We start from the raw sequence: 57671 nt of genomic DNA on the forward strand, positions 1-57671 counted from the left end.
AAGGTAAACTGACGGGCAACTATTTCATTTCTGAAAGCTTTACCAATCTGAGCAATACCAAAAGGAATTTTCATTCTTCCTGTTTTCTGAACGTTCAGGAAGTTTACAAATATACCCTGAGCGGTCTCAGGTCTTAGATAAATTGTACTTGAATCTTCTGCAACAGCACCAACCTGAGTTGAAAACATAAGGTTGAACTGTCTTACTTCTGTCCAGTTAGATGTTCCTGAAACCGGACATTTTATTTTTTCAGCTATGATAAGCTCCTGCACGCCTTTCAGATCATTCGCTTCAAGAAGACGAGCGAGTGATTTCACCAAAGCATCACCTTTGGCTTTATCTCCATTCTTTTCGTATTCCGCTGCTTTATCTTCAACAAGTACGTCGGCTCTATATCTCTTTTTGGAATCTTTGTTGTCGATCATCGGATCGCTGAAGCCATCCACGTGACCTGAAGCTTTCCAAGTGGTTGGGTGCATGAATATTGCAGCATCTATACCTACCACATTATCATTCATCTGAGTCATGGCTTTCCACCATGCAGCTTTGATGTTGTTTTTTAGTTCAACTCCGTTTTGTCCGTAATCATAAACAGCCTGAAGACCGTCATAGATTTCACTTGAAGGAAATACAAATCCGTATTCTTTCGCATGTGAAATGATATTTTTAAAGGTGTTTTCTATCGTCGCACTTACTTTTTCCATAGTTGCAAAGATATGTAAATGATTTGTATAATAGGAAATCCGACTTTACAGATTTTTAAGTCGGACTTGATAAATAATCTCTAAATACTTTTTATCGGTAAGAAAAAGTCTCTTTGACAGTCAATGGAATGCTTCAAATTCCTCACAGAATATTCTTGGAATCCCACGGACTTTCGGTGGAGCTCCACGGGTTTTCTGTGGAGGCCCACGAAAGGTGCAGGGCTCCCCACAGAAGAGTCAGGAGTTTCCACGGATATTCGTATGGTCCCACGGACTTTCGGTGAGGCTCCACGGGTTTTCTGTGGGGACCCACGAAAGGTGCAGAGCTCCCCACAGAAGAGTCAGGAGTTCCCACGAATATCCTGATGAGCTCCACAGACTTGAGGTGGGCTTCCCCGAATTTCCTGTGGGACGGATTAGGAATACTCTTTGGAGTTCAATTTTCCTTATGGAGCTTTTGTGTGTCATCAACCTGCTCCATTAAAAATCCTTTAAATCACTACAATCAAACACTTGACCGTAACTACTAATGAGTTAATTATCACTGGTATTTTTTTAATGCTTAATCCCAGTTAAATTTCCTGCTTTTAGTATTTTTGCCGCATGAATAAAGTAAAGAAAACAGCAGTTTTCCTAATTAATCTGGGAACTCCTGATAGTCCGTCAGTTCCAGATGTCAGAAAATATTTAAGGGAGTTTTTGATGGATAGAAGGGTAATTGATATTCCATTTCTTAACCGTTGGTTCCTGATTAATTTTATAATTGCTCCTTTCAGAGCGCCCAAATCTGCAAAAGTTTATAAAGAGTTATGGACAGCCGAAGGTTCACCTTTATTAACTTACGGTCTTGAGGTTCAAAAGCTTTTACAAGCGAAGTTGGATGAAAATTTCCAGGTTTTTTTCGGTATGAGGTATCAAAACCCATCGATAGAAAAGGCTGTAAAAGAAATGGAAGGGAAGGGCTTTGAAAAGATTGTGATTTTGCCTCTTTTCCCTCAATATGCTAGCGCATCTACAGGTTCAGCCGTGGAAAAAGCAATGGAATACATCAATAAATGGGAAGTAATTCCGGAAATTAAAATCGTAGCAAATTTTCCTAATCATCCATTGTTCATTAAGGGCTTTGCTGAAATCGGAAGAAAATATCTGGAAAAGGATAAGTTTGACCATGTCATTTTTACTTACCATGGACTTCCTGAAAGACAAATTAAAAAATCAGCAGTGCAGAGTTATTGTCAGCTGAACGATAAATGCTGCTCAAAATACCATTCCAAAAATTATTACTGTTACAGGGCGCAATGCTATGAAACAACACGTCATCTGGTGAAGGAACTTGGTCTTGAAGAAGGGACTTACTCAGTTGCATTTCAATCAAGACTAGGGAAGACTCCATGGATCAAGCCATATACAGATGATCTTATAAAAGAGCTGGGAGCGAAAGGAGTAAAAAGGGTATTGGCATTTTCTCCTTCATTTGTCGCAGACTGTTTGGAAACTACTATTGAAGGTGGAGTCGAATACAGAGATATGTTTAAAGAACATGGTGGAGAACACTGGCAGTTGGTTGAAAGTCTCAACAATCATCCACTATGGATTGAATGTATGGAAGACCTGGTTCTGAATTAACCACATTGGTTCTGGAGGATTGGATAGATAGTATGTTTTATTTTTATCCAATCCTTCTTTTTTCTTGCAAGTCTAAAAAAAAACTCATCCTAAGTCCTTCTCCGGAAGGAGAAGGACTTTAATTCACAAAAAAATATAAGTATTTACTACTTTAATGTTTGTTGGTGAAATCTAACTTCATGATTTGTTTATTCGTCTTCCCTTCCAGCAACAATCATCACAATTTCACCTTTCACTGTCTTTTGAGAAAAATGCTCTTTTATTTCTTGCAAAGTACCATTGACTGTCTCTTCATATAATTTTGTAAGCTCTCTGGATACAGAAGCTTTTCTTTCCGATCCAAACACCTCTTCAAACTGCTCCAGAGTTTTTAATAAACGGTGTGGAGATTCATAAAAAATCATTGTACGTTCTTCAGGAATCAGGCTTTGCAGACGGGTATGTCTTCCTTTTTTATGAGGGAGGAAACCTTCAAAGGTAAATCTGTCTGATGGCAGTCCTGATTTGACAAGTGCAGGAACAAAAGCGGTAGGGCCGGGAAGACATTCCACCTCTATACCATATTTAAGCGATTCTCTTACCAATAAAAAACCAGGATCGGATATGGAAGGTGTTCCTGCATCAGAAATGAGCGCAACAATCTGACCTTCCTTTATTTTATTCACAATACCTTCAACAGCTTTATGCTCATTAAAAATATGATAGCTCTGGAGTCGATTGTTAATTTCGTAATGTTTCAATAGGTGGCCGCTTGTTCTGGTATCTTCTGCAAGGATAATATCAGCCTCTTTAAGAATTCTTAAGGCTCTTAGAGTAATATCCTCAAGATTGCCTATAGGGGTGGGTACTAAAATTAATTTTCCCTTTTTTTCTTCCATCTAATTAATTAGCCGATCAATTGCCTCGGCAAGTTTTCTGTCTTTTTCTGTTATCTTATTTCCTGCGCTGTGCGTTGTCAGCTGAATATGAACTTTATTCCAGGAATTGGACCAATCCGGATGATGATCCATTTTTTCCGCCACAAGAGCCACTCGTGTCATAAAGGCAAAAGCTTCAGAGAAGTTTTTAAATGTAAAGGTCTGTTCCAGTTTGTTATCTTTTTCCTGCCACATAAAATATTTATTTTTTTAAGTGAAACTTTAATATCGGGTCAAACCAATTTACAGGTGTGAAGTTAGAAATATTGATTTGAAAAGCAGAGGCGTTGTCAAAATTTAAGGTATTTCAATTGGAGAAAATTATGGGAAGGATGTAATTTCATCCCTCTATGAAAAAAAAATCCAAAGAATCTTAATGTAAAGGAAATAATCTTTCCAGGATTAATGTTTAATATTCTGAATCATTAAAAGGACTTAAATATTTTGCCAAACTTTCACGAAATACTGTCAGACGGAGGTCCGGTTTATGCAGAAACCAATCTGAGCAACATTATTGCTGAACCTTGGAATGCCCTTTCTTCATTGGCGTTTCTGATTCCGGTTGTTATATGGCTTATAAGAATTCAGGGGAATTACAAAAAGCATGCATTTCTTACTTTTTGTCTCCCACTCCTATTTTTAGGAGGTCTTGGAAGCACTCTGTTTCATGCCTTCAGAGCTTCTTCACTTTTGCTTCAGCTTGATGTACTTCCAATTGTATTACTGACATTTTCTGTAAGTGTATATTTCTGGTACAGAATTTTAAAAACCTGGTGGAAGATCACTCTTGCCATGGCTCCCTTTATTCTCGTAAGGCTTTTCATTTATAAGCTTGTAACACTTTCCGGCCATGACCTTATCAATCTGAATTATTTTGTTACCGGAGTAATGATATTTTTGCCTTGTATCATTCTGTTAATTAAAACTAAATTTGTGGGCATTACAGATTTAATTTTGTCCTGTCTGCTGATGATTCTGGCTCTTTATTTTAGGGGAGTGGATTCCGGAAACTTTACCCTTTTGCCGATGGGAACTCACTGGCTTTGGCATGTAGCGTCTGCTGCAGGTAGTGGATTTTTAGGGAAATACCTTTATGATCTGAACTCAAAACATTTACAGTCAATAGAAAATAAAATTTGACAATAAGATTAATTTTGATTGGGAAAACTTATTTTTGTAAATGTCTGTATTGAGGTGAATCTCAGTTCCTTTTAATCGCAGAGGTCAACTTTTTGCATTTTTTCTTCTTTGTGCATCATGAATTTTCGTAAACCATTTTTATAAACAAATCTATTATGAGAAAACTTTACTTTCTTTTTTTTATCTGTTTCCTGTTTCCCTTTTTGACCTTCTCTATTTCTCCGGAAGAAGAAGAAGAGGCAATGGAAGACACTCTTTCGACAATGTTGTATCTTGACAGTCTTGAAAATAGCTTTAAATATCAGACTGGGCTGGTGAAAATTAAGGATTATGCTACGATAAAAGTCCCCGCAGGTTTTAAATTTCTCGATGCAGAACAGAGTATTTATGTATTACATTCTTTATGGGGTAACCCAGAGGATCCAACCATATTGGGATTACTTTTTCCTGAAGATATGGGCCCAATGCATCCGGATAGCTGGGCAATTTCTGTAGAATATTCTGAAGAGGGACACATAGACGATGATGATGCAGAAGATATTGACTACGATGAGTTGTTGGCAGAAATGAAAAAGGATGCGGAATCTGCAAATCCTGGCCGAATTCAAGATGGTTACGAACCTATTCATTTGATAGGCTGGGCTGCGAAACCTTACTACGATGCAGAAAATAAAAAACTTCATTGGGCAAAAGAAATCCAGTTTGGAGACAGTGCCACGGGAGTTAATACCTTGAATTACAACATAAGGATTTTAGGGAGAAAAGGGTATCTGGTGCTTAATGCGATTGGAGGCATGTCTCAGCTTGGAGCTATTAACAAAGATATTGATAAGGTACTTTCAAGTGTTGAGTTTACTGAAGGATATAAATATTCTGATTTTAATCCGGAAATGGATAAAGTAGCAGCTTATGGAATTGGGGGGCTGGTTGCAGGAAAAGTCCTTGCTAAAGTCGGATTCTTCGGAATCCTGGCAAAGTTTGGTAAAGTAATTATTCTTGGTATCGGCGCTGCATTTACTTTTATCTGGAAATTCTTTTCAGGAAGAAAGAAAAGTAAAGCAGACGAACAACCAGAAAATAACGGGCAACCCAATATATCTTAAAAAAAATATTGTGGAGTTGTAGGTTTCAGAACCTACAGCTCCATTAATTATAGCATTCTGTTTTCAGAAAGGGTGCTTATCTGATTGCCGAGCAGGTCAATTTTTTATTACTTTAATTGTCCCGATAGCACTGTCTTTTCTCAGGGTCAGGATATATAGTCCTTCCGGTAAATTCGATATATCGGCAGCCTGAGTTTCGGTAGCTGACAGGACAACCCTTCCAGATGTATTATAGATACAAAGCTCATCTACTTTATCCTTTAGTATCAATGATGAGGTTACGATATTGCTTCCTAAAATTTTAGTGATCCTTAAGTCAGCTATTCCATTCACCTCGTAAATAAGTTCAATCTCGTCAAAAGAAAAATCGCTGTTGTCCTGTCCGGAAAATTCTATCAAAATGGATTTGACTTGACCTGTATTTTCATATGATATAGGAATCTCTATGTTAGTGAATGATTCTGCATCAGCTAAAGTTGATACACCACTTCCAATGATATCACTATCGTTTATTGGTTCATATGCTCCCATTGAAATTATTTTTACATAGACCCTTCCTCCATTACCCTTATACCAAAAAGATAATTTAGATGGTTTTGCATCAAAGGCAGCGTTATACTTCAGTACGCCTCTTCCCAGAATATGCGCACCAAATCCGGTTTTCCCGTCATCATCTCTAAGAAGGAGGCCGGAACAGACTTCATCAGGATCGAAACAACTTAATGATGCCATCCAATTTCCCCCAGGTTTTTTTCTGCCAGTATTATCGTCAAATACCCAATTTTCGAAATTTGAATTTTCAATTTGTTGGGCAGAAAGATTTAATGAAGCCAATAGCAATGCAATAAGTAGTAATTGCTTTCTCATAGAGTATCCTTATCAGATGTAAATGCAGATAGTAGTAACAGAAGTCAATAATAACTGTAATAAAGGGAGAATTCCAGTTAAATAAAGGTAATTTTCTTTTAAAAAAGATTTGACCAACTTAAAAATATAAAGCTAAAAAGGCTGCCTGATTAGGGGCAGCCTTTTTTATTGAATGAATGTTTGTATAAAGTAATTTATTTCTTAATTACTTTTATTGTTCCCATAGAATTACCTTTTTTCAAAGTTACCATGTAAAGACCTTCTGGAAGACTTGAAAAATCAGCAGCCTGAGTATTTGTAACATTTAATACCTGTACACCTGAAGTATTGTAAACGTTAAGTTCTTCAACAGATTCTTTAAGGTTTAGGGAAGATGTAATGACGTTGCTTCCGATAATCTGAGTCATTTGTTTGTCAGAAAGGCCGGCAAGTCCATATGAAAGTTGTACATCATCAATGATAAAGTAATCATCCGCAGTAAGTTCTTCTTCCTCACCGAAAGTAAATGCCAGGTAAAAATGATCATGTGTTTTGCCTTGAACATAGGAAATTGGGAATTCGGCCTTCTTAAAATCTCCGGAAGTGTTAGCTTCAATTCCACCGGCACCTACCTCATCTGCATTTTCATCTTCGAAGAAATCTCCTGATGATAAGAAAGCATTAGCTGATACATTTTTTGTTGATTTATACCAGAAGGTAACTTTTTCAGGTTTATCAGAAAATACGTCACCATAAAGCAATGGTAATGTATTAAATTCTTCTGTTTGGGAGTCCTTTCTTGTAATTACTTTTACCGCAAAACCTGAATGCCCTTGTGATTTCTCAAAAAACAGGACGCACGAATTAAATTCTTGAAATGTTGCACAGATGGAAGGTGCAATCCAATCCTTAGGTTCAACAATGTCAAACTCCGCGTTGGTTTCCCAGATTTCGAAATCTGAATTTGGTAATTGAGATTGAGCAGAAAGACTAAATGCAGTAAATAGTGAAGCAATAAACAGTAATTGTTTTTTCATAAGGTCATTGGTTTTATTTTAGAATTAAAAATTTTATCAAAAGACTCCTTAAGTTAAAAAGGAGAATTAAAATTGGTGGATAATGTAAAAGTAACTTAAGGATAGGATTTGTTATAATTTTGTTAAATCTGATCCCTCCTTTTAAGGAATATTATTGAAAAAGTTCAATAAAATATATCTTACCTATATTTATAAAAAAGCTACCTCTACGCAGAGGTAGCTTTTAAATGAGTTAGAGGAAATGTTAGAGTAATTTATTTCTTTATCACCTTCATAGTACCCATAGAATTACCTTTTTTCAAAGTTACCATGTAAAGACCTTCTGGTAGCGTTGAAAAATCAGCAGTCTGAGTATTTGAAGCATTGAATACCTGTGTTCCGGAAGTGTTGTAAACGTTAAGTTCTTCAACAGTTTCTTTAAGGTTTAGAGAAGACGTAACAATGTTGCTTCCGATAATCTGCGCCATTTGTTTTTCAGATAGTCCGGCAACACCGTAGCTAAGAGAAACATCATCAATAACAAAATAATCATCAGTAGTAAGTTCCTGTTCTCCCAAAGTAAAAACAACTCCAACACTATCAGTAGCATCATCATTGTTATATGTCAATGGAATTTCCACTTTTGTGAAGGATGAAACAGGGGCCAAAATAGATTGTCCATAACCAGTTGCATCTGTTAGCTCATCTACATTTAGAGGTTCTCCCTTAGTGACGATAATACCTGCAGTCAATGGTTTAGTAGACTTATAATAAAAAGTCATTTTTGTAGGTTTAGATGAAAGTGCATTATCGTAAAAAAGAGGCATTGCAGATGGGCCGTCGCCATGATCTTCAGCTTGTATTTTAGCTCCATAGCCGGTTACTCCTTCTGTTTTAGAAAGATAAACAGCGCATTCTTTCAGGTCTCCAAATTCTAAACAAAATGAAAATGTGAACCAGTTGCCTGTAGGAACTTCAATTCCATCTTCATCTGTTTCCCAAGATTCAAAACCAGGGTTTTCAAGTTGTTGAGCAGAAAGACTAAATGCGGTAAAAAGTGAAGCAATAAACAGTAGTTGTTTTTTCATAGATTATTTGTTTTGATTATACTATTAATGAAAAATTAGAAAATTCTAAGCTCCCTCTTTCAGGAGAATTATAGTTAAAAGCTTATACTTTAAATGTCTCTTAATTGATTTGGTTTAGTAAAGTTTTGTTAAAAAATCCGGCCAATTCATAAAAGATTATTGAAAAAATACAATATATAAAAAGCCTTATCGTATCTTATATCAGCAAGTTAAGAAATTTTGATTTAAAGTGCTAAGCTAATAGTGCATTAACCTTTTCTGAATTTGATATTTTTTTTTAAATTTAAAGATCATTAAAGACTAATAATTGGTTTGAAACACATACTAGTTATAGATGACGATCCTGTATTCCGCATAATGCTGGAAACATTTCTTACCAAGAATAATTTCTTAGTTACTTCTGTGGGGACTTCTTCTGATGCCCTTAGAACTATAAAAAAAACACTTTTTTCCCTTTGTCTGGTAGACCTCAGATTACCCGATATCAATGGTCTCGAGCTTCTTAAAGAAATAAAAAATCTGACTCCGGACCTGCCTTTAATTTTAATGACAAGTTTTGTAGATGTCAGAACTGCAGTAAAAGCTATAAAGTCGGGTGCTTATGAGTATATCACAAAACCTGTTAATACAGATGAACTGATTGTTGCCATTCAATCAGCTTTAAAATCAGAAAATAAAGTTTCCAAGGAACCATCAACCGAAGAAGATACTTCATTTTACCATTATGGGAAAAGTAAGTCCTCTCTTGAAACATTAAAAGCAATAGAACTTGTTGCTCCTACAAATCTTTCAGTACTAATTAATGGAGAAAGCGGGACGGGAAAAGAATTTGCTGCTAGGCTAATTCATGCAAGGAGCAAGCGAAGTAAAAAGCCTTTTGTAGCAATTGATTGCGGAGTTTTGTCTGCGGAACTTGGGCCGAGCGAATTGTTTGGTCATGTAAAAGGTGCATTTACAGGTGCAGGATTTGATAAAACAGGTCATTTTGAACTAGCAGATGGAGGATCAATTTTCCTGGATGAAATTGGTAATTTATCAATGGAAGTTCAGGTAATGTTGCTACGGGTTATTCAGGAAAGACAAATAAGAAGAGTAGGGGCAGGAAAGAGCCAGGAAATAGATGTGCGAATCATAGCTGCAACTAACGATAACCTTAAAGATTCGGTTGCCAAAGGCTTGTTTCGTGAGGACCTTTATCACAGATTAAATGAATTCTCAGTTTCAGTCCCTTCCCTTAGAGAACGCAAAGAAGATATTGAAGGCTTTATTCTCAAATTTATGAAGGATGCCAATAAAGAATTGGGAAAATCTATTGAGGGCTTTTCAAAGGAAGCAATGGATATAATGGTAAAATACTCATGGCCTGGTAACTTAAGAGAGTTAAAAAATGTAGTAAAGAAAACTGTTTTGATGACAGACTCTGCCGGCCAATCAGTCATTTCTCCTGAAATTATTCCTTATGAATTAAGAGTGTCAAATGGTTCAGCAGGTGAGCACACCTTTGGAGGATACGATCTGAAAGCTGCAAGTTTAAAACAGGAAAGGGAATACATTCTCAGTGTTCTGGAAAAAGTTAAATATAATAAATCCAGTGCTGCCAGAATATTAAATATAGACAGAAAGACACTCTATAATAAACTTAAACTTTTTAATATAGATATTTAAGATTGGGTTATTTTTGCTTTTTCTCTGAGTAGATTATCTATCTGTATTTTCCCTTTATAATTAATTTTATTAACCATTTCCTCTACCAAAACTTCATCCGGGCGCTCTTTTAGTTCAAGGTAGTTTTCAAGTTCTTTCAAAAGCTCTGTAAGTTCCTGATTTTTCAAGTGGCCAAAGCCAGGAATCATTTTGTGAGCAGCAAATTTTATTTTCCCCCAATCTTTATCTTTTGAGTATCCTTCAAGATTTTCTATTTGTGAAGAGGCCGATTGAATGAAGGTATCTATCATTACAGAAAGGGCTTGTATGTCTCCGTCAGAAAACTTAATAAAATCCTCAAGAATGTTTTCCTGATTGGTTGTTAATTCCTCTTCTTTAGATAAAATGTTTTCCTTATCTGAGTGCGGAACAAACTGATAAATTGCCTCAGCCAGCTCATCCTCTTTGAATGGTTTAAGAACAACTGCATCAAAACTGCTTTGGGCTTTCTGAAGTGCATCCTTTACTACATTGGCAGTGGTGGCAATAACAGGAATTTTTTTGAGGTCTTTATGATTCTTTAATTTTTTGACAAGATCAAAACCGCTCATACCAGGCATATGCACATCTGTAATGATGATGTCAAATGGTTCCTGCAGCGCTGCGGAGAAGGCTTCTTCCCCATTGGACACAAGTTTGGCTTTCATATTCCATTTTGAAATAATGGTATGAAAGAGCAATAAGTTAAACTCATCATCTTCAGCAATCAGTATCTTCAGATCCTTAAAGCTACCAAAGGCAGTAAACTTTGGCTTTGTAACCTGGATGTACTCTTCTGCGGAAATTTCATAATCAATAAAGAAATGAAATTCGGACCCTGAACCCAGCACGCTTTTAACTCTTATTTCTCCTCCCTGCATTTCCACTAATTTTTTGCAAATAGCAAGTCCCAAGCCCGATCCTCCGAATTTCCTCGTAATGCTTGAATCGCCTTGATTAAATGATTCAAAGATTGAATGTATCTTGTCAGGAGATATTCCAATACCGGTATCAGTAACAACTATGCTTACTCTGCACTTATTATTTTCCAGTGCCAAAGCTGAGCAATGAAGCTGAACCTTGCCTTCTTCTGTAAACTTAAGTGCATTGCTTACCAGATTGTAAATTATTTGTTTCAATCTTAACGGATCACCATTGAGAAATGGGTAGTTGATATTTTCATCATTAAAGGAAAATAAAAGCTCTTTCTCTGCAGCTTTTAAGAAGAAAGAATCATAAACGTTTTCAATGATATCTTTTAGATTGAAAACCGTTTTTTCAAACTCTATCTTCCCAGATTCTATTCTTGAAATATCAAGTATATCATTCACCAGCAACAAAAGGTGCGAAGTGGAATTGTTGATTGCTTGCAGAAAATATTTCTGTCTGTTAAGTAAGTTAGTTTGTGAAAGCTGTTCTGTAAAACCCAGAATAGAGTTCAGAGGTGTTCTGATTTCATGGCTCATGGTTGCAAGGAAAAGTTCTTTTGTCCGGGCAAGATCTTCTGCCTGTGTTTTTGCATCCATAAGTTGATTCTTGTGAAAATTACTTCTTTTAACATCACCCATAATCATTAAGCTGAAAATCAAGATGGAGGCTATTCCTATGATGCCCAATGAAAATATCTTTATCAAAGATTCTTTTACTACTCCTTTTGCCTTGGTAATATTTGCGTCAGTCCTTTTCTGCTCTTTGTTTTTTAGGTTTATGATGATTTCACGAATTTTTTCTATGAGGAGATTGTCATTTTCAATAATTTCTGATTCATTTTGAGCAAGTAGTTGCTGAGATTTTAAATCTTCATTTTTGAGGTGAGAAATTATTTGTACTACTGTCTCTTTTTTTTGAAGCGCAGGCTCCTTTTCATTTTTTATAGTATCTATAATAGTATTGGTTTCTCGAAATACAGTAGGAGTTTGTGCGATTACAGGAAGCGTATCTTCTTTTACTTTTCTTCGGAAAATTTTTTTTACAGAATTCAATAAAGATTTTTTACCGGCATCATTCTCTTTTAATTCCAGATCCTTTTCTGCTGAATCTTCAGTTGGTGCCGCCTGCTGAATGATTTTAGTAGTAACTATTTTCTTTGTAACTATATATTGAGGACTGTCAGGATTAGCATATAGTTTACGAAGAAGACTGGCTGGTATGCTGGCTTCAGGTTTTTTTTCAAAAAGCTTTATTAATTTCTGATGATGCTTCTTTTTCTCTTCCCATAAAAAAGTCATGTTGTTAAGATCCGCCTCTTCTACACTTAGAGCTTGACTGAGGTTTTTTAGAGAGTCCAGATCATTTTCAACTTCTTTACAATAATTGGAATAGTGATCAAGATAAGTACTGTCTTTTGTTACAGAGTAAGCTCTGATATTGTTTTCTATACCGGAAAGGTCCGCCAGAATATCATTAAGCTTTATGATCTTAGTGTCAGGCTTTGATAAAAAGTTAAGAGAATATGTAAGGTCTTTAAAAGACTGAAATACGGTGATTCCTGCAATTAACGCTACTATAACTGCGGATCCGAATCCTAAAAGAATTTTAGTGCGAATGGATGATTTGAATTTTTTGGCATCCATAGTAAATGAAGATTAGTCAAGTTTAAAGTTACTTAATTTTTTCTTCTGTTGTGTCTGATAAAAAATAAAGCCATCGCTTAGGATGGCCTTATTCAATCATAATTAAAGGGGACTAAAAAAATTATCTTTGAGCCTTCACCATTTCTGGTCTGACTTTAACTTCTTTGGGTTCAATATGGGACTTTAAAATAATCTGCTGTACCTTATAGCGCTCTTTCATTTGAATTCTTCTCATTAACGTCCCAAATGAAAAGGCTGCAACTACACTTGATCCCAGCATTTATATTTATTTTAATGGCCTTGCTATACTACTTATAGAAAAAACGTGCCACAAATGTATGTTGCTATTATTCAGTTGTTTGTATTTCTAATCAAATTTTAATGTGTGGAAAAAAGCTACAATCTGTGGAGTTTGAATACAGTTTGGTAAAGTTTGTGGAAAGTATTCATTCAAAAGAACTAATTTTTAATAAAAAAATAAAGTCATCCGTGGATGACTTCATTTAATCAAAATTAAGGGGGACTTAAAAAACTATTTTTTAGATTTTGTAGAGTCACTTACTTCTGGATTGCTTGCTACAGGCTTAGCTTTTTGTGCTTTCTTAGTTGTATCAGTTAAAATTCCAGATTGTCCTTTAAGACTTACACTATTCTGAGCTTTGCTTAAAAATACAACACCAGAGAATGCAACAACGAAAGCAACGGCAGTTAACTTTTTCATAATAATTATAGGTTTTAAGGTAATAAATAAATTAATAACAGTCTGATATTAGAAAAATATGCCAACTTTATATGATGTTGTTAATGAGGTGTTTGTATTTTTGCCTGACTTGAAAATTCGTTGAAAAACACCCCAACATGAGGATTTGGGAAACGTCGAACTAACAAAATTTATTTAATGTTTTGGGAGAGAGAAAACAAAGGGACCTACACTCAGACCTTACATAATGGAACTAAAAAAATCAGTCTTCTATGGAATTATTTCACGATAATATTCAGCATAAATTTGTCCTAACCCACGATGGAAAAGAGTTTTCAACCAGCTATAGGATGCTGGGGCATAAATTCTGGGATTTTTATTACACCACAATACCGAATGCCGAAATTGATGAATCAGGGAAAGAGATTCTCCTGAATTATGTACTCGATTTTGTCAAAGCAAATCATATTAAGATAAGGGCAACCTGTCTCTCTGTTCAAGAGTTTTTGGTCAATCATAAATACCTTAAAGAGGTTTTATATCACCCATATAATTTAAACCATGCATAAAAATATAGGGAAGAGTAATATGTGAATTGCGGCTTTCCTTCCATATAGATTGCAATTGCATTAAAATAGAAATAAAAAAGGCAGTCTGAAATTCAGGCTGCCTCTTCTTAGTTTAAAGAAATAAAGAATATTTAAGCTTTTAAACTGTCTTCTCTTTGGATAATGTCTTGTAAGGTACTTTCTTTTAAAATTTTTAAAGTGTTATCCCTTACTTCTCTGATAATATCTCTGAATCCACATAAAGTTTCATCAACACACTCATCACATCTTTCGTAATATTTAATGCTGACACAAGGAAGGAGTGCAATGGCTCCGTCAAACAAACGGATAATATTGGCAAGATCTACTTCTTCTGGCTTTTTTATCAAATAATAGCCACCACCTTTTCCTTTTTTGCTATTTAAAATGCCAGCATTTTTGAGCTCTAAAAGTATAGCCTCCAGAAATTTCTGAGGAATACGTTCAGTTTTGGAAATGTCACTAATAAGAATTGGTCCTTTCTGGAACTCTTTTGCTAGTTTGGTGAGGGCCTTGATAGCGTACCTTGTCTTTTTGGATAGCATTATCTATAAACTCTATATGCTTTATTATAATTCAAAAATGCAAAAAAAACTTATGATTGTTCAGGTCGGCTGTCGATTTTTTTGAACTATATATCTATTAAAAAAGGAAAATAAGGGAACTATTCTGAATTTCTTCAGATTTATTATTTAATTTGAAGGTTGAATCTTGCTATTTTCCAAACAAAATTTGAAGATTCAAGTTTACTTTAATCGCAAGGTCCCCAGGTAAAAAAGTAGCTAAAGCAGGCAGTCTTCTCCCGACTGCCTGCTTTGTTTTTTGGATAGGATACCATTAAACCAATAATTGAGAATTTTTAAATTTTATAAATTGTTGTTTTCTAAAAAGAATTTCCAAGGGAATTCTATGGTGGATTGGTTATATTTGTTTTTGCATTAATAATTTATGATATACCCTATAGTAGCTTACGGTGACCCGGTATTGAAGAAGCGGGCTGTTGATTTTGAAAAAGGAACTGATTTGAAGCAATTAGTTGCTGATATGTTTGAGACTATGTACAACGCTAATGGAGTTGGGTTGGCTGGTCCGCAAATTGGGCTTAATCAAAGAATATTTGTAGTTGACGGAAGTCCGATGGAAGAAGGGTTGGATGATTTCAAAAAAGCTTTTATAAATCCAGAAATTATAGAGGAAACCGGTGAAGATTGGCCATATGATGAGGGCTGCCTGAGTATTCCAGGGGTCAGGTCTGAGGTCTTCAGACCATTTCAGTTAACTATCCGCTATTTTGATGAAAACTGGGTGGAGCGTGAAGAAACTTACGAGGGCATCAGGGCTAGAATAATCCAACATGAATATGATCACATAGAAGGTGTTCTGTTTGTTGATCATCTTTCTTCTATTAAAAAGAGACTCATGAAAAATAAACTTACTAATATTAGTAAGGGGATTGTGGATGTTTCCTATAAAATGAAGTTTCCAGTTAAAAAATAACATGATTACAAAAAGTACGGGATCCAAGCTGCCTGACATCGGTACGACAATCTTTACGATTATGTCACAGATGGCCAGAGATTATAATGCTATTAATCTTGCACAGGGTTTTCCGGATTTTAAATGTTCAAACGACCTGGTCGACTTGGTTACCTTTTATATGAAAAAAGGCTTTAATCAGTATGCTCCAATGACCGGTGTTCAGGTTTTAAGAGAAAAAATAGCTGTTAAGTCAAAAGAGTTGTATGGAGCTTCAGTTGATCCTGATAAAGAAGTCACTCTTACCTGTGGTGCCACAGAGGCTTGTTATACCGCTATTACATCGATCGTAAAACCAGGTGATGAAGTAATCATTTTTGAACCAGCGTTTGATTGTTATATCCCTGCCATCCAGCTTTCCGGTGGCAAGCCTGTATTTATTGAATTGCAATATCCTGACTATAAAATAGACTGGGATCTGGTAAGAAAAAAGATCACTGAAAAAACCTCTCTGATTATAATAAATTCCCCCCACAATCCTACGGGGGCAATAATATCAAAACAAGATATTGACGCTTTAACCGAGCTCGTCAGAGATACAGATATCACTATACTAAGCGATGAGGTATATGAGCATATCATATTTGACAGAGCTGAGCATCATAGCTTTTTGAAATATCCTGAGTTGAGAGAAAGAAGCTTTGTGATCAGTTCTTTTGGTAAGACTTATCACACCACCGGTTGGAGAATGGGATATTGTATCGCCCCAGAGCATCTTTCAACTGAATTCAGAAAAGTCCATCAGTACAATACGTTCAGTGTACCTACTCCCATGCAGTATGCCCTTGCTGATTTCCTGGAGAAAAAAGAAGAGTATCTTGGATTGCCTGATTTTTATCAAAGAAAGAGAGATTTGTTTCTGAATCTTATGAGTAGGTCCAGGTTTAAAGGAATACCATCTTCAGGAACATATTTTCAATTGATGAATTTCGGAGATATTGCCAATGAGTCTGATGTTGATTTCGCTGCAAGGCTCACAAGAGAATCAGGAGTTGCCTGCATACCGATTTCCGTTTTTTATCACACCAAAAAAGATGACAGCATTATAAGGTTTTGCTTTGCTAAAGAAGATGAAACCCTTGAAAACGCCGCGAGAAAGCTATGCAGGATCTGAAGATAACTCTGGTTCAAACACCTCTTTTCTGGAAAAATAGTGGGGCTAACCTTGCCATGCTTGAAGAGAAGCTCTGGCAGATGAAAGAGCAATCTGATCTTATTATCCTTCCGGAAATGTTTACTACAGGTTTTTCGATGGATGCGGCTGAACTTGCCGAACCCATGAACCTGACTGCTTTTAAATGGATGAAGCAGATGGCTGCGCAAAAGAAAGCTGTCATTACTGGAAGTGTTATAATCAAGGAGGGGGATAAATTTCATAATCGTCTGATTTGGATGGAGCCAGACGGAAGTTTTGATGCATATGACAAAAGGCATCTCTTCAGAATGGCTGGTGAAGACAAGGTGTACACGGCTGGAATTAAAAAACTCATTAAAGAAATAAAAGGCTGGAAAATTTGTCCTTTAGTCTGTTATGATCTTAGATTTCCAGTATTTAGCAGAAACCGTCAAAATGAATATGATCTTCTGATATATGTAGCAAACTGGCCTGCTGCAAGAAATGTAGCATGGAAAACTCTTTTAAGGGCAAGGGCTATCGAAAATATATCTTATGTGGCTGGAGTAAACAGGATAGGGACTGATGGAAAAGATTTGGAGTATTCAGGAGATAGTGCAGTGATTGGTCCTGTTGGTGAATATATTGAAGAGCTTAATGATCGTGAAGAGCTTAAAACAATAACATTAAGCGCAGAGCATTTAAATGCATTCCGGCAAAAATTCCCTGCTCATCTGGATGCCGATTCATTTGAGCTTGAGCTTTGAATGAAAGCAATTAAGTCCTGAACATTTGGATTCTTAATTTTAGCAAATGATTTTAAAGAAGCCAGCATTTTTTCAACGATCGCATGTTCTCCAATTAAAATTGCAGTCAGATATTCTTTTGATCTCAGTAATGTTTCGCAGAAGGGAATAATTCCCTTAGAGACATTGTCCAAAGCCTCTATGATAACCAATGTATTTTTATTCTCTTTCTTATTTTCTTCCAGAATTTTCGAAAAGTACCCGTAAAGAACAGCATCACTGTAATTGTCAAAATCAAAAAAAGTTGCAGAGGGAAATTGCTCTTTAAGGCTGGTTAGTAATGTATTTCCATATTGAAAATCCTGACCAGAAGAAATTGAAAAGAAAATGATTGTATTCATGGTTAATTTGAAAACAAAGTAATTTTAAATACCGTTTTTGCCTAACTTGCCCTTTAAGTTTGTTAGAAGATATGGAAATAAATCAAATTTATCAGAAATATAAAGAAACACGTTCAGTTTCTACAGATACAAGAAAGATTGAAAAGGACTGCATGTTTTTTGCCCTGAAAGGTCCTAATTTTAATGGTAATACTTTTGCTGAAGAAGCCTTGAAACAAGGTGCAAAATATGCAGTAATTGATGAAGCTCAGTTCAAAAAGGATGATAGATTTATCCTTGTAGAAGATGTATTGGCAGCATTGCAGCAGCTGGCAAATTTTCACAGAAAGCAACTTGCCATACCAATCGTTGCGATAACCGGATCGAATGGGAAAACGACAACTAAAGAGCTTGTCAATGCAGTGCTTGCAAAAAAGTATAAAACCTATGCAACAAGAGGCAACCTTAACAATCACATAGGAATCCCTCTGACACTTCTGGCAATGGATGAAACCATAGAATTGGGCATTGTTGAAATGGGGGCAAATCATCAGAAAGAAATTGAAGGGTATTGCAAGATTGCGGAGCCTGATTTTGGTTTGATCACCAATATCGGAAAGGCTCACTTGGAAGGGTTCGGAGGCGAGGAAGGCGTTAAGAAGGGGAAAGGAGAGTTGTACGACTATTTGCTGGGTTCGGGAAAAAATATATTCCTGAACACGAATGATGAGATATTGAAAAGCATTTCAAAGTTTTCAGCTCCTGTAACTTATCCAAATAAAGGTAATTTTTATGAATGCTCATTTATAGACGCTTCACCTTTTATCCGATTCAAAACGGAGGATGGAACAGTTGTAAATACACAACTTTTAGGTGCTTATAACTTCCCTAACATTGCTGGGGCGCTTTGTATAGGTAAGTATTTCAAGGTTCCTGCCGAATCCGCCAATGAGGCTATTGCCTCCTATAATCCTGAAAACAATCGTTCACAGGTAATCAAAAAGGAAGATCTTACGCTTATATTGGATGCCTACAATGCTAATCCTTCAAGTATGAAGGCAGCTATAGAAAACTTTGCGGCCATGTCTACTGCCAATAAGAAGGTTATGGTATTGGGAGATATGTTTGAACTAGGAGAGCAAAGTGAAGGGGAGCATAGAAACCTTGGTAAGCTAATAGGGGCCCTTCAATTTGACTCTGTATTCCTTTGCGGAAAGATGATGAAGTATGCTTCTGAAGAATTGAAGTCAGCAAAATATTTTTCTGAAAAAGCTGAACTGGAGAAGTTTGTAGAAGGAAATAAACTAAAGGATTCTACTATACTTATCAAAGGGTCAAGAGGTATGGGGCTTGAAACATTAGTCAGACTCATTTGAGTCTGACTAATTTCTTGTATCAATTATTGCAGACTGCAAAGTTTAAGCCCACTTTAAATTGATCTTTAAATCTATACCTTATGATTATAGCATGCCTTATTTCTCTTCCATAAAAGGATACCTGTAATCTGTCGGTGGATTAAAATTTTCCTTTATCACTCTCGGGGAAACCCATCTTACAAGATTCAGCATAGAACCAGCTTTGTCGTTGGTACCAGAAGCCCTTGCGCCTCCAAAGGGCTGTTGGTTTACTACAGCTCCTGTTGGTTTGTCATTAATGTAAAAATTACCCGCAGCATTATAAAGCACTTTTTTCGCAAGGTTAATTGCATTATTGTCTTCAGCAAACACCGCCCCTGTAAGGGCATAGGGAGATGTTGTATTAGCGGTTCCCAGTATAGCCTCAAACTTGCTGCCTTCATAAAGATAAATAGTAAGCACAGGTCCGAAGATCTCTTCACACATGGTTACATATTTTGGGTTTTTCGCGAGGATTACCGTTGGCTGTATAAAATATCCTTTCGACTTGTCGAACGTTCCGCCAAAGAGAACTTCCGCTTCCTCACTCTTCTTTGCCTTTGTTATATATGAAGTAATTTTGTCAAAAGCCTTTTCATCAATCACTGCATTGATAAGATTGGTGAAGTCTTCAACAGGTCCTGTCTTTATTTCTGCCAGGTCTTTTGCCATAAGATCTTTTACCTCTGGCCAAAGTTCCGCCGGAATATATGCTCTGGATGCTGCAGAACATTTTTGCCCCTGGTATTCAAATGCTCCTCTTACAAGTGCTGTAGATAGCGCCTTTATATTGCAGGAAGAATGTGCGATTACAAAATCCTTTCCACCGGTTTCACCAACTATTCTAGGGTAAGATTTATATCTTCCGATATTTTCTCCTATTGTTTTCCATATAGTCTGAAATACCTTTGTACTGCCTGTAAAATGAATACCTCCGAAATCAGGATGTGAAAATATTACTTCTCCTGCTACGGGACCATCTACAAAGATCATGTTAATGACCCCATCAGGAAGACCGGCTTCCCTGAAGATTTCCATAAGGATATTTGCAGAATATATTTGAGTAAAGGCAGGTTTCCACACTACAGTATTTCCCATCAGAGCTGGTGCTGCTGGAAGGTTTCCGGCTATTGCTGTAAAGTTGAAAGGCGTAAGCGCGAATACAAAACCCTCTAGTGGTCTGTATTCAATATGATTTTTTACACCCTCAGGAGAAAAAGGCTGGACCTTATAAATATCCTGCATGAACGTTACATTAAATCGCAAAAAGTCAATCATTTCGCAGGCAGAATCAATCTCTGCCTGATAGACATTTTTGGATTGGCCCAACATGGTAGCCGCATTTAGCTTTGCCCTATATGGACCGGAGACTAAGTCCGCAGCTTTCAGGAATATCTGAGCACGATCTTCCGGAGATTTCATTGCCCAGCTTTCCTTTGCTGTCATGGCAGATTTTATAGCCTTGTTGACATGATCACTTGATCCCTCATAAAAATAACCAAGCGTATGTTGGTGATCATGCGGAGGCGTAATTTTCTTCTTAGTGTCGGTTTTAAAAGCCTTGCCTCCGATGATCATCGGTATATCCAATACCTTGGACCTTGCATCTTTTATTGCCTCTATTAATCGTGCTCGTTCCGGAGAGCCGGGCTCATAGTCACAGGTACTTTCATTAATAGCAATGTAGTTTTCAAGATCAAAGGTTTCCATAGTATAAGGTTTTATAAAACTTTATAAAGTTCGCTCAGGCAGGTAATTTCGTTTTCAGGTACAAAAGAATTGCTTCTTTGCTTGGGATTAAACCAAATATAAGGCATCCCTGCATTCATTGCACCTGTTATATCAGCATCCCAATCGTCACCGATCATGATGCTGTCGCTATTGGTTGCACTGGTTACTTTAAATGCATAATCAAATATCTTCACGTCAGGTTTTTTAAATCCGCAGATTTCTGAATTAATGACAATCGGGAAATATTTGCTAAGCCCGGAGGTTTCCAGCTTTATGTGCTGCGTCTCCTTGAAACCGTTGGTGATGATATGTAGCTGATATTTATTTTTAAGATATTCAAGTACTTCAAGGGCAAATGGAAAAACATTTCCCTTGGCTGGACAAATGGAAAGAAACTGTTCATTGATTTTTTCAGGGACAAATTTCTCCGAAAGTCCTAATTTGTTAAAGGTCAGAATAAATCTTTTATCCCTGATGATCTCCTTGGTTATAGTGCCAGCATTGTAGTCTTTCCAGAGAGATTCATTGATCTCCGTATAGACTTCAAAGAAATCATTACAGGAGAAGGAGTTGAATGAATGCATTTGATGCAGCTCATACAACTCCCTTAATGTTTCAAAACAATTTTTATCGAAATCCCATAGGGTGTGGTCCAGATCGAAAAAAATGTGTTTCAGGTGATTCATAATGTATTTAGAAGTTTAGCTTAAGGCGCTCAACAGGTCTGTCGTTTACGATATGCTCGTCAAATATTTCTTTAACATCTTCAGGCTGAACGTTGCCATAAAATATACCTTCAGGGTAGACCACAACTGCAGGACCGAAAGCGCAAACGTCAAAACATCCGGCTCTTTGAGCTCTTACTTCAGAGTTGAGTTTGTTGTCCTTTACAAGTTTTTTGAACTCTTCAACCAGTTCCATACCACGTTTTTCGCCGCAGCATTTTTTTCCTTCTTCTTTCTGGTTAGTACAAATAAATATATGTTTTTTATATTTCATCCTGGTATAATCCTGTTTTTGGGGTTGTTTTTTAGAAATTTATTTTTCGTGGAAGATAATCAATAAAATAAATAAAATTTGTCTTCTAAAGTTCAGGCAGGTGATATATTTTTAGCTTGTTGTGTAATTTCCTGACTGCAAGTTCGTTGTTGGAGTACAGCGTTCTGTATTCCTCCTGATCTTTAAGTAATAATGGGTCTTTTTCAAGGAAAGTAAATAACTGAGCAATTATTTCATAATATGTTTCATTGATGAAATAATATGCCCACTGGTCTACCTTCTTGTATCTCAGCACTCCGGAATTCTTAAGGGTGCTTAATTGACGGCTGGTCTTGGTCTGAGTAAAATCAAGAATGAGTTCCAGATCTGAAATGCACATTTCTTTATTCCTGAATATGAGGTTCATGATCCGGATTCTGGATTCGTCGCTGAAGGCTTTGAAAATTTCAGCGCCGATTTTGAGATCAAAATGTTTAAGACGAATCATAAATTTTAAAATACAAATTTAAATAAAAGCACGCTAATTGAGTACAACGATGATCTTTTCGATTAAATATAAAAAGTTGACTAGCAGAAATTTATTTTTTGATGTATCTAGCATTTAGAAATTACGTAAAGAGGTAAAGAAAGAGAAGACCCTGAAATTTAAGATGAGAAAGATTGTTTTGATAGCTTTTCTGATTTCACTTATAGGCAGTATAGGATATGCATATGCCTTGCCCGTGGATTCAGTGAAAGTTGTTGTGATTGATGAGAAGGATAAACCTGTTTCAGCTGCTAAGATCTCCATCGAAGGGAGCAAATTTTTTTTAACTAACAAATCAGGACTATTCAAATTCAGACCTGCTAAGGAGCTTGAGATGCCTATTAAGGTTGTTCTTGACAAAGCAGGCTTTGTAATCGACGAATATATTTTTTACGAAGAAGACAAAGAAATTGAAATAAGAGTCAAGAAGAATGAATATTTCCTTAAGGAGTTAATCATAAAGCTTTTAAATGATTCCGGCTCTGTTATGGCCAATCACATACTTGAGTATGCAGGAGAGGAATATCATACAGATAAAAAGGGAATTGCCCGAATTCCTAAAAAGAGGTTTGTCCCTGAAGATTTCATGGTTGACGGTTATAATCTTGATAAAATCAACTTTGCGGAAAAGGAGCAGACTTATGTATTGACTCTGATGCCTGAAGTAGTTGAATTACCAAAGCCTGCTCTGACAGACAATACTAAAGATACCATGAGTATGGAAAGCATTCTGGCTCTTACCCAGGAGCAGCTAGATTCCATGATTTTTGATCAGTATAAAGAGGAGTTTGAAAAGATATCTGCTGAAATAGTTGAAGAGCGGAGAAGATTGGTTGAAAGCAATTCCAAAATCAGAGATGAGATTGACCATATCACCAATAAGCTTAGAAACGAAAAAAACCTGACGGATGAACAAAGAGGGGAATTACAGAAATATGTAAGTAAGCTTGAAAGGTCACTTATTGAAAACTCTCTTGCATACAACAAGGCAGAAGAAAAGACTATGTCTTTTATAGAACGTCTTAAGTTTATCATCATGCAGAAGGATTCTATCAATTACATCGCGATAAGGAAACTTCAGGCAGCAGAAAGACAAAGAATACAGGCAGAGAAGAAGGTTAAAAGAACGATTATAATTTCCAGTATCATTGCGGTTGCTTTACTATTGCTTGCGGTGGTATTCTATTCTATTGCCAGAAAGATGAGAAGGCAGAAAAAGCAACTTGAATTATCTAACGGTGAGTTAGGTGATATTAAAGATACGCTGTCTGAGAAATTAATAGAAAGTGATAAGCAGAAAGCAATGATAGAGGAGCAGAATCAGCAGCTTGACATGTTTGTATACAAAGCTTCTCATGATATTAAAGGTCCGCTGAAATCACTTCTTGGGCTTTCCAAACTTGGACTTACAAGTGTGAAAGATGAAAATTCGCTTGAGCTATTTACCCACATCCATAAGAGTATTACCAAACTAGACAAGCTGGTTTCTGATTTATTATTCCTTTCAAAAGCTAAGAAAGTTGAAATTAATAACTCAAAAATTAATGTAAGCGGATTAGTGCAGGAGGTAGTGAACAGCTATAAAAACATAGAGGGATATGGAAATGTAAATATTGATATTGAAATTCCTGAAACAATTGATTTCACTTCAGATTATAATCTGTTTTATTCTGTAGTTCAGAATTTTGTTGAGAATGCGATCAAATATGCTGATAACAGCAAAGGTGATAAATATCTTAAAATAAGCGCCAGCTCAGATGATGAAAAGACGGAGTTCAGGTTTGAAGATAATGGGATGGGGATTGAGCCGGAGCATTTGCCTAAGATATTTGATATGTTTTATAAAATAAGCGAAAACTCTGCAGGTTCAGGTCTTGGCTTATATATAGTCAAATACAATGTTGAAAGACTTGGCGGTATTATAAAAGTAGAAAGCGAATTGAATAAGGGGTCTGTTTTCGTACTTGAGTTTAAAAAAACTGCCGAATTGGTTCTAAATTAAAAATCAGGTCCGGAAACTGAAGATAGGGGGCTTCTTCTGCTATTCCATGAACTGATAAAAAATCGTTAAGATCTGTACTGACTAAGCTTAGTACAGATCTTCATTATTTTCATATAAAGACATATTTTAACTGATTGAAAAATAATCATACAAGCATGAAAGCTTTGGTATGTGCTAAAATATCGAGGTCAGTAGGTCTGGCATTTCTAATTTTCTTTTTTCTTGTTACCAATGCAAGAGGAGCGAACTTTTATTCTGTTTCCGCAGGTGCATGGGAAACTCCTTCAAATTGGGTGACCGATGCTTGTGGGGGATCTGCCACTGCATCAGGAATTCCGCAAGCTAGCGATAATGTTTTTATCTGCTCTGCAGTTATACTCAGTTCCACAGTTACTGTAAATGATCTTACAATAAATGCAAGTGGAAATCTGAGTTTTGCAGCTTCAACTATCAGCAATCTAACAGTATCTGGAAATCTGACTGTGAATTCCGGGGGAACTTTCCAGGCTGTAGCAGGGACCATAACTCATACGCTTAATCTGGCAGGATCATTTACCAATAATGGATCAGTTGATTTCTGGAAAAGTACTACAAGTAATGTCTCTCTGATTTTTAATGGCGGTGGCAATACCGTTGTCTCCGGTAGCGGGACATGGAATCTATTTGCTGTTACAATGAATAAATCCGCAAGGCTTTCGGTCTTTGAAGTACAGGCACCAGCATTTTTTACAAACTTCAATTCCGGAGTCTGGACCCTCACTCAGGGAACATATTTTCATAATTGTAACAGGACATTTAATATGGCCTCTGCTACTCCAGACTTTACAATCAATACCAATACGATTGTTAAAGTAGCGAATGGTACTTTGAATATTGCGGCCGCCGGGAATCATCTTTTGCTTCAGGGGGGGCTTGAAATTACAGGGGGGACAGTTAATGTCGGGAGGACAAATGGAACTTCTCCAAATAGTTTAAGATACAGTCAGTCTGGAGGAAATATTCCTTATATAAAAATTACAGGAGGCCTTTTAAATTCCTATCAGGGTATCAATTCTTTTGATGATGGGGCTGCCGCTAACTATCCTTTTTCTTTTGATATGAGCGGAGCGACTAGTACAGTTACTTTAAATACCGGTGCTGCTCAGCCCAGCAGAGAATCATTCAAGGTTACAGATGTTGCAGGTAGTATATTTAAAATGACTGAAGGCTTAATCACTTTTTCAAGACGTAATGGAGGGGCCAGGTCTGATTTTGCAGTATGCGGGACTAATGGAACTGTTACTTCATCAGGAGGAACAGTACAATTTGGTACATCCGTATCTGTCGCTGAAGTTTATACTTTTACACCATTTGCGAATAATACACTTCCAAATTTTAGCGTTTCAGGGCCAGCAAATCAAAATGTAATTTTGAGACCTTCTAGTGCCGGAAATTTCAGACTTCTCAGCTTATATATTGATGCGGGTAAAACTTTTGATGTAAGTTCTACTGGCGATGTAAACGATGGTCGTACCATGACTTTGACAGGCAGCAATCTTAGTGGTTATGCTTTTTTTGATAATAACAATGAAGCAGCAGATCATTTTCTTTATAGGCAAGGAACGGTTGTTGTAACAAGTAGCGCAACAATAAGAACCAATGCGGCTGCTGCGGATCTATCTATTCGAAGATTTTACAGTTTGAGTTTTGCATTCCCTAACCAAAATATTAAAATAGACAATGATTTTGGGGTTAACTGGGTTTTGACATTTAATGGAGGGGTACTTGATGCTTCTAACAGAAATATTTATTTGTATCACAGTGCTCCATTGTCTATTACAGCAGGAAGCACAATCACTCTTTCAAATTTAGTTTTTAATCGTGGCAGTGCTCAGGACTTGCCCGGGTATGATTATAACTGTACTATCTTAGCACTGGCAAATGGAACACAGATAAAGCAAAAAGGCAAAGTATCTTGCCTTAACTTGAAGATTACCGGAAACATGGTTTCAGGAGTTTCATATACAAATGTAGACAATGATGATAGTCTTCATGTAAGAGGAGATATTGATATTGGTTGTTCTGGTTGCAGTAATTCTACAGCATCATCCACAGACTTTTTTTCTGCAATAATAACAGTCGATGGAAATTTTAATCTGAATACAAATGGCTATGTTAACACACAGGCACCGATTATTAGAGTTGGAGGAGACTGGAATAACACTAGTACAAATGGCACTGCTTTTAGCGAAAACCTGAGTACTGTTATTTTTATTGGCAGTGGAAAAAATCAGATAAAATGCACTGCAACCGGGGGAGAAATATTTTACAATTTGGCTATTAACAAAAACGGTAAAGATTCTTTAGTTTCTGTAGTTAGTGTTTCTAATTCACTTGCATTTACCAATGGGAAATTTATTTCCTCAGCTACAAATTTAATGATAATCAGGTCGGGAGCCACTGTTTCTGGAGCTTCACATGCTAGTCACGTTAATGGTCCTGTCCAAAAAAACGGATCGGGAACATTTGATTTTCCTATTGGTGATGGAACCTATTACAGACCTATGGGCATTACAACTGGAGGAAGTGGAGATATTTTTATTGCGCAATATTTCAATCAGGGAGCTAAGCAACCTGACTATAATTTTGCAAGTAAAGGACCAGGAGTTCAAGAAGTAAGCAACTGCGAATATTGGAATTTGAAAAGAGAGGCTGGTTCAAGTCAACCCAGGGTAAGGTTATCATATGGTGCTGGAAAATGTGAGTTATTATCTGAATATACCACATATAAAGTTACCTATTGGAGCTCTTCCCAATGGATAGACCTGGGAAGAGGAGGAGCATTGACAAGTGGAAATGCAACAAGTGGATTTGTCGAAAGTACTGGCCAGGTGAGTTCCTTCGGTATTTTTACTTTGCAATCCTGTCTCAAACCTATCGTAGCTAAAAGCGGGGCTACAAACTTCTGTCTTGGGAAATCTGTTACCCTTACGTCAAATGTTGCAACAACATATATCTGGGCGCCAGGTGGTCAGACAACGAATGCAATCACTGTTTCAACTGCCGGAACCTATACTGTAACTACTACAACAGCTACCGGTTGCACTGCGACTTCCGAACCAATCACTGTTACCGTAAATTCATTACCTGCCCAACCAACCACTACGACAGTTTCTCCAAGTCCGATATGTGACTCTGCAGTTGTTACATTGACCGCTTCAGGTCCATCAGGTATTAGTGATTACAGGTGGTATAATGATAATGTAACTGCAACATCCTTTGCAGGTGGACCTTCTTATACAACACCTTCTAAAATTAAAGCCAACAGAACATTTTATGTTACTTCATACGATGGCAATGGATGTGAAAGCACTCCAAGAACAGCTGTGAATGTTAATATTACTGCATCTCCTCCTGTTCCGACTTCAGCGGATGCATTTATATGTGATCCGGGAGAAATTATATTGACTGCCGGTGGTTCTGCCGGTGGGTATATATGGTATGACGTCGATCAGGCAGGTACCCCTGTTTATTATGGTTCCAATTTTGTTATTCCTAATCTTACCGCTACTAAAATTTATTATGTTGCAGCTTCTGCTGCAGGTTGCGAGAGTGGAAGATTTAAGGTAACTGCAAGTCTCCATACACGACCTACAAGTCCAGTCGGAATTCCGGATTCGACATGCGGAAGTGGATCTGTTACATTAAAGGCTACTGGCTCATCATCTGGATACAAATGGTATAATCCACCAGGAACAGGGCCAGTTATAGGTACTGGAGCTTCTTTTTCTACAGGTGTTTTAACTTCAACTACAATCTATTATGTAAGCGCCATGAGCTTTGAGGGGTGCGAAAGTGGAAGCAAGACACCTGTTCAGGCAATAGTGAAAAAGATTCCTGCTTTACCTTTAGCTGCTAACGGAACACATTGCGGACCAGGAGTAGTGAATCTTTCAGTATCAGGAGTAACAGGAAGTTATAAGTGGTTTAAAGACAATACAGATCAGATAGTACTTTCAAATTTAGCTACATATGCTCCGAGCATAAGTTCAACAACGACCTATTATGTTTCTTCGGATTCTTTAAGTTGTTCAAGTAGCAGAATACCTGTAGTTGCAACTATATTAACCCAACCGGCATTGCCAACCGGAAGTGATGTGTCGAGGTGCGGCCCTGGAAGAGTTAAGCTTGAAGCTTCAGCTTCAACGACCTCATTTAATTGGTATCTTGATTCAACAAGTACTTTGGTTCAGGGAACTCTACCAATTTATAATACCGATTCGATTTTAACCAATACTAAATATTATGTCTCATCTGTAAGCACAGATGGCTGCGAAAGTAATGGAAGAACAAAGATTAACGCTATTATAAATCTGCTTCCTTCTTCACCATCTGTAAAAGATGGTTATAACTGTGGTCCGGGAACAGTCGACCTTGAAGCCTATGGATCTGCAAATGAATTTATCTGGTATTCAGAAGCTATAAATGGAGACTCCTTATATACTGGTGATAAGTATAAAACAAAGTCACTGACTAGTACTACTGATTTTTATGTCCTTGCCAAAAGTAGTCTTGGCTGCTTTAGTACAGACAAAACCAAAGTGACGGCAACGATTAAAGCAATTCCGGATGAACCGACTCCTGTTGATAGCTCAAGATGTGGTCCGGGAGACGTCGTTCTTTCTGCAAAAGGATCATCGGAAAATAAATATAAATGGTATACATCTGAAATAGGAGGTTCTGCACTGGACAGCCTGGAAATATTCACGGCAAAAAATCTATCCAACAGCCAGACTTATTATGTAGCCTCTCAGGAAGATGGCTGCCAGAGTAATAGAGTTGATGTAGTTGCAACTATCTTTTCAAAACCTTCTTTACCTTCTGTAATTGACGGATCAAGATGTGGACCGGGAAGTGTACAACTCTCCGCAGCTTTGCCTAATTCCACATTCAAATGGTATCTTGACTCTACAAGTACTGTTGTTCAAGGATTTCTACCAACATATAATACCGATTCGATTGTAACGAATACTAAATATTATGTGTCATCTGTAAGCACAGAAGGCTGTGAAAGTGATGGAAGAACTAAGATTAATGCCATCATAAACCAAGTCCCGTCTTCTCCAATTGTAAAGGACGGTTCTAATTGTGGACCAGGAACGGTCGACCTTGAAGCTTCCGGAGGGGCAAACGAATTTATTTGGTATTCAAAAGATGTAAATGGCGATTCTTTGTTTACCGGGACTATATATAAAACTCAGTCCTTGACTACCACCACTCATTTTTATGTCCTTGCAAAAAGTAATCTTGGTTGCTACAGCGAAGAAAAAACAGTGGTTACCGCAACAATTAAAACAATTCCGGGGGAACCAACTCCCATTGATGGTTCTAGGTGCGGTCCGGGAGACGTTGTTCTATCTGCTACAGGATCATCTGAGAATAAATATAAATGGTACTCAGGTTTAAGTGGAGGGGCTCCCCTCGACAGTTTGGGAAGCTATACAACAGAAAGCCTCAATGGGAATAAGACATATTATGTAGCATCTCAGGAAAACGGATGCCAGAGCAATAGAGTAGGAGTATTGGCTACCATCAATCCTATACCAGCGAAACCTATTGCAGTGGGTGATTCCAGCTGTGGAAAAGGGGATTTAGATCTTTTGGCTTCCGGAGCTTCCGATTATTACTGGTATTCTGATGCATTATCAGCGACAAAGCTTGATTCCGGAGCAACTTTTACAGCACATGATATTAGTACTACTCAATATTATTTTGTTAGTGCTGTCAGCGATAAGGGATGTGAAAGCAGTGACCGGACTCAGGTTCAGGCTTTGATTCTGGATTTTCCTGTGCAACCAACCGCTAAAGATACAGCCCTTTGTGGTGAGGGGGAGGTGAAGCTCAAAGCATCAGCTTCTTCAGGAACTTTTAAATGGTATGATACTGGAAATCATGAAATAGGAAATCGGCAGGAATTGCCGACAGGAATTATTGAGTCAGATTCTATATTCTATGTTTCATCTATTGTACATGGTTGTGAAAGTATTAAGAAACCTGTATTTGTTACGATAAACCCGCTTCCATCAATTCCGACAGTGAAGGATACAAGTATTTGTGGGGTACAAAGTATAACGCTTACCGCTTCAGGAAGTCCGGATACTTATCGTTGGTATAATCAGGAAGACGATGATAGTTCAATGGCAGTGAATAAGGGAGATAAATTTTTATCTTCTATATCTTCAACGGTTTCATATTATGTTTCTTCCATTAGTAGTCAGAAATGTGAAAGTCAGGATAGAGCAAAATTAACAGTTTCTTTTACCAAGAATCCGGAAGCACCTGTTTCAGTTCCTAATTACATCTGCGGTTCCGGTAATATTGACCTTTCAGTAACAGGACTTTCCCAAAATTATTTATGGTATTCCAGCAAAGACTCTTTGCTAGGTAGTTCTGCAACCTATAAGGCATATGTAAAATCCGACTCTACATTTTATGTGGTTGCAGATAGTGCTGGGTGTAAAAGCTCCAAAACGATAGTAGAGGCATTTATTAAGCCTTTACCTCCAGCTCCGACAGTTAAAGATACGGCGACATGTGTTGCTGGCAGCATGACACTCTCAGCTTTCGGATCTCCGGAATCATACAAATGGTATGATAGTCTGAATGTTTTGTTAGGAGAAAGTCAATCTATTGCAATTAATAACATTTCCAGAACTACCACATTTTATGTGGAATCAAGCCTTAACGGATGTGAAAGTGAAACTAAAACTCCACTTATTGTCACGTTAAATGACATTCCTCCGGCTCCGAAGGCAAATGTTACTCCTGTCTGTGGAGGGGGAAAGGTAGCTTTGTCTGCCTCAGGCTCTGCTGGAAATTATTTTTGGTACGAGACTGAAACAAGTACATTGGAACTTAAAAATAGTCCTGATTATCTCACAGATTCTTTATCTGCTTCCAAACTCTTTTATGTATTGGCAGAAAAGGATAATTGCAAAAGTGAACGTGTACCTGTTACGGCATTGGTAAATCCTTTACCAGATGAACCATCAGTTGCAGGTGATACAATTTGTGAAAGTGAAACCACTCTAATACTAAAGGCCAGCGGTAATTTCGAGAACTTTATTTGGTATTCAACTTTGGTTGGCAACGACTCTATTGGATCAGGCAATTCTTTAACTGTAAATTTAAGTTCTACTTACACCTACTATGTAGCTTCTCTGGATAACAATGGATGTAAAAGTACCAGAACTCCTGTATTGGCACTTGTAAATCCTAGTCCTTTAAAACCTAATGCTATAGGAAGCAAAAGATGTGGACCAGGTCCTGTAACCCTTACAGCCTCAGGTTTTGATGAGTATAAATGGTATGAAGCAGAAAATGGAAGTCCTTTTGCAACTCACAATGATACGTTAGAAGTGAACACTGTAACGGAAACCAGATCTTACTATGTATCTTCTGTTGCACAGGGATGTGAAAGTCAGGAAAAAACGAAGGTAGATGTGCATATCAATCCTATACCATCAAATCCTGAAGGAGTAGAGAGCTCGGTATGTAAACAGGGTAGTGTTCTTCTTTCAGCTAAAAATTCTCCTGATAAATATTACTGGTATACTGGAGATTCAAATACTGAAATTCCTGTTGATACAACCCTTGCAGATTATCAGACCCCATTCATAACTGCTACTACAAAATTTTATGTGAGCTCTGTGGATACTCTTGGTTGTGAAAGTGCTAAAACGGAAGTAACAGCATATGTTAAGCCCTTGCCAGAAGCTCCGGTAACAGTTTCAGATTCTGCATGCGTTAATACGAGGGCGATGATTTTAAAAGCGGATGGTATTGCAGAAAACTTTAAGTGGTATACATCAGATACGAGTTCAGTATCGATCAATGAAGGTAAGGCGTTTAACATTAGTAATTTGCCAGTTACCACTTCTTACTATGTTTCTTCTGAAACGGAAGGATGTTCTAGTTCATCCAGAACTATTGTTACTGCCATAGTAAAATCGTTACCTGACAAACCGGTTACTATAAATGATACGATTTGTGGAGGAGGTAATGTTGAATTAAGGGCAATTGCTTCAGGAGCAGACTCATTCATTTGGTATAATGGAGAAGCACAAGTTGCAGATGAGCATAATGATACCTTAAAAATTAACATAACAAAGAATTCTGTATTCGCAGTAGCTTCCTATTTTAATGGATGTGAAAGTTCTGAGAAAACAGAGGTCTTGGCTATTGTGAAACCATTCCCCCAGCTTCCTGTTCCAGATCATGGATTCAGCTGTGGTCCTGGAAGAGTGACGCTCAATGCTTCTGCTAATGTAGGAAAACTTCTATGGTACAAAGGAAGTGAAGGAGGGCTAAGCACTGGTTCAGGAGAAGTAATGGTGACTTCTTATCTTGAAAATGATACTACTTATTATGTTACATCAGAGGCTCAGGGTTGCGAAAACACCACCAGAGTTGCGGTGAATGCGGTTATAAAACCCAAGCCTGAGCTTCCAATAACAGAAGACCAAAAAATTTGCGGGAGCCAAACAGTAACACTTGCAGCTTCCGGAGCTCCTGCAGATGGAGAATATTTGTGGTTCGTTCCAGATTCTAGTGAAGTCAAATATTCCGGTGCTGAATATCAAATCAATGCTATTGCCACTACGACTATGTATGTGGCTGTTGGTCTGGACGGATGTAAAAGTGAAAAGGTGCCTGTAACAGTGAGAGTTGATACCATTCCAACTATCCCTTTTACTGCAGATGTATCAAGGTGTGGAGCAGGTGAGGTAAAACTACAGGCGTCGGGTTCCACGGGGCAATTTAACTGGTATGAAACTAATAGTCAGGAAATAATTAGCACAGGTAAGGAGTTTGATTTAGGTAATCTGATTGCGAGTACTTCCTATTTCGTTTCTTCTTTTGATGAAAATTGTGAAAGTCCTAAGGTTGAAGTCAAAGCCATAGTTAACCCGGCTAGTGTAGCAGGTACACTGGAATCACCGGCCACACTAGTTTGTAATGGAGCAAATTCCGGCACTATTACAGCAGTTGGAGTTGAAGGAACTGTTAAATCGTGGCTGGTTTCAGGAAATAATTTTTTAACAGCATCTGCAAAAAATTCTGGAGAAAAGGAATTGGAGTATAACAACATTTCAACTCCTACAGGATATAAAATAATTGTGCAAAATGGTAGTTGTCCTGCAGATACTTCCGATGCGTTTATATTATCTGTTGATAATTCTCCAATGACAGTTGGTGGTACCTTGTTATTGGAAGACAGCACCGCTTCAGGAGGTGTGCTTAAGCTTGAAGATTATACGGGGGATATAGTACGCTGGGAGTCAAGCGGTGATGGAATTACATATGCACCAATGGTAAGCACAGATTCTTTGTACAAATTTTCAATAAGGTCAATTGATAATTTTTATAGAGCAGTTGTGAAATCCGGAACTTGTCCTGAGAGAACTTCAGAGGCATATTACCTTGGAGAGTTTTTGAAGATGAAGATATACACTTCCTTTTCCCCTAATGGAGATGGTATCAATGACACCTGGTATATTGACGGTATAGAGGCATACCCGGATAACAAGGTAAATATTTTCAATCGTTGGGGTAATCTTGTTTATGAAGCAAATGGATATGATAATAACATTAAAGTCTGGAAAGGTACAGCAAATACAGGTATGCTGATTGGAAATGATAACACATTACCAGATGGCACCTATTTCTATAATCTGGATTGGGGAAAAGGCAAGAAGCCTTCAACAGGATATGTCGTTATAAAAAGATAAAGAGCTAAGTTAAGTACACGTGGTCAGGTCAAGTATATTACTGGTAAGTTTAATTTTGCTGTCTTGGGTAACCAAAGCCCAGCAGGCTACGTTGTATTCGCAATACATGTTTAATGGGCTTGCGATTAATCCGGCATATGCCGGCTCCAGTGAAGCTTTAAACTTCACTGCTACAGGAAGAAAACAATGGAGTGGAGTGGAAGGAGCACCTTCAACGCTTACTTTCTCAGCACATGCGCCTATACGCAAAGAAAAGATGGCGTTGGGGGCTTTGATTACCAATGATCATATTTCTGTTTTTACACAGACTACATTAAATGTAGTTTATGCTTATAGGTTACATCTTACCACAGGCTCTACTCTGGCATTTGGGCTTCAGGCTGGGGCTTCCAATTATCTTGCGAGATATAGCGACTTGACTTACAAAGCGGCTAATGATCCTACTTTACAACAGGAAGATTATAATACAATTACTCCTGGATTTGGAGCTGGAATTTATTATAATTCAAAAAAGTTTTATGCCGGAGCTTCTGTTCCCTATCTGGCCAGCAATTTCCTCGCTTCAAAATATGTTGCTAATCGAATGGAATTAAAGAATCATTATTTTTTTACAGCGGGTTATGTTGCGGATGTAAATGAGAACCTGAAATTTAAGCCTAGCACACTTATAAAATATATAGAAGGCGCTCCCATTCAGATCGATTATAATGCTAATTTTCTTTACAAGGAATTTCTTTGGCTTGGGGTATCATACAGAAGTAAGACTTCATTAATATTTCTGGCTCAGGTTTATGCAAATGACCAGCTCAGCTTCGGGTACTCTTATGATCATAGTCTTTCCAAATTGTCTGGATTTAATACTGGCTCACATGAAATTATGATTAGCTACCTTTTTTCATATACAAAAACTAAAGTTGTTACACCAAGATATTTTTAATGATGAAGGTTTTTCTGAAGTTGATTGTTGCTGTTGTATTGCTATCAAAAACATCACTACTCTATAGTCAGGACAAAAATATAGTTGCACACTTTAAAAATGATTTGAAACTGGCGGAAGATCTCTATGCGAAGCAAGCTTATTTAAAAGCCGGAGAGATGTTTCAGCGTATTGCTAGGAAGGATACTGGAAATGCTGATATCAGATTTAAGATAGGCGAATGCTATTGGAAACTTAATAATACTACAGATGCAGAATACTGGTATAAAGAAGGATTTAAAAGAAATAACGCCATCATAAACCTGGCAGATTATAAGCTTCATCTTGCAGAGGCATTGGTGATCAATGGGAAAAAGGACGAGGCAAAAATCTGGTATGACCTGTATAGTAAAGAGAGTCTGAGCAAAAGGGCCATTGCTGAGTCCAAAAGGAGAGGTCTTGATGCTTATGATACATTCTTTAGAGATTCTTTATTTTACAGTGTAAAAGAACTACCTATTAATTCTTCAGCATCAGAATATTGCCCGGCATTTTATCAGAAAGGCCTTGTGTTTGTCTCTAACAGAAAAACCATTGAACTTGTAAAGAATGTTGATGCAGCCGATCAGGGTAATTTTCTTGACTTGTACTTTGTTGAATTTGCCGGCGATTCGGGATTTGGGAAGCTGCAAAAATTTACAGACTTTAATACAGGTCTAAACGAAGGTCCAATTACATTTTTTGAAAATGGAAGAAGAGCTGTTTTTTCCAAAAATGAAAAAGCGGTTGGGAAAGATACCAAGCGGCTACAACTGTTTTATTCTGAAAAGGATCAGAATGGAAAATGGACAAAACCAGAAGCACTGCCATTTAATAATTCAGCCTATTCTGTAAGTCATCCTTTCTTTGATAAAAATACAAGTTGCCTTTATTTCGTGTCAGACATGCCTGGAGGCTACGGAGGAACAGATATTTACAGAAGTATCTTCCACAATGGCGCGTGGATGATGCCAGAGAATATGGGTACATCAATCAATACATCAGGAAATGAAATGTTTCCTTTTGTGTCAAAGGATAGTTGTCTGTATTTTTCTTCCAATGGATTGCCAGGCATCGGGGGGCTTGATCTTTTTTTTGTTGATCTTAAGCATCATGCTTCCAAACCTATAAACCTTGGAGCCCCTTTAAACAGCTCCAAAGACGACTTTTCCCTAATACTTACTGATAATACTTCTACAGGATTTTTCTCCAGTAACAGGAAAAAATCAGGTGGGGATGATATATACAGAATCATCATTCATAAGATAAAATATGAAGGAGTAATGCTTGATAAACTAAAAGCACTTCCTTTAAAAGGGGTTACTATAAAAATTTCTGACACAGAAACCGGAAAAGTTGAATGGGTTGTTAAAAGCTCTAACAAGGGGACATTCTCTTGCTACCTCATGCCCGGAAGGCATTATATGGTGGAGGCTGTAAAGGATGATTATAAAGTATCGCAAACGGAACTTTATTTTTCTTCGAGGTATGAGAATCTTGTAAGAAATAAAATAACAATGGAGAAGGTTAAAAAATCCTTTGTTAAGGGGCGAGTGATAAAAGATACTTCAATGGTAAAGAATTGTATGGTGAAAGTTTTTGATTTTTCCAATGATTCTGTTGAAGTTATGAAGACTAATAATGTGGGAGAATTCTCGTGTGAAATTAATAAGGATACCACCAATATTTTTTATGCTGAATATAAAGGAGTGAAGGGCTTATATAAGCTTGAACCCGTTCAACGAAAACGCAAGGGATCAGTATTGACTTATATTACTCTGGAGCTTGCCCCTTTGAAATACAAGGAATGTGAAGGTCTATTGCTTGATACACTGGATCACCCATCTCCTAAGGATTCTTTAATCTTGTCCAATGAACTTACCGGAGAAGAAGAAATAATAAAGACAGATAAAGATGGTAAATTTAAATTTAATGCGTGGGAATCAGGTAGATATTCTTTATTTTTAAAGTCCGAAGACAGGTATGTCTGGATGAGTACTTTTGTTCCGGAAAAGGTTAACAGGATTCAATTGAGAAAAAGGAAAAAGGACGAGATCTATTAGGTGAATTCTGTTAACTCATCACCTACTTTTATCGTAAATGTTGAATGTAAATTTGAAGTATGTCTTCTCCAGTAGCATTAAATGATTTTTCAACTAAAGATGAGAGTTCTACGACTCTTAAGGAAATTGCGCTAATCTTCCTTTTGGCGTGTATTCAATTCACTTTTGTTATTGACTACATAGTGATATTGCCCCTTGGTCCTGAAATCATGAAATCTTTTCAGATACGTCCGGATGAATACGGGTTGATTATCTCAGCATATACACTTACTGCAGCAATTGCAGGCTTTTTTTCTTCATTTTTTATAGATCGGTTTGACAGGAAACAGGCTTTGTTGTTTTGTTTGTTTTATTTCCTTACAGGATCAATATTAAGTTATATCGCGAATACATATTATTTCTTCATGTTGGCCAGGATGTTTACTGGGGCTTTCGGGGGGGTAATGTCTTCGCTAGTGATGATTTACCTGGGAGAGAAATTTTCATTGAAGAAACTTGGTGTGGCAACAAGCTTTGTAATGATTGCTAATGGTATGGCTACAATTGTAGGTGTACCGACTGCGGTATTTTTCTCAGATAATTTTGGCTGGAAATTTCCATTCATGGTGCTGTTGTGCATTAACTTTATAGTTATTACTCTGACATATTTCTTCCTTCCTAAAACTCAGAAGTCATCCACAATTACAAGATCAAATGTTTCGGTTAAGCTAAGGTCTGTGGTCTTAAACGCAAATTTTATTTGGCCGGTGATTTTTATGTCTTTGTTGACTTTTGCAGGAGGAGCTACAATTTTGCCGTTTCTAAGTGCCTTCGTCTCTACAAATTTTTATTTTTCTACAGAAGAAATAGCATTAATGTTCTTCTATGGTGGACTCGCAGCATTGTTTGTTAATCCTATTGTGGGCTACCTTATAGATAAATTTGGGAAACAGAATGTATTTCTGCTTCTTAATTTTGTTTCAATAATTCCATTGTTGTTGCTTACTACTTTTCCTTTTACGGAAAAAAATGCAACCTTGCTCGTGACCACTCTTTTCTGGTGTCTTTCCACTGCAAGGCAAATGTCCGGACTTACCCTCGTAAATTCACTTTTCCCGAGTGAGCACCGAGGCAGGTTTATCACAATTAATTCTTCTATTCAGTTGTTGGCAGGAAGCGCCGCAACAGCTATAAGTGGCAAAATAATTTACACTGAAGAAAACCTGCTATGTAATTTTGATGTTCTTGGCGTTATCGGGATATGTGCAACGATTATTTGTATCTTCGCCGCATTTATACTGGAAGAGCAGAGTTAGCTGGTAAGGGTAACATGCTATAAATTTCCTCTAGGCTATAATTATTCAGGCAAAATTCCGTTACCTTTAGTGTCTTGAATTATGAGAAGAATTTTATTTATCCTGCTTTTTGTTTCCTATTCCCTTATTTCACAGGGACAAAATGGGAAAAATATTGTTCAGCTTTCTGGTCTTGTAATTGGTGGTGACAGTGCATATGGAATTCCTGGGGTCACTATTTACACTCCAAAATCAGGAAGGGGAACCATCACGAACTATCTCGGTTATTTTTCGATGCCTGCTTTAGGAGGCGATAGTATCGTAATCAAATCACTTGGATTTAAGGAAAAGTATTTTATCGTACCTAAAGACACTAATAAATTGAGTCTCGTAATAGAGCTATTAGGTGATACCTCTATTTTGCCCACAGTCGAAGTTTTTCCATGGCCAACAGAAAAAATATTTAAAGAAGCTTTTCTTTCGCTCAAATTGGATGGCAATTCTTACGATAACATGCATAAAAATCTGAATGAGCAGGTAATGAGAAGAATGCTTTATACACAAGAAGCAAGCAGCAAGAACAACCACAATTATTACATGCAGCAGCAAACTGCAAAAATGGAAAACAGGTTTTATCAGCCAACTCTAAGCCTACTCAATCCTTTTGCTTGGTCTCAATTTTTAAATTCTGCACGTAATGGTGGACTTAGGAATAAGAAGAAGGAAGAAAATGAAAAATATGGAAATGATGATTTCTAAAATTCCATTTTAACGGTCTATATGTATATTTTGATTTTTAGATTTAGATTGAATTTTAGGTTGTTATATTTTTAGGATGGTTTTTGAAAAACAAAAAAAATAATTAATTCCTCCCTCAGTTACCTTGCTGTTTTGTGCTATTTCAAAACCTGGGCATAGAAAAAAGCATGCATTATAATGTAAATTGAAATGCCGGCACAAGCACCTGATAATATTAAATTCCATTCTCTGATATTTACTCTTAATAAATAAGTAAGTATGAATGCTGTGATTAGCAGGAATGAAATTGTCAAAAACAAAGCAGATAAAACTCCCATATTGAAAGCAAAAACTGGTAGAAACAATTTGTCAGCATGTAAAACTGATCCCAGGGCAGCAGGGAAATCAAGGCCGTGAAGTAATCCACCACCTAGAGCAAGAAAATATCTGTAGTTATGAGGGGAATATTTGTTAGTAAATGCGTTCTTTTTAAGAAAGAAGTTGGATACTGAAACAATTAATGTCGTCAAAGGAAGTAGGAAGGGGAGCAATCTTGCCGGGGTGTTTATGATTCCAAATGCTGATAAAAAGAAAGTAATCAGGTATCCCAAAACAAAACAAGCTGCGTAAGTTGCAACTAGGCGCACTGATTTGAATGTATAGATTCCACACAATGCAATAATAAAAAGAATGTGTACAAATACATCCAGGTAGGCTATTTTGATAAATCCCAAACTGAAGTAGTGGACCATGGGTCAAAGTTTTATCTTGATTTTACTTTATACGATTTATGCTAAATCAAGGTTTAATAGGATAAAATAGGCAAGGGAGCAAAGGGAAAGGTCATAAAAAATGAGATGTACAGCAAAAAAAGTCGAAATTTCGCCTAATCCTTCACAAGAAAGAAAAGATAAGATAGAATGAAAAAAGGCTGCCCTATTTATGAGCAGCCTTTTGAATTTTATTTTTTTTGGTAAAATTAGAGTTTTACAGATTCCAGATTCAGAAACTGAATATTATCGTTTTCATCCAACGTAATTCCCACAACTTCATCTTTCTTAATAGCTCCTGAAAGTATTTCTTTAGATAATTCATTTAATATATGACGCTGAAGGACACGTTTCAGTGGTCTGGCTCCGAACTGTGGATCAAATCCCAATTCACCAAGTTTCTCCAATACTTCCGGTGAAGCTTCTATTCTAATACCACTTTCTTCAAGTCTCTTCTGAATTCCTTTAAATTGGATATCTACGATTTTCCTGATTTCTTTTCTGGAAAGAGGTTTGAACATAATGATCTCATCGACCCTGTTGAGGAACTCCGGACGAACAGACTTTTTCAACTGTTCTATAACATCGACCTTTGTTCTTTCAACAACCTCGTCTTCATTGTATTCATTTATCTCGGCAAAGTTTTCCTGAATAAGATTTGCTCCAATATTAGAAGTCATGATTATAATCGTGTTTTTGAAATTTGCAACACGGCCTTTGTTATCAGTAAGCCTTCCATCATCAAGTACTTGAAGCAGTATGTTGAATACATCCGGATGAGCTTTTTCAATTTCATCCAGCAGAACTACAGAGTAAGGCTTTCTTCTTACTGTTTCGGTCAGCTGTCCTCCTTCTTCATAACCAACATATCCCGGAGGCGCTCCAATAAGCCGGCTTACAGAATGCCTTTCCTGATACTCAGACATGTCAATTCTGACCATTGCGTTTTCATCGTTGAATAAGAATTCTGCTAAAGCTTTTGCCAATTCAGTTTTACCTACCCCGGTTGTTCCAAGGAAAATAAAAGAACCAATAGGTCTTTTCGGATCCTGCAATCCTGCACGGCTTCTTCTTACAGCATCTGATATAGCCTGGATAGCCTCTGCCTGACCTGCCACTCTTTTCCCAAGTTCTTCTTCAAGATGAAGCAATTTCTCACGGTCGCTCTGCAGCATTTTGGCTACGGGAATTCCAGTCCATTTGGCTACTACTTCAGCAATGTCTTCTGCAGTCACTTCTTCTTTCAGCATGGAGCTTCCATGTGCCTGAGTTTCCTGAATTTGCTTTTGAAGATCCTGAAGATTCTTTTCGCTCTCCTTTATTTTTCCATATCTTATTTCTGCTACTCTTCCATAGTCACCGGAACGTTCAGCCTGTTCAGCTTCATTTTTATATTTCTCAATATTTTCCTTTTCCTTCTGAATGGATTCTATGAGTGTTTTCTCATTTTGCCATTGTGCCTTCAGTTCATTTCGCTTATCCGTTAACTCTGCAATATCTTTAGAAAGCTGAGCTTCTTTCTCTTTATCATTTTCTCTGCGAATAGCTTCGCGCTCAATTTCAAGCTGCATTATTTTCCTTTGCACCTCATCCAGTTCTTCTGGTAAAGAGTCAATCTCTATTCTAAGCTTTGAAGCTGCTTCGTCCATAAGGTCAATGGCCTTATCAGGAAGGAAACGGTCTGATATATATCTGTTAGAAAGCTCTACAGCAGCAATGATGGCATCATCTTTTATTCGCACACCATGGTGTACTTCATATTTTTCCTTGATACCTCTTAATATAGAAATAGCATCCTGAAGATCCGGCTCATCTACCATCACAGCCTGGAACCTTCTTTCAAGAGCTTTGTCCTTTTCTATGTACTTTTGATATTCCTTTAAAGTAGTTGCTCCGATTGCGTGCAACTCACCTCTCGCCAGAGCAGGTTTCAGTAAGTTTGCTGCATCCATTGCACCTTCACCGCCTCCGCCTGCTCCAATCAGTGTGTGGATTTCGTCAATAAAGAGTACTATTTCTCCATCAGAATCAGTTACTTCCTTAATTACGGATTTTAATCTTTCTTCAAACTCGCCTTTGTATTTGGCACCTGCAACAAGGAGTCCCATGTCAAGGGATACAACGGTCTTTGACTTCAGATTTTCAGGAACGTCGCCATTTACAATTCTCTGCGCCAATCCTTCAACTATCGCAGTTTTACCAACCCCTGGTTCACCAAGTAGAACAGGGTTATTTTTAGTTCTTCTTGAAAGTATCTGAAGTACTCTTCTGATTTCTTCATCTCTACCGATTACGGGATCTATTTTGCCTGCTTTAGCCAGTTCGTTAAGGTTTTTGGAATATCTTTCCAACGACCTGTATTTTGCTTCTGCATTTTGATCTGTTACTTTTGATCCTCCCCTTAATTCGTGGATAGCGGCTTTCAGATGTTTTTCTGAAAAACCTGCATCTTTCATCAAGGTTGCGGTTTTATCTCTTCCACCCAGAATACCTAGTAAAAGGTGTTCTACTGCTACATACTGATCACCAAATTCCTTTAAAAAAGAACTTGCTTTTACTAAAGCCTGATTGGCATCGTTGGACAGATATGGACTGCCTCCGCTCATTTTAGGGTAGGAGCGGATGATCTCTTCCAGTTTGGTCTCAAAAAGATTTTTGTTAACGTTCAGTTTCTTTAAAAGAAAGGCAATCATATTCTCGTCCGATTCGAGGATGGCCTTTAAGATATGTCCCGATTCAACCCCCTGTTGTTGATTGCTTCCGGCAATTTCTGTAGCCCTTTGAATGACTTCCTGGGCCTTTATTGTATAATTGTTAAAGTTCATAGGTTGACTAACTTTTATTCTAAATCCTAAACATCAAACTTTCGTCCATTGGTGCATAATTTAAAGAATAGGAAAAAATGTCATTTCTCTTCTGTTTTTTTGCTTGTTGTGGTGACAATTTGTCTGAGTTAAGCAGTTCTGGAATTTCACCATTCGGTAAAAATGTCAAAAGCCGAAATTCATTGATTTGAATTTCGGCTTTTGCAATGAAAGTTCTTTTTTAACTATCTTCTTCCTCTCATTGTAGGTGACAATAAATGGTCATTTCCGAAATGATAAGTTACTCCAAGTAAAAGAGCGAAGGTATAGTTGTGATAAAATTGCTTATAATTATCGTAGCTAGTAACCGGGACGTCCGCATTGGTTTTTGCTTTCTTATTTAAGGTATTGGTAATGCCGAAATCAAATTTTGCACTTGTGTTAAATGTAAAATGCTGATTAAGATAAACATCTAACCCTGCTCCAATGGCTGCATCGATGATAAATTTATTATAGTAATCGTTTTTAGAAGGAGGCAGATCATAAAACTTAGTCAAATTAGGATCGTCTTCTCTTCTTGTGTATATCACATTTCCTCCGGCACCTTTAATAAGATATCCCAGTTGAGGACCTCCGTAAATTACGAAATCAGTTTTTTTAGTTAGCTTATGAGATGCTCTCAAAAATAATGGTAGTTTGATGTAATCAAGTCTTCTTTTTCCACTTAATACACGCGCCGTATCAGTAGGCTGAAATTGAAGTTCTGATGTAAATTTTTGATTATGAGAGGCATAAAATAAACCTGTCTGGAAGGTTGTAGCTCTGTCCAGTCTAAAGTCCACATTCAGACCCGCTCCACCTGCAAATGTATTTTTGCTATCGTATTGAGGGTCATAATTGTTAGTCAGAATACCTGTTTTGGAAGGGAAGTAATAAACTCCCAGCGTTACCTGAGCAAATGAAGCAGATACGCAAAATAAAAATGCGAGGAAAAGTAATGCTTTTTTCATATGACTTAATTTGGTAATACAAAAGTAAGAAAAAATCCAATTCGATTTTCAGAAAAAACATGACTGTAACGGATTCTAAGGCATAACTGTTTGAAATTTCGATATGAATTTTATATCGTCCATATATGTTTTAACTGGAATCAGTTAATTTAGAGGGATTATTTGTACCTTTGCACCTATGAATACTCAGGTTTTAAAAGACATTCGCAAACAAACTATTCAGGATCTGAAAATCTTTCTGGAAGAAAAGGGGGAGAAGGGATTTCGTGCAAAACAGATTTATGAATGGATTTGGAATAAAAGTGCGTCTTCTTTTGATGAAATGACCAACCTTTCCATAAAAACCCGCGATTTGTTAAAGGAAAGCTTTGCATTTCAAAAGGTTACTATTGCTCAAAAGCAGGTAAGTGCGGATAAAACTATCAAAGTGGGTTTCAGGCTTTTTGATGGCAATCTGGTAGAAGGAGTTTTGATTCCAGCAGACGATCGTATGACAGCTTGCGTCTCTTCTCAGGTAGGCTGTTCACTAACCTGTAAATTCTGCGCCACAGGTTATATGGAAAGAAAGAGAAATCTTGAGCCTGGAGAAATTTATGATCAGGTGGTTCTTATAAGACAGCTGGCTGAGGAACATTATAACACTCCTTTAACCAATATTGTATTCATGGGTATGGGGGAGCCTTTGCTCAATTATGCTAATGTATTGAAGGGAATAGAAATGATAACTTCTCCTGAAGGCTTGAATATGGCTTCCAAAAGGATAACACTTTCTACTGCCGGCGTTGCTAAAATGATCAAAAAACTTGCGGATGATGAGGTGAAGTTTAACCTTGCATTGTCTCTGCATGCTGCAAATGACGTGAAGAGAAATGAGATCATGCCAATCAACGAAACCAATACACTTGAAGCATTGGGCGAGGCTCTAAGGTATTTTTACAAAAAGACAGGGACCCGTGTCACATATGAATATATCGTATTCCATGATGTGAATGACAAGATTGAGGATGCTCGTGAGCTTTACGAATTCAGTAAAATCATACCTTGCAAAATCAATATTATAGAATACAATCCTATTGCTGAAGCTGCTTATGTGAATGCCAAAGAGGATAGGATTGAGAAATTCAGAGCATATCTGGAGGCTAAGGGAGTTACTGTAAATGTTCGGAGAAGCAGGGGCAAAGACATAGATGCCGCCTGCGGTCAGCTCGCAATTAAAGAGAAACCAGGATCAATTGCCTAAACTTTTCTAAAAGGCAACTGAAATATTGGTCGCTAAATCTGCTCCTTTTCCATGGTTAGGAAAAATAAAACCGGTAAGGTTGTCTGAGCTGAATCCCCATTTAAAACTTTGTCCTAATTTAAAACTAAAGAAGGCTCCTATCGCTCGCTTATTATATCCTCCTGCAGAGAGTAATACTCCTCCGTTAAATACTCTGTGAAAGTCATGGTTGTAGCCTATGCTGAAAAATGACTTTGTTGTAGAGCCTGGAAGGTTCTGAAATCCCTGGATATAAGTAAAGAAGATGGTGTTAGAGTTGTATGTCGACTCATCTTTTTTGGAAGTTCTTGGTGTTTTAATTTTCCCTTCAATAACAAGCCTGGTACTTAGCGGTGTTTTATATGATCCACCCTTGGTTTTTATAGGGTCAAAAATCTGGGCAAGGGTATCAGTGCTATATTTTTGGCTTCCGAAAAACCTGCTTATGATCAATCCTTCATATTTTACCTGCCCTGATCGTTCATAGCTTGTAACATCTTTATCATATTTTACAGCACCGATATCTAATATGCTGGTGGTAAATTGAAGGTATTTATTTACAAAAACAGTTACGCCTGCATCTGCACCATAACCTTTACCATTGGAGTTCCATAGGTTGATGTTGTCGATACCGGAGGTTTGTACTTTATAGTTAAAATCAAAATCTATGAAGCGTCCTTCCGGATCTGTATACATCGATCCATTGGCAGGGCGCATATATATGGAGCCGATGCCTGTAAGATACTTTACCCGAACCCCCGCTCTTATTCCAAATCCGTCTTCTTTACCAAAAACAGGAATAGCAGCGCCCAGTGCGTATTCTCTGAGGTAGTTCACATTCAGACTTGCAGGACCAAGGTTTACACGTTGTCCGGCAAATTGCTTGTTCCCTTTTAAAGCAAGCTTCAGGAAGTTTTCACCAAATAAAAAACTTGTACCTGATCTTTCATTTACACCTAGAGAAAATGCCAATTTTTTTTCTGACTTTGTTTTAAATTGCACTGCAACTCCCAACAATTGAAAGTCTAAGCCTGCACCAAAAAGGTTTTCACTGTTCAGCTTCGATAATATTTTATTGACATCCTGGTTTTGAATTAATCCTTTTTGATAAATTTCTTTAGCTGTCTTATAATCAAAAGCTGTATTGCCCAGCCAAACGTAACTATTTATGCCAATCTGAGCGTGCTTGTTTCCAAGGTCCAGTTCAGAAGGAGAATATTTGGAAGCATTCAGATCATTGTAATTGCAATACCTCGTGCCCATATTATTTTGAGCCGAAGCAATTAATCCTGTTGAAAAAATGAACAGTGCTGTAAAAAGATTTCTCATGGAAAATTATTTTTTTATTGCAACATTTAGATCTCCGGTGAGCTGAAATTTCAAAAGGTTATCCTTGTTGATGGTGACATCAGGAGGATTGGCAGCATTGAATTTGATTCGAAGGAATTCTGCGTTGATTATTTTATTGGCTTTGGTTTCGTTAAGCTCAGTTGTAATTTTTGTTTCTCTCGGACTTACCGTTACCCCTCCGGCTATCACAGGCTCTTGAATAGTAGGATCTGTATTGAAGAGAGAGTCCAGTACATTATAGGAGCCATCAAGGAAGTACAGCTGAAGACTGAATTTTAAAGGCATGCCATTGTTGGCAAAAGTATATAACTTTCCTGAAAGAGATTCAGCATTGATATCTGTTCCCTTAAGGTTTAAGTCTACAGTTTCTTCTACATTAAAAGTATTTCCCTTTGAGAGTGTGATTGATTTGAACTTCAACTTATGGATATAAACTTCAATTTTAAATGACCTTTCAGGGTCTATAATAACTTTTCCATTGCTGTTTTTGGTGGAAAAATTATTGATTTGCAACTGCATGTTAGGCAAAAGTTGCCTGTTATTCAGGTTCAGAGGAGTCATTCTATAGACACCCCCATTGGATGGTAAACCAGTGTTAAGGGTTTGATTTACCAATATTGGTGTTGTTCCGCCAGGTTGACTAATAACTACGTTTACGCCTGAGTTCACATCCACTTGGAGATTATTGGTCAGGACGAAATATATCTCACCTGATTCGACTTCTGCAGATTTGAATGTTTCTGTAAGGTCCAGGTCAAAGGGGCCGAGATTGGTTGAAGGAATCGCAGGGATATTCACTGCAATTGAAGGGTTGGGAATTCCGAAATCCGCAAGTTTGAAAGTCTTTACATAGGCAAAACTGTCTATGTCGGGAATTTCATTAATTGTGAGATCCTCTTTGACCAGTGGTCCCAGAATCTGGGCGTCCCAATCCGGTTCCAGTTCATGGTCTTGTTTTACATTGCATGAAAAGAGAAATAAAAGAATAATAAACAAAAAGCGTCCTGATTTCATTGAGTTTAAAAAAGTCACATACTGGTTAAAGATAGTTAATTTCATTGCAATGATAAAATTTGTTCGAATTAGTTCATTAACGTTCAAAAACTTTAACGGTTGGCAAAGATTTATTAATATAGCAGTGTATTACTATTTAGGGTATTTAATTTATAAGAAATGAATTATAGAAGTATTGCAGGGGCATTGGTGATTGCTGTTTGTCTTTTTTCCTGCTCAGAAGATAAAACACAAACAGAAGAGCAAGTAACGGAACAGCCGCAACAAACAGATACTTTAGTATCAGGTATAGACACCCTTAGAACGGAAATGGTAAAAATCCTCAAAGCAGATAGTGGGGTTTTCAGAGGGGTAACTTTTGGAATGACTAAGGATGAAGTAAGTGATTTGGAAGCTGATACCAAAAGAGATTCTACAGAGCAAACTTATCTTGATTATCTTTTTGAAGTAAATGAGCTTGAAGAAGCTGAGGTGTCTTATTTTTATGGTAAAGATTTGAAGATAAATAAGATACAGCTTAATGTTTACCCTGAAGATGAACCATCACAAAAGCGATATTTTGATGAATTAAAGGCATTCTTTTCCGATAAAAATGGGGAACCTAAAACCGTTACTGATAAGAATGCAATATGGCAAACACCTGAAGTTTTAATAAATATGAAAAAAATGGGAAATGAAAAAGTGCACGATATTCAGGTAGATTTTGTTCCCGCGCCTGTTTCAACTCCCACTGCGGCAATAAAATAATCAATTTAATAAGCTTTTTGTCAGGCAAAGAATGCCTTCTTTGCCTTTTTTTCATCTTTTTTTTCCCTTTTTAATAGGTTTATGCCAGAATGGCATACTGTCAGTTCGGAATTCCTGTTGGCATAACCATTGTTATAGTACCAAGCAACAGAGAAAATTAAAACCTTTTAAAAATATTTATTTATGGGAAAAATTATTGGTATAGACTTAGGTACAACGAACTCCTGCGTGTCTGTAATGGAGGGAAATGAACCGGTTGTAATTGCCAACAGCGAAGGTAGGAGAACAACTCCATCTATTGTTGCTTTCCTTGACAATGGGGAAAGAAAAGTCGGAGATCCTGCAAAACGTCAGGCGATTATCAATCCGAGAAATACCATTATGTCTATCAAAAGATTCATGGGTAAGAAATATTCTGAAGTAACTAAAGAAGCTTCAAATGTTACTTATAATGTGGAAAAAGGACCTAATGATACTCCAAGAGTAAAAATAGGAGACAGACACTATACTCCACAGGAGCTTTCAGCGATGATTCTTCAGAAGATGAAAGCTACTGCAGAAGATTATCTGGGTCAGGAAGTAAAAGAAGCCGTAATTACTGTACCAGCTTATTTTAACGATGCAGAAAGACAGGCCACTAAAGAAGCAGGTCAGATAGCAGGTCTTGAGGTAAAACGTATCATCAACGAACCTACAGCTGCAGCACTTGCTTACGGTCTTGATAAAAAACATCAGGATATGGTTATCGCAGTATTTGACCTTGGTGGCGGTACTTTTGATATCTCAATCCTTGAATTAGGTGATGGTGTATTTGAAGTTAAATCTACTAACGGTGATACACACCTTGGAGGTGATGACTTTGACCAGGTTATCATCGACTGGCTGGCAGAAGAGTTTAAGAAAGACGAAGGCCTGGATCTTAGAAAGGACCCTATGGCACTTCAAAGATTGAAAGAAGCTGCGGAGAAAGCTAAAGTTGAACTTTCCAGCTCTACTTCTACAGAGATCAACCTGCCTTATATTATGCCTGTTGACGGTGTTCCTAAGCACCTTGTAAGACAGTTGACAAGAGCTAAATTTGAGCAGCTTGCAGATTCTCTAATCAAGAGAACGCTTGAGCCTTGCAAAAAAGCACTTAAAGATGCTGGTCTTTCAATAGATAAAATTAATGAAGTAATCCTTGTAGGTGGTTCTACGAGAATTCCTAGAATTCAGGAAGAAGTTGAGAAATTCTTCGGAAAGAAACCTTCTAAAGGAGTTAACCCTGATGAGGTAGTTGCTGTAGGAGCTGCGATCCAAGGTGGTGTATTGACAGGTGAAGTAAAAGATGTACTTCTTCTTGATGTTACTCCGCTTTCTCTAGGTATCGAAACTATGGGAGGTGTGTTCACTAAACTAATAGAGTCTAACACAACTATTCCATCTAAGAAATCAGAAGTATTTTCTACGGCTTCAGATAGCCAGCCTTCTGTAGAAATTCACGTATTGCAAGGTGAAAGACCGATGTCAAGAGATAATAGAACAATCGGACGTTTCCACCTTGATGGAATACCACCAGCACCAAGAGGAGTTCCTCAGATCGAAGTAACATTCGATATCGATGCTAACGGTATACTTCACGTATCAGCTAAAGACAGAGGAACAGGAAAAGAACAGAAGATCAGAATCGAAGCTTCTTCAGGCTTAACAGATGCTGAGATCGAGAAGATGAAAGCTGAAGCTAAAGCAAACGAAGAGGCAGATAAGAAGGAGAAGGAAAGTGCTGAGAAAATCAATGCTGCTGACTCTTTGATCTTCCAGACTGAAAAGCAATTGAAAGAGTACGGAGATAAACTTTCTGCAGGAAATAAATCTGCTATAGAAAGCGCCCTTGCTGAGCTTAAAACTGCTCACGGTTCAAGAAATGCAGATGCAATAGATACTGCTCTTGCATCATTGAACAAAGCATGGGAAGCTGCTTCTCAGGAAATGTACAGTGCAACTCAGGGAGCAGGCGCTGAAGCTGGTGGCGGTGCTGCCGGACAAGGTCCAACAGATACAGGAGGAGTTACTGATGTTGACTATGAAGAAGTTGATTCTAATAAGAATAAGTAATAAGTAGTGAGTGATAAGTTTAACAATGAAGCCCCGGAGTTTTACTTCGGGGCTTTTTTTATATACCTATATTTTTAAAATTGAGCTTCAGGCCAGAATATGAAAATTGGTAATCATGTGAGAATTTTATAGCAATTTTATCAATGCTGGCAGCATGTAATAGTCCAACAGATATCTCCTAAGTGCATGAGAAGCTTGAGGAGTGATACGGCTTGTGAGTTTAAATATTGATATCAAACATTTTCTGAAGCACAAAATTCCTATAGAATTACATTGTAGCCCACTATTAGAAAAGCAAGACTTATTACACTTCAAAATGTCATTTCAAATTTCACTTATAACTTTCTGTAGCATTGGATTGGATTTTCCGTAACTCACTATATTTATATCCAAAGGTGTAATAATAAATTTTTTTAGTGCTTTGACAAGTGATTCCAGTATCCAGCTAGGCTCATTTCCAAAAGCTCCGCCTCCTACAAGAGTGAGATAAACTTTATTGCAATCTGTCCTCTCAAGGTTTATCAAAGCTGCATATAAAGTAGCTTCGTAAGTAGCTTCTAATACAATTCTCGCAAAGCTTTCCCAATAAAAAGATTCAATGTGAGAATAAGCAACAGGAAGTGCGGAACAGTAAGCTTGAGATACAATTTGCTTTTGTTCAGTAAGCGTAACTTCTGTATCCCATTGTATCCCGATTTTGAGTTTATCCTTTAAACTTTCTCTTTCAGAATTGCTCATTTCATTGATTTGACGGTTGATTTGTAACAGTCCATCTTGATTTAATAAAGCATATCCGTTTCTCATTTTCCAGAGCTCAAGTTCTTTATTGTTCAGGGCTTCACCGATGAGATCCAAACAGTCTATCTGGGAGCTGGCAGTTTGTCCCGTTTGTCCGTTGATTAATACAAAATAGTTTCTGTAGATTGTTCCTGCTCCACAAGCAATTGCGCATGCAGGACCTTGGGTGTAGTCCTTTTCATAGATATCAATACCACGTTCAGGAGTGATATGAGGCCCCACCATTTCAAGTAAATTAAACTGTGAAGCTGCCTGGAATAAAGCATTTTTGTTATTGCTATCACCATGAAGTTGTTGAACGTTGGCAACAATTTCAGATATGGAAATTTTGTCTTTGAATATTTCCCTTGGAGGTGCTTCTTCTTTTAATGTTTTGAGGGTAGGTATCTGCAAGGATCCAAATTGGTATGATCTCCCATTTGCTTTGGACTGAATAGTGTTACCTTTAACGATGATATTTTCCCTTACAAATTCCGGCGATGTTTCTTCAAAGCCGGTAAGTTTCTTAAACCACATAATGATTGTTGTCCTGGTGATTGCTCAAGATGCTGTTATTCATATCTAGTACAGTTTGTTCTTATAAGATAAATAAATTTGAATGTTATTTAATTTGGTTGAGTTGTTGTATTATTTTAGTTCATTTGCCAGGCCATTTTAAAACTGTTTTCCTTTTATGACTCAAATAGTTTTTCCTTCTTTGATAAGTTCTTTTCTTATTCCAGTATAAATATCTTCTTCTTCAATCATCTTTTCCTGTCTGCTGATTGCCTTGAGCCCGCAGTACCTAAGCACATTCGTGATGGCACCTCCTGATAATTCATACTCCTTTGCTATTTTTTTAATGTTCACGGAGGGCGCAAGCTCAAAATCCTTTCCAAAAGCTTTGGTCCAAAGTTCGGTTCGCATATCTGGTGCAGGAATAGGAAAGTAGATCATTGACTGGAACCTCCTTGCGAAGGCATCGTCAATGTTACCTTTGAGATTGGTAGCAAGTATGACCAGACCAGGAAAATCTTCAATGCGTTGAAGTAGAAATGATATTTCCTGATTAGCGTAGCGATCCTTTGAATCCTTAGTGGCAGTTCGCTTCCCAAATAAAGAATCTGCTTCATCAAAAAATAAAATCCAATTTTTATTTTCAGCCATATCAAAAACACTTGCAAGATTCTTTTCGGTTTCACCTATGTATTTTGAAACCACCATAGATAGATCAATGCGATAGACATCAAGTTTATTGGACTTACCGAGTAATGTTGCAGTAAGCGTTTTACCTGTTCCCGGTGGTCCATAGAACAATGCTCGAAAGCCTCGTTTCAGTTTCTTACCCATATCTCCGGTCTCAAGCAATTCTTTACCATAACGTATCCAGTTATTTATTTCGTCAACATCTTCCCTAACATTATGATCCAGGATCAGGTCTTCCCAATTAAGTTTAGTGGTAAGAAGTGAAGCAGGAAAATTTGTACTGAAGTCAGGCTTGTAAACCTCTCCGGTGGTAAGGAAAGTAAGAATTTCATCTGAAATGCGCAGAGGCCTGCTAAAGAGGGGATCTCTATCATTTAAACTGTCTAGTAGAATAATTCTATGTTTTCTGAGAAAGTGTTTTTCTGTAAGTACTTGTTGAAGCTGAAAACGTTTTGCAAGATCAGTGCCTGCCAGTATGAAGGAAGCGGTTTCTATAGTGGGTAGAAAGCCGTTGTGTACATTGCCTTTGTATCCTCCAAACTCAGTAAATTCACGATTGTGAAGTGAATTTCTGGTAAAGAAAATATCAAGTGCATGAGGTTTTAAATGAGGAATGAGGGCTAACAAAAGGATAATTCTTTCATATGGACTCATACTATAGTACTCAACAAGTGAGGCATAGTTGGAACCATCATCTTTTAGATCCGGAGGATTATCGGATAGAAGTTTTTCCTCTTCATTTTGAAAATAATTCCGGATGCGGGAGTCTACAATAGATTCAAACCAAGCAATTTCTTTGTTTAACGAAATTGTATTTTTTTCCAGTGTTTTCATCTTATAAGTGAGTTTATCAGGTAGCTTGTCATCATTGGTTTAGCTCTAACGTTTTCTTTAGGGTAACACATTGAATGTAAGTTAATAAAACTTTTTTTGTGTAAAAATAAATTGTGATTAAGTGATAAAAAGAGATCATAATATATGGTAGGGAATATTCTAATACTAAGTCTTTACCGGACTTGAAAGGTTTATGGTGTCGGTATTCACGAATGGTGTATTTAGGATAGCTGGAACTTTGCTTACAAATATTGTAAATTAGATTCCGGAAGTTTTAATTCTAAATGTTATGAATTTTTTAAATCGGTTTTTTAATAGAGGTGAATCACAAATAGAATGCCCTCGGTGTCTTGGCAAGGGACACGTAGATTGGGCTGATATTAAAAGATTGAATCAGGTGCTTAAATGGATTCCCGGTAGCTGTGCTTTTTGCAATGGGGTTGGTAAGATAGATCCAAAGATGGAAAAAAAAGTTGCAGTTGATGCTACTTATTTAGTTGATAATCTTTCAGAGATTGAAAGAAGATTATATATCAATGGTAATCCTGAAGCTTTGGAAAGAGCTGCTCAATATGAAAGTAATTTGGAAAGTTTTGTTGAACAAGTCAATTATCTGCATTTTCATGGAAAGTTGAGCTCTGAACAAATTACAGAATTTTTTCTGCTTTCTCAAATTAATTCCGACTCTTATGACGATGAGAAAGCTAAACTTACTGATTACATTAATAGAATAATTGCCAGAGGAGAAAGTAAATAGTATTTTATAATTATGAATAAATTTGTTGCCATTATTTTTATTTTTTGGTGTATTACTGCATGTGATAGTAGTAATAATAAAACATTGAAAAAGACACATGCTGCGTCGGTTGTCAATATAGATACTTCTGATTACAGTCTAAACTATCTTGAATCTCTGCATAGGAAGAGGAATTTTAAAAGATATGATAAATCATTGACAGAATTTATTCTTTCTAATCCTAATAAACGTGATAGTGTAAGAAAGATAATTTATCTGCAGCCTCTCGGGAATATGAGTGATAAAGTAGCAGGAATAATCAAAGAAGAAATAAATTATCTAAAGAGTTTTTTTCAATTGGAAGTAAAAATTCTGGGCAATATTTCTTTTGAAGAAATAAAGAATAGAAAGGTAGAGACAAGATTAGTCTCAGAAGACGATTTGGGATACTATAATAAATTTAAGAGTAGCTCGGTAAATCTGACCGAACAGATAAATGCAAATTCTTTAATAGAAAACTACTTAAAGAATAATGTGCCTACGGATGCAGTTGCAGTCCTTGGAATAACTGAGCATGATTTATATTTACCCCGGATGAACTTTATTTATGGTTCTTCTTATCTTAAAAATAGAATGGGGATAATCTCTACCTACCGTATTGCCGAGGATTACGAAGAAAGTAAAATGAATATTAGGAAAGTGGTGACGAAGCAGATTGCAAATTTATTTTCAATTCCTAACGTAAAGGATTATGTATGTGTTCTTAATTTTCACAATAATATCGAGCAATTGAGAGCAGGTACCTTATTAATATCACCCGTAGCATTGGCGAAACTCAAGTATGCAATTGGTTTTGACTATACCCAAAGGTTTAGTGATCTCAAGGAATTTTATCATAGTGAAGGTAATGAAGCCATGGAAGAATATTATGATAAATCTTTGAAGTTGATAGCAACCCAGGTGAAAAGCAAAAAATAATTTAAGGACTTTTGATATTCGAAGTGCTGAGTTAGACATACAATTATTTTAATTATATCTTTTTTAAAACAGACTTATAAAAATGAAGAATCTATTAATGCTCTTTCTTTTGCTATTGTTAATCTTTCAAAGAGAAGGTGCTAAAGCTGGAATAGCAAAGACAATTGATGGGCAGCCTGCAATGGGGAATTACTATAGTTGGAATTATACTGCAGGAAGCTGGCAGTATAATGGTAAAATGGAATTTGAATATGATGGTAATAACAATCTGGTTTCAGAACTCTATTTTAATTCTGCTGGAGATACTTCTTCTAAGAAAGTTTATTCATATAATAATCTGGGAAAAGAGATAGGAAATTATACTTATTTATATACGAATAATATCTTTATTCCCTCAAGTAAAGAAATCCGGACATATGATTCCAAAGGGTACCTTTCGAAGTTTGAAAGCTTCAGGTCAAGTGATGGAGTTACTTGGGTGAATAGCGAAAGAATTGTTTATTACCGTTCTAATGGCACACTAGAATATCCGGATATGGTAGAGAAATCTCGGTGGGAAACAGTTTCATGGAGGATATTCAAAAAATATTCTAATATGGTGTGGATAGATTTTGAAAAAGAAAAATTTTCTTCTGGTCTAATTGAAGAAGGCACCAATCAAAGGATTATTTACACGACAGATAGTGAGGGAATAAAAAAGGGTAGATTTGAATCATACAGCTTCAATACAAAAACCTGGACTTATTCATTAGATGAGATTCATACAAAAGATGTCCAGGGTAATACAACCATGATAATTCAGGGAGATTATGGTAGCGGTCCGATAGTTTTTTCAAGAATTATTTATCCTGTAGATGCTAAAGGAAATGATGCAGGTTATATCGCAGAAGTTTGGTCCAACAACAATTGGAAGTTTATTTCTTCTGAATTGACTACCAATACCTATAATTCAAACGGCGCATTGACAGAAATAATAAATGAAGGTAAAGAGGTTGGAGCATCAGATTTTCAGACAACTGGGATTAATTATAAAACCAGGATTATATATGAAGGATATAGTGAAGTAACCTCATTGGGACAATCCTCTGCGCTTTCAATAATACAGATGGTTTACCCAAATCCATGTAGGAATATTTTAAACATTGATGTTGCGGGCAAAGCAGATATAGAAATCTCCCTTTTTGATATGAGTAATCATAAAGTTTTAAGCTCAATAATCCCACAGGGGAAAGGTAGTGTTACAATTGAAGATATTCCTATAGGACTTTACTTACTTAAAACTACGACTCAGGAGGGGGGCGTATATATTCAAAAGATTGTTAAAGAATAAATCAATTCAAAACCAAAGTATGAAAAGGGAGATTATTACTATTCTCCAACAGATAAATTCAAAAATGTTAAGACTCGTTCATTTAAAGTAAGTTCATTCACAACATCTATTCAAAACAATAGCAAAGTGCTTGTTGATATTTTTCCTAATCCTGTTTAAAATATAATTAATGTTGAAGGAATAAGGAATTATCAATTTATGATCATCATTAGTACAGGTCAATTATGCATGGAAGGCATAGGAAGCTCTTCCATTAATGTCGATTTGTTAAATGAAGGTTTATATACTATTCTGGTTTATTCTGAAAATGGATCTTTGCTTACTCAGAATATGTTTATAAAGGAGTAAAATATTTTAACCTATAGTGACGAGGCAGGTTCCGATATTATTATCTGGACCTGTTGTTGTTTTGGCCCTCATACTTTCATTAGCCTAATGCGTCCAATATAGTTCCATGAAAATTTTTATAGCATTTATGTATTGTTGTTCAGTATTTTCATAGAGTGTGTATAGGTGAAAACACAGTGTGTCATTATTGAATATATATACTAGATTTGATTAATAATGGGAGGTCTTTTAAAAACATATAATCTGCTACAATTTCCTACCAGGAAGCGTTTTGTTTTTCAGCCAGATTCTGTATGTACCAAGGCCTTTTTATTTAATCTCCTTCTTTCTCTGCCTTCTAAAGACTTTATTAATTAATCCCCGACCCATTCTTTTTATTTAAAGGGTTCGGGGAATTCAGTTACTAGTTTGAGTTTCTGTTATTAATTAATCGTCTTTAGCTATGTTTAAAAAAATATTTCTTGAGCCGGTCGAAAAAATCATTTTCCTGGCTGCCATATGCTTCACAGCTATCACCATTTTTATTGCCATATATATAGCAAGTGATATACTTGTAGTTATTAGCGTTCTGTTAACAGTGTTACTTCTGATGATGCAGAGGATGATCATGTCTGGAAGTTGGTACTTTAGAAAAGCTGAAATTCATGAACTGATTGTAAAGAAGTCCGACTGGTGGAGTGGTAGAATTAAAGCCTTGGCATTTCGCCTTCTTTCTGATAAAAGAAATAAGTATTACTGGTTGTCTTATCTGAAAATAAAGGATGTTCCGGTCATTGTAGCCACAGATCCGTCAGTTATAGGTTCTATGGATTCTATGCCTAATGAGTTTATGATAGTTTCCGGAGATAGTTCAGATGTATCAAAAGGAGATTTAAAGGTGCACATTGGAAGCAGTCAATGCATGCAGCCATATTTCATGAATGTAATCCATTTCAGAAATAGTAATTTTTATTTTCAATTAGAATATAAAAGTGGAGGTTCTACTCAGAGTTTGGACAGGAACGATATTGTGCTGGAAATAAAAAGGGGAAGCCCATTTATGTTGAATGAAACATTTAATGAGATTCTTTTTCTTCAATCAGTATCGAAGCCGAATGTCAAGATGATAGAGATTGATCTTTCTTCAATGATGGCAGCTTTTTCCAGTGACGATACTCGTATCGATAACCTTAAAGATTTGTTAAACTTTATCTGGAAGATCAGA

Annotated in this window: 45 protein-coding genes (2 of these 45 cut by a window edge); 23 read left to right on the forward strand and 22 right to left on the reverse strand. The window is 36.9% G+C overall.

Annotated elements, in window-relative coordinates:
- Window positions 1–704, reverse strand: partial view of a glycine--tRNA ligase gene (locus tag K350_RS0119600; protein ID WP_028981338.1) — the 5' end (the start) only. The gene continues 775 nt to the left of window position 1, outside the view; only the first 704 of its 1479 coding nucleotides appear in the window; it begins with the start codon at window positions 702–704; its stop codon lies beyond the left edge, outside the window.
- A gap of 603 nt (window positions 705–1307) precedes the next feature.
- Between K350_RS0119600 and hemH the strand changes: the two genes are divergently transcribed.
- Complete coding sequence (gene hemH / locus K350_RS0119610) at window positions 1308–2330, forward strand: ferrochelatase (RefSeq protein WP_028981340.1); 1023 nt, start codon at window positions 1308–1310, stop codon at window positions 2328–2330.
- Between the two features lie 188 nt (window positions 2331–2518).
- Here hemH and rsmI read toward each other — a convergent pair whose 3' ends face one another.
- Entirely contained in the window at window positions 2519–3208 is a 690-nt protein-coding gene (gene rsmI / locus K350_RS0119615) for a 16S rRNA (cytidine(1402)-2'-O)-methyltransferase (protein WP_028981341.1), read from the reverse strand.
- Entirely contained in the window at window positions 3209–3442 is a 234-nt protein-coding gene (locus tag K350_RS32760) for a 4a-hydroxytetrahydrobiopterin dehydratase (RefSeq protein ID WP_028981342.1), read from the reverse strand. It lies immediately after the preceding gene.
- 249 nt (window positions 3443–3691) lie between these two features.
- Between K350_RS32760 and K350_RS0119625 the strand changes: the two genes are divergently transcribed.
- Together K350_RS0119625 and K350_RS29640 are read left to right on the forward strand one after the other, a co-directional pair.
- Complete coding sequence (locus K350_RS0119625) at window positions 3692–4387, forward strand: hypothetical protein (RefSeq protein WP_028981343.1); 696 nt, start codon at window positions 3692–3694, stop codon at window positions 4385–4387.
- Between the two features lie 155 nt (window positions 4388–4542).
- The gene (locus K350_RS29640; protein WP_051313384.1) at window positions 4543–5490 is read left to right on the forward strand and encodes a DUF2167 domain-containing protein; all 948 of its coding nucleotides are present in this window, start codon (window positions 4543–4545) and stop codon (window positions 5488–5490) included.
- Window positions 5491–5586: 96 nt separating this feature from the next.
- On the opposite strand, the gene K350_RS0119635 is transcribed toward K350_RS29640, so the two are convergent.
- The 3 genes from K350_RS0119635 to K350_RS0119645 all read right to left on the reverse strand — a co-directional run bounded on the left by K350_RS0119635 (window position 5587) and on the right by K350_RS0119645 (window position 8440).
- A complete protein-coding gene (locus tag K350_RS0119635) occupies window positions 5587–6357 on the reverse strand; it encodes a T9SS type A sorting domain-containing protein (RefSeq protein ID WP_028981344.1) in 771 nt (256 codons plus the stop codon).
- Between the two features lie 194 nt (window positions 6358–6551).
- The gene (locus K350_RS0119640) at window positions 6552–7373 is read right to left on the reverse strand and encodes a T9SS type A sorting domain-containing protein (protein WP_028981345.1); all 822 of its coding nucleotides are present in this window, start codon (window positions 7371–7373) and stop codon (window positions 6552–6554) included.
- Between the two features lie 254 nt (window positions 7374–7627).
- On the reverse strand, window positions 7628–8440 hold the full coding sequence (locus tag K350_RS0119645; RefSeq protein ID WP_028981346.1) for a T9SS type A sorting domain-containing protein: 813 nt from the start codon (window positions 8438–8440) through the stop codon (window positions 7628–7630).
- A 312-nt stretch (window positions 8441–8752) separates the two neighbouring features.
- Here K350_RS0119645 and K350_RS0119650 point away from each other — a divergent pair, with 312 nt between their 5' ends.
- Window positions 8753–10105: a sigma-54-dependent transcriptional regulator gene (locus K350_RS0119650; protein WP_028981347.1), complete on the forward strand. Its 1353-nt coding sequence runs from the start codon at window positions 8753–8755 to the stop codon at window positions 10103–10105.
- On the opposite strand, the gene K350_RS0119655 is transcribed toward K350_RS0119650, so the two are convergent.
- The 3 genes from K350_RS0119655 to K350_RS0119665 form a co-directional block, all read right to left on the reverse strand.
- Window positions 10102–12696, reverse strand: a complete 2595-nt coding sequence (locus tag K350_RS0119655) for an ATP-binding protein (protein ID WP_028981348.1) — start codon at window positions 12694–12696, stop codon at window positions 10102–10104. The genes K350_RS0119650 and K350_RS0119655 overlap by 4 nt on opposite strands.
- Window positions 12697–12817: 121 nt before the next feature.
- Complete coding sequence (locus K350_RS32435) at window positions 12818–12976, reverse strand: hypothetical protein (RefSeq protein ID WP_156027106.1); 159 nt, start codon at window positions 12974–12976, stop codon at window positions 12818–12820.
- A 252-nt stretch (window positions 12977–13228) separates the two neighbouring features.
- Window positions 13229–13417: a hypothetical protein gene (locus K350_RS0119665; RefSeq protein ID WP_028981349.1), complete on the reverse strand. Its 189-nt coding sequence runs from the start codon at window positions 13415–13417 to the stop codon at window positions 13229–13231.
- 251 nt (window positions 13418–13668) lie between these two features.
- On the opposite strand from K350_RS0119665, the gene K350_RS0119670 reads away from it, so the two are divergent.
- Window positions 13669–13965: a hypothetical protein gene (locus tag K350_RS0119670; protein ID WP_028981350.1), complete on the forward strand. Its 297-nt coding sequence runs from the start codon at window positions 13669–13671 to the stop codon at window positions 13963–13965.
- Window positions 13966–14096: 131 nt separating this feature from the next.
- On the opposite strand, the gene K350_RS0119675 is transcribed toward K350_RS0119670, so the two are convergent.
- Entirely contained in the window at window positions 14097–14528 is a 432-nt protein-coding gene (locus K350_RS0119675; protein WP_028981351.1) for an RrF2 family transcriptional regulator, read from the reverse strand.
- A 403-nt stretch (window positions 14529–14931) separates the two neighbouring features.
- Here K350_RS0119675 and def point away from each other — a divergent pair, with 403 nt between their 5' ends.
- The 3 genes from def to K350_RS0119690 are packed head-to-tail and all read left to right on the forward strand — an operon-like array spanning window position 14932 to window position 17400.
- A complete protein-coding gene (gene def, locus K350_RS0119680) occupies window positions 14932–15480 on the forward strand; it encodes a peptide deformylase (RefSeq protein WP_028981352.1) in 549 nt (182 codons plus the stop codon).
- Between the two features lies 1 nt (window position 15481).
- Window positions 15482–16633, forward strand: a complete 1152-nt coding sequence (locus K350_RS0119685; protein WP_028981353.1) for a methionine aminotransferase — start codon at window positions 15482–15484, stop codon at window positions 16631–16633.
- The gene (locus tag K350_RS0119690; protein ID WP_028981354.1) at window positions 16621–17400 is read left to right on the forward strand and encodes an amidohydrolase; all 780 of its coding nucleotides are present in this window, start codon (window positions 16621–16623) and stop codon (window positions 17398–17400) included. Before K350_RS0119685 ends, K350_RS0119690 begins: the two co-directional genes overlap by 13 nt.
- On the opposite strand, the gene K350_RS0119695 is transcribed toward K350_RS0119690, so the two are convergent.
- Window positions 17364–17780, reverse strand: a complete 417-nt coding sequence (locus tag K350_RS0119695) for a hypothetical protein (protein ID WP_028981355.1) — start codon at window positions 17778–17780, stop codon at window positions 17364–17366. The genes K350_RS0119690 and K350_RS0119695 overlap by 37 nt on opposite strands.
- A gap of 71 nt (window positions 17781–17851) precedes the next feature.
- Here K350_RS0119695 and K350_RS0119700 point away from each other — a divergent pair, with 71 nt between their 5' ends.
- Window positions 17852–19135 (forward strand): UDP-N-acetylmuramoyl-tripeptide--D-alanyl-D-alanine ligase, encoded by a 1284-nt coding sequence (locus K350_RS0119700; protein WP_028981356.1) that lies wholly within the window; start codon window positions 17852–17854, stop codon window positions 19133–19135.
- A gap of 96 nt (window positions 19136–19231) precedes the next feature.
- On the opposite strand, the gene pruA is transcribed toward K350_RS0119700, so the two are convergent.
- The 4 genes from pruA to K350_RS0119720 form a co-directional block, all read right to left on the reverse strand.
- Window positions 19232–20863, reverse strand: a complete 1632-nt coding sequence (gene pruA / locus K350_RS0119705) for an L-glutamate gamma-semialdehyde dehydrogenase (protein ID WP_051313386.1) — start codon at window positions 20861–20863, stop codon at window positions 19232–19234.
- A gap of 11 nt (window positions 20864–20874) precedes the next feature.
- Window positions 20875–21570, reverse strand: a complete 696-nt coding sequence (locus K350_RS0119710; RefSeq protein ID WP_028981358.1) for a YjjG family noncanonical pyrimidine nucleotidase — start codon at window positions 21568–21570, stop codon at window positions 20875–20877.
- Between the two features lie 7 nt (window positions 21571–21577).
- Window positions 21578–21883 (reverse strand): (2Fe-2S) ferredoxin domain-containing protein, encoded by a 306-nt coding sequence (locus K350_RS0119715; protein WP_028981359.1) that lies wholly within the window; start codon window positions 21881–21883, stop codon window positions 21578–21580.
- Between the two features lie 85 nt (window positions 21884–21968).
- Complete coding sequence (locus K350_RS0119720) at window positions 21969–22370, reverse strand: metalloregulator ArsR/SmtB family transcription factor (RefSeq protein WP_081671079.1); 402 nt, start codon at window positions 22368–22370, stop codon at window positions 21969–21971.
- A gap of 163 nt (window positions 22371–22533) precedes the next feature.
- Between K350_RS0119720 and K350_RS31500 the strand changes: the two genes are divergently transcribed.
- The 6 genes from K350_RS31500 (at window position 22534) to K350_RS0119750 (ending at window position 39232) form a co-directional block, all read left to right on the forward strand.
- Window positions 22534–24411, forward strand: coding sequence for an ATP-binding protein (locus K350_RS31500; RefSeq protein ID WP_051313388.1), 1878 nt, complete (start codon window positions 22534–22536; stop codon window positions 24409–24411).
- A gap of 134 nt (window positions 24412–24545) precedes the next feature.
- Window positions 24546–34181: a T9SS type B sorting domain-containing protein gene (locus K350_RS0119730; protein ID WP_156027107.1), complete on the forward strand. Its 9636-nt coding sequence runs from the start codon at window positions 24546–24548 to the stop codon at window positions 34179–34181.
- 19 nt (window positions 34182–34200) lie between these two features.
- The gene (locus K350_RS0119735; RefSeq protein WP_028981362.1) at window positions 34201–35118 is read left to right on the forward strand and encodes a PorP/SprF family type IX secretion system membrane protein; all 918 of its coding nucleotides are present in this window, start codon (window positions 34201–34203) and stop codon (window positions 35116–35118) included.
- Window positions 35118–37199: a PD40 domain-containing protein gene (locus tag K350_RS31505; RefSeq protein WP_156027108.1), complete on the forward strand. Its 2082-nt coding sequence runs from the start codon at window positions 35118–35120 to the stop codon at window positions 37197–37199. The genes K350_RS0119735 and K350_RS31505 overlap by 1 nt, the downstream gene beginning before the upstream one ends.
- A 59-nt stretch (window positions 37200–37258) precedes the next feature.
- Window positions 37259–38494 carry an MFS transporter gene (locus tag K350_RS0119745; protein WP_028981363.1) on the forward strand — a complete coding sequence of 412 codons (1236 nt, stop codon included), beginning with the start codon at window positions 37259–37261 and terminating at the stop codon, window positions 38492–38494.
- An 81-nt stretch (window positions 38495–38575) separates the two neighbouring features.
- Window positions 38576–39232 carry a carboxypeptidase-like regulatory domain-containing protein gene (locus K350_RS0119750; RefSeq protein ID WP_028981364.1) on the forward strand — a complete coding sequence of 219 codons (657 nt, stop codon included), beginning with the start codon at window positions 38576–38578 and terminating at the stop codon, window positions 39230–39232.
- Between the two features lie 137 nt (window positions 39233–39369).
- On the opposite strand, the gene K350_RS0119755 is transcribed toward K350_RS0119750, so the two are convergent.
- The 3 genes from K350_RS0119755 to K350_RS0119765 all read right to left on the reverse strand — a co-directional run bounded on the left by K350_RS0119755 (window position 39370) and on the right by K350_RS0119765 (window position 43795).
- Entirely contained in the window at window positions 39370–39963 is a 594-nt protein-coding gene (locus K350_RS0119755) for a HupE/UreJ family protein (protein ID WP_028981365.1), read from the reverse strand.
- 227 nt (window positions 39964–40190) lie between these two features.
- Window positions 40191–42806, reverse strand: a complete 2616-nt coding sequence (gene clpB, locus K350_RS0119760) for an ATP-dependent chaperone ClpB (RefSeq protein WP_028981366.1) — start codon at window positions 42804–42806, stop codon at window positions 40191–40193.
- 224 nt (window positions 42807–43030) lie between these two features.
- The gene (locus K350_RS0119765) at window positions 43031–43795 is read right to left on the reverse strand and encodes a porin family protein (protein WP_028981367.1); all 765 of its coding nucleotides are present in this window, start codon (window positions 43793–43795) and stop codon (window positions 43031–43033) included.
- Window positions 43796–43973: 178 nt separating this feature from the next.
- On the opposite strand from K350_RS0119765, the gene rlmN reads away from it, so the two are divergent.
- Window positions 43974–45035 carry a dual-specificity RNA methyltransferase RlmN gene (rlmN, locus tag K350_RS0119770; protein ID WP_028981368.1) on the forward strand — a complete coding sequence of 354 codons (1062 nt, stop codon included), beginning with the start codon at window positions 43974–43976 and terminating at the stop codon, window positions 45033–45035.
- Between the two features lie 6 nt (window positions 45036–45041).
- Here the strand turns inward: rlmN and K350_RS0119775 are convergent, their stop codons facing one another.
- Complete coding sequence (locus tag K350_RS0119775; protein WP_028981369.1) at window positions 45042–46382, reverse strand: DUF5723 family protein; 1341 nt, start codon at window positions 46380–46382, stop codon at window positions 45042–45044.
- A 6-nt stretch (window positions 46383–46388) separates the two neighbouring features.
- Window positions 46389–47417, reverse strand: coding sequence for a hypothetical protein (locus K350_RS0119780; RefSeq protein ID WP_028981370.1), 1029 nt, complete (start codon window positions 47415–47417; stop codon window positions 46389–46391).
- Window positions 47418–47576: 159 nt separating this feature from the next.
- On the opposite strand from K350_RS0119780, the gene K350_RS0119785 reads away from it, so the two are divergent.
- The gene (locus K350_RS0119785) at window positions 47577–48164 is read left to right on the forward strand and encodes a hypothetical protein (protein ID WP_028981371.1); all 588 of its coding nucleotides are present in this window, start codon (window positions 47577–47579) and stop codon (window positions 48162–48164) included.
- Between the two features lie 183 nt (window positions 48165–48347).
- Window positions 48348–50258, forward strand: a complete 1911-nt coding sequence (gene dnaK, locus K350_RS0119790) for a molecular chaperone DnaK (RefSeq protein ID WP_028981372.1) — start codon at window positions 48348–48350, stop codon at window positions 50256–50258.
- Between the two features lie 324 nt (window positions 50259–50582).
- Here dnaK and K350_RS0119795 read toward each other — a convergent pair whose 3' ends face one another.
- Both K350_RS0119795 and K350_RS0119800 read right to left on the reverse strand, forming a co-directional pair.
- Window positions 50583–51572 (reverse strand): hypothetical protein, encoded by a 990-nt coding sequence (locus K350_RS0119795; RefSeq protein ID WP_037576459.1) that lies wholly within the window; start codon window positions 51570–51572, stop codon window positions 50583–50585.
- 162 nt (window positions 51573–51734) lie between these two features.
- Entirely contained in the window at window positions 51735–53075 is a 1341-nt protein-coding gene (locus K350_RS0119800; RefSeq protein ID WP_028981374.1) for an ATP-binding protein, read from the reverse strand.
- A 289-nt stretch (window positions 53076–53364) separates the two neighbouring features.
- Between K350_RS0119800 and K350_RS0119805 the strand changes: the two genes are divergently transcribed.
- The 5 genes from K350_RS0119805 to K350_RS0119830 all read left to right on the forward strand — a co-directional run.
- Complete coding sequence (locus K350_RS0119805) at window positions 53365–53832, forward strand: hypothetical protein (protein ID WP_028981375.1); 468 nt, start codon at window positions 53365–53367, stop codon at window positions 53830–53832.
- A 12-nt stretch (window positions 53833–53844) separates the two neighbouring features.
- Complete coding sequence (locus tag K350_RS0119810) at window positions 53845–54789, forward strand: archaemetzincin (RefSeq protein ID WP_028981376.1); 945 nt, start codon at window positions 53845–53847, stop codon at window positions 54787–54789.
- A gap of 82 nt (window positions 54790–54871) precedes the next feature.
- Window positions 54872–56119, forward strand: coding sequence for a T9SS type A sorting domain-containing protein (locus K350_RS0119815; RefSeq protein WP_081671080.1), 1248 nt, complete (start codon window positions 54872–54874; stop codon window positions 56117–56119).
- Between the two features lie 198 nt (window positions 56120–56317).
- The gene (locus K350_RS32440; protein ID WP_156027109.1) at window positions 56318–56467 is read left to right on the forward strand and encodes a hypothetical protein; all 150 of its coding nucleotides are present in this window, start codon (window positions 56318–56320) and stop codon (window positions 56465–56467) included.
- A 442-nt stretch (window positions 56468–56909) separates the two neighbouring features.
- Window positions 56910–57671: the 5' portion of a hypothetical protein gene (locus K350_RS0119830; protein WP_028981378.1), read on the forward strand. The gene runs 567 nt beyond the window's last position; only the first 762 of its 1329 coding nucleotides appear in the window; its start codon is at window positions 56910–56912; its stop codon lies off the right edge, out of view.

Source organism: Sporocytophaga myxococcoides DSM 11118 (assembly GCF_000426725.1).
In the GTDB taxonomy this organism is placed as follows: Bacteria; Bacteroidota; Bacteroidia; order Cytophagales; family Cytophagaceae; genus Sporocytophaga; species Sporocytophaga myxococcoides.

Coding starts and splice junctions, on each gene's coding strand:
- hemH (WP_028981340.1), top strand. CDS start 1,308: ATGAATAAAGTAAAGAAAACAGCAGTTTTCCTAATTAATCTGGGAACT.
- rsmI (WP_028981341.1), bottom strand. CDS start 3,208: ATGGAAGAAAAAAAGGGAAAATTAATTTTAGTACCCACCCCTATAGGC.
- K350_RS32760 (WP_028981342.1), bottom strand. CDS start 3,442: ATGTGGCAGGAAAAAGATAACAAACTGGAACAGACCTTTACATTTAAA.
- K350_RS29640 (WP_051313384.1), top strand. CDS start 4,543: ATGAGAAAACTTTACTTTCTTTTTTTTATCTGTTTCCTGTTTCCCTTT.
- K350_RS0119635 (WP_028981344.1), bottom strand. CDS start 6,357: ATGAGAAAGCAATTACTACTTATTGCATTGCTATTGGCTTCATTAAAT.
- K350_RS0119640 (WP_028981345.1), bottom strand. CDS start 7,373: ATGAAAAAACAATTACTGTTTATTGCTTCACTATTTACTGCATTTAGT.
- K350_RS0119645 (WP_028981346.1), bottom strand. CDS start 8,440: ATGAAAAAACAACTACTGTTTATTGCTTCACTTTTTACCGCATTTAGT.
- K350_RS0119655 (WP_028981348.1), bottom strand. CDS start 12,696: ATGGATGCCAAAAAATTCAAATCATCCATTCGCACTAAAATTCTTTTA.
- K350_RS32435 (WP_156027106.1), bottom strand. CDS start 12,976: ATGCTGGGATCAAGTGTAGTTGCAGCCTTTTCATTTGGGACGTTAATG.
- K350_RS0119665 (WP_028981349.1), bottom strand. CDS start 13,417: ATGAAAAAGTTAACTGCCGTTGCTTTCGTTGTTGCATTCTCTGGTGTT.
- K350_RS0119670 (WP_028981350.1), top strand. CDS start 13,669: ATGGAATTATTTCACGATAATATTCAGCATAAATTTGTCCTAACCCAC.
- K350_RS0119675 (WP_028981351.1), bottom strand. CDS start 14,528: ATGCTATCCAAAAAGACAAGGTACGCTATCAAGGCCCTCACCAAACTA.
- def (WP_028981352.1), top strand. CDS start 14,932: ATGATATACCCTATAGTAGCTTACGGTGACCCGGTATTGAAGAAGCGG.
- K350_RS0119685 (WP_028981353.1), top strand. CDS start 15,482: ATGATTACAAAAAGTACGGGATCCAAGCTGCCTGACATCGGTACGACA.
- K350_RS0119690 (WP_028981354.1), top strand. CDS start 16,621: ATGCAGGATCTGAAGATAACTCTGGTTCAAACACCTCTTTTCTGGAAA.
- K350_RS0119695 (WP_028981355.1), bottom strand. CDS start 17,780: ATGAATACAATCATTTTCTTTTCAATTTCTTCTGGTCAGGATTTTCAA.
- K350_RS0119700 (WP_028981356.1), top strand. CDS start 17,852: ATGGAAATAAATCAAATTTATCAGAAATATAAAGAAACACGTTCAGTT.
- pruA (WP_051313386.1), bottom strand. CDS start 20,863: ATGGAAACCTTTGATCTTGAAAACTACATTGCTATTAATGAAAGTACC.
- K350_RS0119710 (WP_028981358.1), bottom strand. CDS start 21,570: ATGAATCACCTGAAACACATTTTTTTCGATCTGGACCACACCCTATGG.
- K350_RS0119715 (WP_028981359.1), bottom strand. CDS start 21,883: ATGAAATATAAAAAACATATATTTATTTGTACTAACCAGAAAGAAGAA.
- K350_RS0119720 (WP_081671079.1), bottom strand. CDS start 22,370: ATGATTCGTCTTAAACATTTTGATCTCAAAATCGGCGCTGAAATTTTC.
- K350_RS31500 (WP_051313388.1), top strand. CDS start 22,534: ATGAGAAAGATTGTTTTGATAGCTTTTCTGATTTCACTTATAGGCAGT.
- K350_RS31505 (WP_156027108.1), top strand. CDS start 35,118: ATGATGAAGGTTTTTCTGAAGTTGATTGTTGCTGTTGTATTGCTATCA.
- K350_RS0119745 (WP_028981363.1), top strand. CDS start 37,259: ATGTCTTCTCCAGTAGCATTAAATGATTTTTCAACTAAAGATGAGAGT.
- K350_RS0119750 (WP_028981364.1), top strand. CDS start 38,576: ATGAGAAGAATTTTATTTATCCTGCTTTTTGTTTCCTATTCCCTTATT.
- K350_RS0119755 (WP_028981365.1), bottom strand. CDS start 39,963: ATGGTCCACTACTTCAGTTTGGGATTTATCAAAATAGCCTACCTGGAT.
- clpB (WP_028981366.1), bottom strand. CDS start 42,806: ATGAACTTTAACAATTATACAATAAAGGCCCAGGAAGTCATTCAAAGG.
- K350_RS0119765 (WP_028981367.1), bottom strand. CDS start 43,795: ATGAAAAAAGCATTACTTTTCCTCGCATTTTTATTTTGCGTATCTGCT.
- rlmN (WP_028981368.1), top strand. CDS start 43,974: ATGAATACTCAGGTTTTAAAAGACATTCGCAAACAAACTATTCAGGAT.
- K350_RS0119775 (WP_028981369.1), bottom strand. CDS start 46,382: ATGAGAAATCTTTTTACAGCACTGTTCATTTTTTCAACAGGATTAATT.
- K350_RS0119780 (WP_028981370.1), bottom strand. CDS start 47,417: ATGAAATCAGGACGCTTTTTGTTTATTATTCTTTTATTTCTCTTTTCA.
- K350_RS0119785 (WP_028981371.1), top strand. CDS start 47,577: ATGAATTATAGAAGTATTGCAGGGGCATTGGTGATTGCTGTTTGTCTT.
- dnaK (WP_028981372.1), top strand. CDS start 48,348: ATGGGAAAAATTATTGGTATAGACTTAGGTACAACGAACTCCTGCGTG.
- K350_RS0119795 (WP_037576459.1), bottom strand. CDS start 51,572: ATGTGGTTTAAGAAACTTACCGGCTTTGAAGAAACATCGCCGGAATTT.
- K350_RS0119800 (WP_028981374.1), bottom strand. CDS start 53,075: ATGAAAACACTGGAAAAAAATACAATTTCGTTAAACAAAGAAATTGCT.
- K350_RS0119805 (WP_028981375.1), top strand. CDS start 53,365: ATGAATTTTTTAAATCGGTTTTTTAATAGAGGTGAATCACAAATAGAA.
- K350_RS0119810 (WP_028981376.1), top strand. CDS start 53,845: ATGAATAAATTTGTTGCCATTATTTTTATTTTTTGGTGTATTACTGCA.
- K350_RS0119815 (WP_081671080.1), top strand. CDS start 54,872: ATGAAGAATCTATTAATGCTCTTTCTTTTGCTATTGTTAATCTTTCAA.
- K350_RS32440 (WP_156027109.1), top strand. CDS start 56,318: ATGATCATCATTAGTACAGGTCAATTATGCATGGAAGGCATAGGAAGC.